At 32.1% G+C, this 57,671-nt stretch carries 56 protein-coding genes (2 of these 56 only partly in view); 38 read left to right on the top strand and 18 right to left on the bottom strand.

The window, feature by feature from the left end; genetic code table 11:
• From ACP15M_RS04165 to ACP15M_RS04180, 4 genes are all read left to right on the top strand, one after another.
• Positions 1-39, top strand: partial view of an RrF2 family transcriptional regulator gene (locus tag ACP15M_RS04165; RefSeq protein ID WP_425075913.1) — the final stretch only. 396 nt of this gene lie to the left of the window's left edge; the window shows 39 of its 435 coding nt (coding positions 397-435); the start codon falls outside the window, past its left edge; its stop codon occupies positions 37-39.
• 48 nt (positions 40-87) lie between these two features.
• Positions 88-819 carry an iron-sulfur cluster repair di-iron protein gene (ric, locus tag ACP15M_RS04170; protein WP_425075914.1) on the top strand — a complete coding sequence of 244 codons (732 nt, stop codon included), beginning with the start codon at positions 88-90 and terminating at the stop codon, positions 817-819.
• A gap of 154 nt (positions 820-973) precedes the next feature.
• A complete protein-coding gene (locus tag ACP15M_RS04175) occupies positions 974-2,167 on the top strand; it encodes a hypothetical protein (RefSeq protein WP_425075915.1) in 1,194 nt (397 codons plus the stop codon).
• Positions 2,157-2,618: a hemerythrin domain-containing protein gene (locus ACP15M_RS04180; RefSeq protein WP_425075916.1), complete on the top strand. Its 462-nt coding sequence runs from the start codon at positions 2,157-2,159 to the stop codon at positions 2,616-2,618. The genes ACP15M_RS04175 and ACP15M_RS04180 overlap by 11 nt, the downstream gene beginning before the upstream one ends.
• 3 nt (positions 2,619-2,621) lie before the next feature.
• Here ACP15M_RS04180 and ACP15M_RS04185 read toward each other — a convergent pair whose 3' ends face one another.
• From ACP15M_RS04185 to ACP15M_RS04240, 12 genes are all read right to left on the bottom strand, one after another.
• Entirely contained in the window at positions 2,622-4,622 is a 2,001-nt protein-coding gene (locus ACP15M_RS04185; RefSeq protein WP_425075917.1) for a TonB-dependent receptor plug domain-containing protein, read from the bottom strand.
• Between the two features lie 172 nt (positions 4,623-4,794).
• Positions 4,795-5,661 carry a hypothetical protein gene (locus ACP15M_RS04190; protein WP_425075918.1) on the bottom strand — a complete coding sequence of 289 codons (867 nt, stop codon included), beginning with the start codon at positions 5,659-5,661 and terminating at the stop codon, positions 4,795-4,797.
• A 103-nt stretch (positions 5,662-5,764) separates the two neighbouring features.
• Positions 5,765-6,160: a hypothetical protein gene (locus tag ACP15M_RS04195; RefSeq protein WP_425075919.1), complete on the bottom strand. Its 396-nt coding sequence runs from the start codon at positions 6,158-6,160 to the stop codon at positions 5,765-5,767.
• Positions 6,161-6,204: 44 nt separating this feature from the next.
• Positions 6,205-6,657, bottom strand: a complete 453-nt coding sequence (locus ACP15M_RS04200) for a hypothetical protein (protein ID WP_425075920.1) — start codon at positions 6,655-6,657, stop codon at positions 6,205-6,207.
• An 18-nt stretch (positions 6,658-6,675) separates the two neighbouring features.
• The gene (locus tag ACP15M_RS04205; protein ID WP_425075921.1) at positions 6,676-7,458 is read right to left on the bottom strand and encodes an ABC transporter permease; all 783 of its coding nucleotides are present in this window, start codon (positions 7,456-7,458) and stop codon (positions 6,676-6,678) included.
• Positions 7,451-8,158 (bottom strand): ABC transporter ATP-binding protein, encoded by a 708-nt coding sequence (locus tag ACP15M_RS04210; RefSeq protein WP_425075922.1) that lies wholly within the window; start codon positions 8,156-8,158, stop codon positions 7,451-7,453. Before ACP15M_RS04210 ends, ACP15M_RS04205 begins: the two co-directional genes overlap by 8 nt.
• Positions 8,152-9,387 (bottom strand): nitrous oxide reductase family maturation protein NosD, encoded by a 1,236-nt coding sequence (locus ACP15M_RS04215; protein WP_425075923.1) that lies wholly within the window; start codon positions 9,385-9,387, stop codon positions 8,152-8,154. The genes ACP15M_RS04210 and ACP15M_RS04215 overlap by 7 nt, the downstream gene beginning before the upstream one ends.
• Positions 9,388-9,391: 4 nt before the next feature.
• Positions 9,392-9,829: a nitrous oxide reductase accessory protein NosL gene (locus ACP15M_RS04220; RefSeq protein ID WP_425075924.1), complete on the bottom strand. Its 438-nt coding sequence runs from the start codon at positions 9,827-9,829 to the stop codon at positions 9,392-9,394.
• Between the two features lie 41 nt (positions 9,830-9,870).
• Positions 9,871-10,461, bottom strand: coding sequence for a hypothetical protein (locus ACP15M_RS04225; RefSeq protein ID WP_425075925.1), 591 nt, complete (start codon positions 10,459-10,461; stop codon positions 9,871-9,873).
• Between the two features lie 115 nt (positions 10,462-10,576).
• Entirely contained in the window at positions 10,577-12,547 is a 1,971-nt protein-coding gene (gene nosZ, locus ACP15M_RS04230) for a Sec-dependent nitrous-oxide reductase (RefSeq protein WP_425075926.1), read from the bottom strand.
• 25 nt (positions 12,548-12,572) lie between these two features.
• On the bottom strand, positions 12,573-13,151 hold the full coding sequence (locus ACP15M_RS04235; RefSeq protein WP_425075927.1) for a fasciclin domain-containing protein: 579 nt from the start codon (positions 13,149-13,151) through the stop codon (positions 12,573-12,575).
• A gap of 9 nt (positions 13,152-13,160) precedes the next feature.
• Positions 13,161-13,658, bottom strand: a complete 498-nt coding sequence (locus ACP15M_RS04240) for a c-type cytochrome (RefSeq protein ID WP_425075928.1) — start codon at positions 13,656-13,658, stop codon at positions 13,161-13,163.
• A 212-nt stretch (positions 13,659-13,870) separates the two neighbouring features.
• Between ACP15M_RS04240 and ACP15M_RS04245 the strand changes: the two genes are divergently transcribed.
• Positions 13,871-17,092 (top strand): WD40/YVTN/BNR-like repeat-containing protein, encoded by a 3,222-nt coding sequence (locus ACP15M_RS04245; RefSeq protein WP_425075929.1) that lies wholly within the window; start codon positions 13,871-13,873, stop codon positions 17,090-17,092.
• Between the two features lie 58 nt (positions 17,093-17,150).
• Here the strand turns inward: ACP15M_RS04245 and ACP15M_RS04250 are convergent, their stop codons facing one another.
• Positions 17,151-17,828 (bottom strand): Crp/Fnr family transcriptional regulator, encoded by a 678-nt coding sequence (locus ACP15M_RS04250; RefSeq protein WP_425075930.1) that lies wholly within the window; start codon positions 17,826-17,828, stop codon positions 17,151-17,153.
• Between the two features lie 108 nt (positions 17,829-17,936).
• Here ACP15M_RS04250 and ACP15M_RS04255 point away from each other — a divergent pair, with 108 nt between their 5' ends.
• From ACP15M_RS04255 to ACP15M_RS04305, 11 genes are all read left to right on the top strand, one after another.
• Positions 17,937-20,315 carry a heavy metal translocating P-type ATPase gene (locus tag ACP15M_RS04255; RefSeq protein ID WP_425075931.1) on the top strand — a complete coding sequence of 793 codons (2,379 nt, stop codon included), beginning with the start codon at positions 17,937-17,939 and terminating at the stop codon, positions 20,313-20,315.
• Positions 20,312-21,676 carry an oxygen-independent coproporphyrinogen III oxidase gene (gene hemN, locus ACP15M_RS04260; RefSeq protein WP_425075932.1) on the top strand — a complete coding sequence of 455 codons (1,365 nt, stop codon included), beginning with the start codon at positions 20,312-20,314 and terminating at the stop codon, positions 21,674-21,676. The genes ACP15M_RS04255 and hemN overlap by 4 nt, the downstream gene beginning before the upstream one ends.
• A 74-nt stretch (positions 21,677-21,750) precedes the next feature.
• Positions 21,751-21,936: a cbb3-type cytochrome oxidase assembly protein CcoS gene (gene ccoS, locus ACP15M_RS04265; RefSeq protein ID WP_425075933.1), complete on the top strand. Its 186-nt coding sequence runs from the start codon at positions 21,751-21,753 to the stop codon at positions 21,934-21,936.
• Between the two features lie 10 nt (positions 21,937-21,946).
• Positions 21,947-24,136, top strand: a complete 2,190-nt coding sequence (gene ccoN / locus ACP15M_RS04270; RefSeq protein ID WP_425075934.1) for a cytochrome-c oxidase, cbb3-type subunit I — start codon at positions 21,947-21,949, stop codon at positions 24,134-24,136.
• Positions 24,137-24,142: 6 nt separating this feature from the next.
• Positions 24,143-24,328 (top strand): CcoQ/FixQ family Cbb3-type cytochrome c oxidase assembly chaperone, encoded by a 186-nt coding sequence (locus ACP15M_RS04275; RefSeq protein WP_425075935.1) that lies wholly within the window; start codon positions 24,143-24,145, stop codon positions 24,326-24,328.
• The gene (locus tag ACP15M_RS04280) at positions 24,325-25,227 is read left to right on the top strand and encodes a cbb3-type cytochrome c oxidase N-terminal domain-containing protein (RefSeq protein WP_425075936.1); all 903 of its coding nucleotides are present in this window, start codon (positions 24,325-24,327) and stop codon (positions 25,225-25,227) included. Before ACP15M_RS04275 ends, ACP15M_RS04280 begins: the two co-directional genes overlap by 4 nt.
• A 64-nt stretch (positions 25,228-25,291) precedes the next feature.
• Entirely contained in the window at positions 25,292-26,716 is a 1,425-nt protein-coding gene (gene ccoG / locus ACP15M_RS04285; RefSeq protein WP_425075937.1) for a cytochrome c oxidase accessory protein CcoG, read from the top strand.
• A 260-nt stretch (positions 26,717-26,976) separates the two neighbouring features.
• Positions 26,977-27,423 (top strand): FixH family protein, encoded by a 447-nt coding sequence (locus ACP15M_RS04290; protein ID WP_425075938.1) that lies wholly within the window; start codon positions 26,977-26,979, stop codon positions 27,421-27,423.
• Complete coding sequence (locus ACP15M_RS04295; protein ID WP_425075939.1) at positions 27,424-28,125, top strand: sulfite exporter TauE/SafE family protein; 702 nt, start codon at positions 27,424-27,426, stop codon at positions 28,123-28,125.
• Positions 28,126-28,210: 85 nt separating this feature from the next.
• On the top strand, positions 28,211-29,035 hold the full coding sequence (locus ACP15M_RS04300; protein ID WP_425075940.1) for a universal stress protein: 825 nt from the start codon (positions 28,211-28,213) through the stop codon (positions 29,033-29,035).
• A 15-nt stretch (positions 29,036-29,050) separates the two neighbouring features.
• Positions 29,051-29,500: a pyridoxamine 5'-phosphate oxidase family protein gene (locus ACP15M_RS04305; RefSeq protein ID WP_425075941.1), complete on the top strand. Its 450-nt coding sequence runs from the start codon at positions 29,051-29,053 to the stop codon at positions 29,498-29,500.
• A gap of 4 nt (positions 29,501-29,504) precedes the next feature.
• Here ACP15M_RS04305 and ACP15M_RS04310 read toward each other — a convergent pair whose 3' ends face one another.
• Positions 29,505-30,671 carry an aspartoacylase gene (locus tag ACP15M_RS04310; RefSeq protein ID WP_425075942.1) on the bottom strand — a complete coding sequence of 389 codons (1,167 nt, stop codon included), beginning with the start codon at positions 30,669-30,671 and terminating at the stop codon, positions 29,505-29,507.
• Positions 30,672-30,816: 145 nt separating this feature from the next.
• Here ACP15M_RS04310 and ACP15M_RS04315 point away from each other — a divergent pair, with 145 nt between their 5' ends.
• Complete coding sequence (locus ACP15M_RS04315) at positions 30,817-31,236, top strand: CBS domain-containing protein (protein WP_425075943.1); 420 nt, start codon at positions 30,817-30,819, stop codon at positions 31,234-31,236.
• Between the two features lie 65 nt (positions 31,237-31,301).
• On the opposite strand, the gene ACP15M_RS04320 is transcribed toward ACP15M_RS04315, so the two are convergent.
• On the bottom strand, positions 31,302-32,135 hold the full coding sequence (locus ACP15M_RS04320; protein ID WP_425075944.1) for a universal stress protein: 834 nt from the start codon (positions 32,133-32,135) through the stop codon (positions 31,302-31,304).
• Between the two features lie 199 nt (positions 32,136-32,334).
• Here ACP15M_RS04320 and ACP15M_RS04325 point away from each other — a divergent pair, with 199 nt between their 5' ends.
• The 3 genes from ACP15M_RS04325 to ACP15M_RS04335 all read left to right on the top strand — a co-directional run bounded on the left by ACP15M_RS04325 (position 32,335) and on the right by ACP15M_RS04335 (position 34,221).
• Positions 32,335-32,889: a superoxide dismutase family protein gene (locus tag ACP15M_RS04325; RefSeq protein ID WP_425075945.1), complete on the top strand. Its 555-nt coding sequence runs from the start codon at positions 32,335-32,337 to the stop codon at positions 32,887-32,889.
• Between the two features lie 25 nt (positions 32,890-32,914).
• Positions 32,915-33,541, top strand: coding sequence for a YceI family protein (locus tag ACP15M_RS04330; protein WP_425075946.1), 627 nt, complete (start codon positions 32,915-32,917; stop codon positions 33,539-33,541).
• Positions 33,542-33,963: 422 nt separating this feature from the next.
• Complete coding sequence (locus tag ACP15M_RS04335) at positions 33,964-34,221, top strand: helix-turn-helix domain-containing protein (protein ID WP_425075947.1); 258 nt, start codon at positions 33,964-33,966, stop codon at positions 34,219-34,221.
• Between the two features lie 142 nt (positions 34,222-34,363).
• Here ACP15M_RS04335 and ACP15M_RS04340 read toward each other — a convergent pair whose 3' ends face one another.
• Positions 34,364-35,005 (bottom strand): DUF6266 family protein, encoded by a 642-nt coding sequence (locus tag ACP15M_RS04340; protein ID WP_425075948.1) that lies wholly within the window; start codon positions 35,003-35,005, stop codon positions 34,364-34,366.
• A gap of 628 nt (positions 35,006-35,633) precedes the next feature.
• Here ACP15M_RS04340 and ACP15M_RS04345 point away from each other — a divergent pair.
• The 8 genes from ACP15M_RS04345 (at position 35,634) to ACP15M_RS04380 (ending at position 42,597) form a co-directional block, all read left to right on the top strand.
• A complete protein-coding gene (locus ACP15M_RS04345) occupies positions 35,634-36,506 on the top strand; it encodes a hypothetical protein (RefSeq protein WP_425075949.1) in 873 nt (290 codons plus the stop codon).
• Between the two features lie 659 nt (positions 36,507-37,165).
• A complete protein-coding gene (locus tag ACP15M_RS04350) occupies positions 37,166-37,483 on the top strand; it encodes a hypothetical protein (protein ID WP_425075950.1) in 318 nt (105 codons plus the stop codon).
• A gap of 402 nt (positions 37,484-37,885) precedes the next feature.
• Entirely contained in the window at positions 37,886-38,434 is a 549-nt protein-coding gene (locus ACP15M_RS04355; RefSeq protein ID WP_425075951.1) for a hypothetical protein, read from the top strand.
• Positions 38,435-38,576: 142 nt separating this feature from the next.
• Positions 38,577-39,260 (top strand): hypothetical protein, encoded by a 684-nt coding sequence (locus tag ACP15M_RS04360; protein ID WP_425075952.1) that lies wholly within the window; start codon positions 38,577-38,579, stop codon positions 39,258-39,260.
• A gap of 238 nt (positions 39,261-39,498) precedes the next feature.
• A complete protein-coding gene (locus tag ACP15M_RS04365) occupies positions 39,499-40,110 on the top strand; it encodes a hypothetical protein (protein ID WP_425075953.1) in 612 nt (203 codons plus the stop codon).
• Positions 40,111-40,261: 151 nt separating this feature from the next.
• Positions 40,262-40,633: a hypothetical protein gene (locus ACP15M_RS04370; protein WP_425075954.1), complete on the top strand. Its 372-nt coding sequence runs from the start codon at positions 40,262-40,264 to the stop codon at positions 40,631-40,633.
• A 157-nt stretch (positions 40,634-40,790) separates the two neighbouring features.
• A complete protein-coding gene (locus ACP15M_RS04375) occupies positions 40,791-41,294 on the top strand; it encodes a phosphoethanolamine transferase domain-containing protein (protein ID WP_425076061.1) in 504 nt (167 codons plus the stop codon).
• Positions 41,295-41,868: 574 nt separating this feature from the next.
• On the top strand, positions 41,869-42,597 hold the full coding sequence (locus ACP15M_RS04380) for a hypothetical protein (RefSeq protein WP_425075955.1): 729 nt from the start codon (positions 41,869-41,871) through the stop codon (positions 42,595-42,597).
• 425 nt (positions 42,598-43,022) lie between these two features.
• Here ACP15M_RS04380 and ACP15M_RS04385 read toward each other — a convergent pair whose 3' ends face one another.
• Positions 43,023-46,220, bottom strand: a complete 3,198-nt coding sequence (locus tag ACP15M_RS04385; RefSeq protein WP_425075956.1) for an Ig-like domain-containing protein — start codon at positions 46,218-46,220, stop codon at positions 43,023-43,025.
• Positions 46,221-47,113: 893 nt separating this feature from the next.
• On the opposite strand from ACP15M_RS04385, the gene ACP15M_RS04390 reads away from it, so the two are divergent.
• The 7 genes from ACP15M_RS04390 (at position 47,114) to ACP15M_RS04420 (ending at position 52,300) form a co-directional block, all read left to right on the top strand.
• Positions 47,114-47,620 (top strand): hypothetical protein, encoded by a 507-nt coding sequence (locus ACP15M_RS04390; RefSeq protein ID WP_425075957.1) that lies wholly within the window; start codon positions 47,114-47,116, stop codon positions 47,618-47,620.
• A gap of 173 nt (positions 47,621-47,793) precedes the next feature.
• Positions 47,794-48,045, top strand: coding sequence for a hypothetical protein (locus tag ACP15M_RS04395; protein ID WP_425075958.1), 252 nt, complete (start codon positions 47,794-47,796; stop codon positions 48,043-48,045).
• 83 nt (positions 48,046-48,128) lie between these two features.
• Entirely contained in the window at positions 48,129-48,335 is a 207-nt protein-coding gene (locus ACP15M_RS04400; RefSeq protein ID WP_425075959.1) for a hypothetical protein, read from the top strand.
• Between the two features lie 173 nt (positions 48,336-48,508).
• Positions 48,509-49,321 carry a hypothetical protein gene (locus ACP15M_RS04405; RefSeq protein WP_425075960.1) on the top strand — a complete coding sequence of 271 codons (813 nt, stop codon included), beginning with the start codon at positions 48,509-48,511 and terminating at the stop codon, positions 49,319-49,321.
• Between the two features lie 163 nt (positions 49,322-49,484).
• Positions 49,485-50,627, top strand: coding sequence for an alpha/beta hydrolase-fold protein (locus ACP15M_RS04410; protein WP_425075961.1), 1,143 nt, complete (start codon positions 49,485-49,487; stop codon positions 50,625-50,627).
• A gap of 101 nt (positions 50,628-50,728) precedes the next feature.
• On the top strand, positions 50,729-51,331 hold the full coding sequence (locus ACP15M_RS04415) for a hypothetical protein (RefSeq protein ID WP_425075962.1): 603 nt from the start codon (positions 50,729-50,731) through the stop codon (positions 51,329-51,331).
• 156 nt (positions 51,332-51,487) lie between these two features.
• Positions 51,488-52,300 (top strand): alpha/beta hydrolase, encoded by an 813-nt coding sequence (locus ACP15M_RS04420; RefSeq protein ID WP_425075963.1) that lies wholly within the window; start codon positions 51,488-51,490, stop codon positions 52,298-52,300.
• A gap of 234 nt (positions 52,301-52,534) precedes the next feature.
• Here the strand turns inward: ACP15M_RS04420 and ACP15M_RS04425 are convergent, their stop codons facing one another.
• The gene (locus tag ACP15M_RS04425) at positions 52,535-54,013 is read right to left on the bottom strand and encodes a T9SS type A sorting domain-containing protein (protein ID WP_425075964.1); all 1,479 of its coding nucleotides are present in this window, start codon (positions 54,011-54,013) and stop codon (positions 52,535-52,537) included.
• A gap of 177 nt (positions 54,014-54,190) precedes the next feature.
• On the opposite strand from ACP15M_RS04425, the gene ACP15M_RS04430 reads away from it, so the two are divergent.
• The 3 genes from ACP15M_RS04430 to ACP15M_RS04440 form a co-directional block, all read left to right on the top strand.
• Entirely contained in the window at positions 54,191-56,323 is a 2,133-nt protein-coding gene (locus ACP15M_RS04430) for a response regulator (RefSeq protein ID WP_425075965.1), read from the top strand.
• 490 nt (positions 56,324-56,813) lie between these two features.
• Positions 56,814-57,374, top strand: a complete 561-nt coding sequence (locus ACP15M_RS04435) for a Crp/Fnr family transcriptional regulator (RefSeq protein WP_425075966.1) — start codon at positions 56,814-56,816, stop codon at positions 57,372-57,374.
• 70 nt (positions 57,375-57,444) lie between these two features.
• A protein-coding gene (locus ACP15M_RS04440; protein ID WP_425075967.1) for a nuclear transport factor 2 family protein crosses the window boundary here: on the top strand, positions 57,445-57,671 show its 5' portion. The gene runs 223 nt beyond the window's last position; only the first 227 of its 450 coding nucleotides appear in the window; the start codon lies at positions 57,445-57,447; the stop codon falls past the right edge of the window.

Below are 57,671 nucleotides of genomic sequence, written 5' to 3' on the forward strand. Positions count from 1 at the left end.
ACTGGTTTAAAAAATGGAGTAGCCTTTTTAAAGATTTAAAAAAATTTACACTTAAATAAGATAAAAATATCCGAAATAAAATAATTTATGGAAACATTAGAAAAAAATACTCAAAAAGAAATAGGGCAATTTGTTGCTGAAGATTATAGAACTGCAGCCGTTTTTTCAAAATATAAAATTGATTTTTGCTGTAATGGCAATAGAACCATTGAAGAAGCCTGTAACAAAAAAGGAATAGACAGCAATATTTTAATGAATGAAATTGATGCCATTTTAAACTCAAATAGAGGAGAAACCATTGATTATAAATCGTGGCCTTTAGATTTATTAATCGACTATATTGAAAAGAAGCATCATAGATATGTTGAAGAAAAAATTCCTGTGCTGCGTCAGTTTTTAGACAAACTGTGTCGTGTTCATGGTGAGCGTCATCCAGAATTGCTAAAAATTAATGAGCTATTTACAGCTTCGGCAGGAGAATTGGCTTCTCATATGAAAAAAGAGGAACTCATACTATTTCCATTTGTAAAACAGTTGGTAAAAGCCAAATTAAATAGCGAAGCTGTAAGAGCACCTCAATTTAGTACAGTTGAAAACCCAATAGCCATGATGAAACACGAACATGATAATGAAGGAGAACGTTTTAGACAAATTGCTGAACTCACAGATAATTACAATCCACCAGCTGATGCTTGTAATACATACAGAGTAACCTTTGCTATGCTAGATGAATTTGAAAAAGACTTGCATTTACACATTCATTTAGAAAACAATATTCTTTTTCCTGAAGCCATAAAACTGGAAAAATTATTCACTTAATGTTGGTTTTAAGTTGAAGACACACTTTCTTTGAGTGACTTAACCTACTGTAATAACTGTTACTAACGAGGGAAACACAGATATTACAAATGTACGCTTAAAGGAAGTGTTCTTTTTTTTATACCTTTAATGTAAAGTCTATTTAAATCTTAGCATGCTAAAAAAACAAATCATTGTTTGTCTATTAAACTTTTTAATAGCAGCATTAATGGGTTTGGCTTTGCGCTATGCAGCAATTAATTATATTGGCATCAATTATCGGTTTTTAACTCATGCGCATTCTCATATTGCCATGTTAGGTTGGGTATATTTAATGTTATATGCCTTTATTGTACATTATTTTGTCCCTGAACAAAAACCCATTTATCAAAAATTATTTTGGCTTACACAAGTTGCAGTCGTTGGTATGATGTTTAGCTTTCCGTTTCAAGGTTATGCTGCTATTTCTATCTCCTTTTCTACATTACATATTTTATGTAGTTATTATTTTGTGCATATAATATGGAAACATCATAAAACAAATTCTAAAGTAACTAGACTACTTTTAAAAACCTCACTCCTATTTATGTTGCTATCAACAATAGGCGTTTGGTGTTTGGGACCAGCAGTTGGATTAATGGGAAAAGCTTCAGCATTTTATCAAATTGCGATTCAGTTTTTCTTACACTTTCAGTTTAATGGTTGGTTTTTATTTGCAGTAATTGCATTATTTTTTCATCAATTAAAGATTGAAGATTCTAAAACATTCAGAATATTTTTTAAACTATTACTAGCTTCTACCATACTAACTTTAGCAATGCCAATTCAATGGTTTGCTCCAAATTTTATGCTAATCGTTTTAAACGCTCTTGGAGTTGTTTTACAACTAGTAGCTATTTATTTCTTTTTTAAACTTATAAAGATTGAAATTAAAAAGTTTAATACATCTGTTTCAAAACTTACAATTTACAGTTATCAGTTTGCTTTGTTGTGCTTAGCTCTAAAAACAATTGTGCAATTGGCTTCGTTAGTGCCTCAATTAACTGAAGAACTTTATTTACATCGCAATTTTGTAATTGGTTTTATTCACTTACTCATGCTTGGTGTTATTTCTGGATTTTTGTTTTCTTTTTTACTGAAACAACTAAACACAAAACCTTCAAAGTTATTATCATTTGGTCTGTATAGCTTTTTAATAGGTTTTGTTTGTACTGAATTCCTCTTACTTATTCAAGGCATTAAATTTTACTTCGGAAACGGAATACTTCCAAAATATTACGAACTCCTTTTTACTTTCAGCATCCTGTTACCACTAGGAATCAGTTTTCTTTTATTTAATTTTATAAAACTTAAAAACAATGCAACATAAGCCTCAAAAGCGACACAAAGCCTTACAACCATTAAGTCGAGAACACCATCATGGTTTATTACTCTCTTGGAAAATTAGAACTGGATTTAGCAAAGCTGTTAATCCTGAACGTATACGAGTGTATGCAAATTGGTTTTTTGAAAACCATTTAATTCCTCATTTTGAAATGGAAGAAGCTCATATCTTTCCTATTTTAAATCCAGATCATGAGTTTATAAAACGTGCTTTAGCAGATCACAAGCGACTAAAACGCTTGTTTGCTAAAACTGAAGATGCAGCAAAAATATTAAGCATTATTGAAGAAGAATTGGAGCAGCATATTAGATTTGAAGAGCGTGTTTTATTTCCTGAAATACAAAAAGTAGCTACTGATGTGCAAATGCTTCAGATTGAAAAAATTCATCAACCAGAAGTTTTTAAAGACAAACTGGATGATGAATTTTGGAGGTAATGTTTACTTTAAAACAACAGACATGTTCACATAAAAATTTCGTCCTTGTCTAGGAATATTATTCCAATCGGCAAACGTAGAATATTCGGCATCTAGTATATTTTCAATACCATATTTTAAAACAAACTTAGTGCCTTTGGTATAAAATACATTTCCGAAATTCAAATTTAAAATACCATAAGCTGGTGTTTCATCTTCGCCATAAAAACTACTGTAATTGCTTTGGTTTCCGTTTCCTTCTAATTGAATTGCTGCATTAAAGCGCTTTGCCTTGTAATTCACTTCTGCTAAGTATGAAAACGGACTTATTAATGGTAAATTTTCATCATTACTACCTCGACCATAGTTATAACCAATGGTTCCGTTAACTGAAAATGATTTTGATAATTGATAAGACGAATTTAAAAACACATCAAAAATTGAAGCATTAGATAAAGCTTCATAAATTCTTACTCCATTAGCTCCAATGGTCATGGCATTTAAAGTCTCGTCAATATCACCAATAATATAATCTGAAATATAGAAATAGGATGCTTCTACTCCAATATGAAATTGATTGTTATGATAATTAGCTTTGGTATTAATTTCAATTGCTTTTTCGTTATCTAGTGTTGGATTTCCTATATAATCATAATTGTCAAAACTATTAAACAAGAAAAACCCATAACCTTCACTAACAGAAGGTGCTCTTTCTCCATAACCTAATCCAAAAGTAAGATCATAATTGGTAGTTTTGTAAGTATAATCTGTAGCAATACTAGTTAGAAATCGATTTTTAGAGTCTTCAATTTCTGGATAAAAAATTCGAAGACTTTCTAAACCAACCTCTTCTGCTATTCGGTTATTTTGATAACCAAAACGTACAGATGCCGATAACTGTTCCTTTTCATTTAACACATAACTATCTTTTATAAAAATTCCTGAATATAATGTCCTAATATCTGGCCAAGTATACATAAACATAGCTGGTTGATTAGGATCGTTTGGGTACATCGTCATTTCGGCTAACGAACGGTTATAATAACCATTAACATTAAATAGTAAACGATGTTTTTTAATCGTTGTAGTCGCTTTAGAATAAAATCCGTAAGTATCACTCCAACCAGGCATATCCATACGAATTGGCACATCTGGACGTTTAGAATCATCCATAATATGTGTGATTGTATTAAAATACAACTTGGTTTCTAAGGTTTTTATAAACGTCGAATCATTTGAATAATTATGACTTACTGAAGTGATTAACGCTTCAGCCAAAGACACATCCATTGGTAGAGCTGGATAACCAACATCTGTAGCTTTATCATAAATGATATTAGCATCTATCGAATGGTTTTCAGAAAGCTTAAAACCAGTTTGCACAGAGACGTTATACTTTTGAAACTGAGAATACATCACTTCATTATTGCCTCCAGCATCATAGTTGTCTGAGGTTCTAAAAATTCCATCAGCATTCATATAAAAAGTATTCCCTGAATATTCTAGGTCTAATCCAGCAACTCTATAATTTCCGTTGGTTTCATAACCTAAATCTAGGCTAGTTTTAAGTCCAGATTGGTAATACTTACTTGACGCTAGTTGTAAGTCGATACCTCCTCCAACACAGTGACCATTTTCGGTACCATTTTGCCCAGAACCAATGCTAACTTGTTCAAGATTAGACACGTCAACATACGATGTAATAGGATCCATTTTATCTGTACATGCGCCAAAAATTTGCATGCCATCAATAGTTACATTTAGTCGGTCACTATTCATATTATTTAAGCTTGGTTCCCAAGCATAGTTTCCACGTTTAATCATGGCAACTTTGTTCGATTTTTCTAAATAATCATCAATACTAGACAATGTTTTTTCTTGTCGATGATTATTCAGTTTTCGTCTACTTAAAATTATAACTTCGGCTAACTTAGTAGTATCCTTTTTTACAACAAGTGAATCTTCTTGAGCAAAAATAATTCCGCTAAAAAGCAAACAAAGGCTATAAATAATGTGCTTTTTCATTAGTGTTTGTTTTTAATAAAAACCATCTGAAAAGTGATTATTGATGTTGCTTAGAGTAAAGAACTAACTATTAACCATTTAAACTCGTTTCGCAATGCAACTGCAATCAAAATCCATTTTGATTTGAGTTATATATAACACATCACTTTTCAGACAGTCAATTATTATTGAATTAGAATTCTAATTCTAAATACAGAGAGCTTTGAGTGTTCTCTTCGGTAACATCTTCGCCTTTGAGCAGATCATCATTAGCATTCATTAATTTTAAATTAAGAACCCAATAACCAGTCATTGTTAAAGATAAATTAGCATGATACATAGTGTCTGAAACATTATAAGACAAATCTGTGTTGTTAGGCGAACTATGATTTCCCATTCCTGGCATTCTAGGATCTAGAGTTATGGTATAATCTTCAACAACAGGAAAAGACATCATAGTTTCCATTTTATGAACACTTACCATTAAATCATTAATGCCTATTATTGGGTCGTTAGGCTGAATAAGTGAAATGATATAACGATTATCATCACTTCCCATAAAACTAGTCACATTTTGATTATCATTTTGTATAACTGTAATTGTATCATTTGCTGTATACTCGACACCATCAATGGTATAATTAATAGTTATAGACCAACCTGAACCATCTGTATTTGTCATTTGATAAATGATATAACCTTCAAAAACTGTATTTTTTCCTAAAGCTTTTGAAATGGCAGATTTTGGACAAGAATGTTGCATTGTTGGCATTTGCATCTTTGGCATCCATGAAAACGATGCATCTTCAATATATGAATTGGTAGCATTATCTTTTAATCTCATGCTAATCTTGTTATAACCTGTGTAAAAGTTACCTTCTATATTGAATAACTCTATGGTGTGTGTCGCATTTGTAATGTCTTGAATTTTTGTAAGTCCGTCAACTTCACTTGTAATTATTGGATCGTAATCATCGTCGTCGTCATTAGAACACGATGTGGTAAGTAATGATAAAAATAATATAGGTAATAATATATATATGAATTTAATTGATTTCATAACGTTAGTTTTAATGTTTAAATAAGAATTAGAAACCCCTTGCTTACTTGTATATAGAAGTAAGAATTAGAGTAAAATCGGATTGATTTTAAGACATAAAAAACTAACAGAAATTTGGTGGAGGTGTATCTATATCGAGATACATTTTAATGGTCTTAGGAATGTATTTAAATAATGTATGCTGTCTAGACTGAAACTCTAAATTAGAGATATCAACTTCATTAATGTCTGAAACAAAAAAAGCATCCAAAACGAGTGGTTTGTACTCTTGAAATGGTGTTTCAGGATTTGAATTAGTATTGCTTTCAGATAATTCCTTTCGTAATTGACATTTACCATTACATCCTTTTTGTTCTTCTTTTTGAATACATAAGGTTTTTGCAATAAACTCTTGATTAATTACAAAATCTCCAATAACAGCTAATGTATTTATATTATGTGCAAATAATATAAAGACTAAAACATATGACGTTATTTTCCTGGTTATTAGCGGTATCACTCCGTGAAATTAAAAATAATTCTTATAAAAAAAGGTGATTAATATCATACTTTAAAAAACTTAAAATATGTGCTTACCAAAAGCTCTAGGTTATGAAGAGCTAACTTCTTTTTTTCATGATTGGTGTCCTCTCTTAATATTGAAATTTCATCTAGCATTGGTAATAAGACCACATGCAATTGGTCGTGAGATTCACCTTTCATACTGCAATGTTTAATAATAAAACTGGTTTGTTTTGAAAGATCCTCACCTAAGATTTTATAATCAGTTTTGCTATTGGTTTTAAATGCTGAAATAATAGCATCCATTTTTGAAACACCTTGATGTGTTTCAAGATTAGCAATCCATTTTTCATTTACATTTAGTTTAAGCGATAAGGTATCAATAATAGAAATGGTTTTGACCTCTGCATCTAGGTTTGAATTTGTTTTTTTTGTTTCAGAATTACAACTAAAAAACAGAATCAAAAAATATATTATGATATAATATTTGTTCATGATGATGATTAATTAATCTTAAAAATCTTTTCTTTTTGATTTGAATATTATTCGTAATACAGGCAAAACCACCCAAACTATTAGTGTTACAAATGAGATTATGAGTCCAAAACTGGTTCCGAAAAATTGTTTAAATACAGCTCCTGTGTAACCTAATAAAGCCGAAATATCCAGTTTTAATAAAATAAGAGTTCGTGACAAATCTATAGGATTAAGCATGGTACCAACCAATGATAATTTATCTAAAGGATAATCTTCAAACATAATTAAAGTCATCAAAAACAAACCGTCATAAATGATTGCTAAAAACAACCATAACAAAATAGCATAGCCAAAGCCTTTGATCTTGTTTTCGTTTGACAACGCTATATTAAAAGCCAAAGCAGTAAAAATCAAGGTGAGGAATGTTCCTGTAACAAGTAATAATGAAAAATCCCAAATGGCACTGCTTTCAAATAAGCCATAGAACACAAACGGAATGCCAAGTCCGAGAATTAAACTTATGGATAGCGACAGAGCAACACCTAAATATTGTCCGAGAAAAATAGATGACCGTTTAAGTGGCTGTGCCAAAAGCAGCTCTGTAAACTCTTTAGAATTATAGTAGTACATGACACCAAAAATGGTTCCTATTAATGGTACTAAAACAATGATGACATTCATTAAGGTAATGACTGCTTTTGATAAATCGTTATTTAAAAATAAGAGTACAATACCTAGTAATAAATAGAATGCAAAATAGACGTAACTCCAACGACTACGCATTAAATCGAAAAAACTATATTTTAATATTTTAAGCATGATTGTTGGTTAATATAGACGCAATGGCATGTTCAAAATCATGCTGATTGGTCTTTGTTTTTAATTTTTGGATTGAACCTTTAAAGTAAATTTTACCTTCTAGTAAAAAGACGATTTCGTCTGATACCTCTTCTACAAAACTCATAATATGTGACGTAATGAGAATTGTTTTCCCTTTGGCTTTTTCGGCTTGAATTAAATCTTTTAAACGTATCAATGAAATAGGATCTAGTCCAGTAGTTGGCTCATCTAAAATTATTAGTGGACTATCGAACATAAAGGTTAGTACAATATTCACTTTTTGCTTGGTGCCACCAGAAAGGTTGCCCAGTTTTTTGTCTAAAAATGGTTCTAGTTTAAACAATTCGATTAAACGATGCTCATCGTTAGTATGCTGACGCAAATCTTTAATCATCTTGATGAGTTCCTTCACTTTTAGGTTACTCGGAAAATTTGCAATTTGAGGTAAATAGTCAATTTGATGACGATACTCAGCGTTTTTTTTAATGGATTTTCCAAGAACAGAAATCTCTCCTTGATCTGGAATGACCATGCCCAAAACTGACTTTATCAAGGTTGTTTTTCCAGAGCCATTTGGTCCAAGAACTGCAAAAATTCCGCCTTCATCTATGGTGAGATCTAATCCGCTTAGAACGACATTCTTTCCAAATTTTTTATGTAAATTTTGAATACTTACCATGTGATTTTTTTAGTTAAAGGGTTATGATCTAAAAGATTATCTGGTGTAAATACTGGAGATACTTTTTCAGAAAAATCGATAATGTCTATAAACATACTTCGCAACAAAATGATAGTTTCAGGAGTTCTATTTACGATATAAGAAAATAATTTCACAGGTCTGTAAGGCACATCGCCTACACCATCTTTATCTAAATCGTAACCTGTGTAATTGCTCCAATAATTTCTATCGAATACATTGTCATTCACTTTACTATTATATGCAATATCAAAAGAATTATATAGAAAATTGTTTTCGGTAAACTTATTGGTATAACAAGCGCCTCGCACTTTAATTGCCCAACCATTTTTCTTAAAATTGTTGTGTTTATAAACGATTCGGTTGGAGCCTTCGATATTGATTCCAATCGTATTTTCTTCAAAGGTATTGCCTATAATTTCGGCATCATTGATCTCTTTTAACAACATACCATAAGAGGCTGTTCCCCAATTTTCCTTAAAGGTATTATTAAACATTTTAATTTTTTTGGAAAACATCACAGCAACTCCTGCACCATTATTTTCAAAGGTATTGTCTTGATAGACATCATCATTTGAAAACATAAAATGCAAACCATATCTCAAGTTTAAAGCACTGACGTTATTTTTAATGATACAGTCATCTGAAAATTCTAAATAAATGCCATCACGAACATGCTCTACATAGTTATGTTCTATCTCAATATGATTACTATACCACAACTGAATGCCATTTCCTGAGTTATATTCTTCTACAGCGTCACCAATGACCTTGTTATGAAAGACTTTTCCGTAATTAGATTTTTCGATATAGATTCCAAAAAACAACTTTTCTAACACCAAATTTTGAATGACAAAATGCTTACTTCTTCTAACGCGAATCGCAGCATAATCTTCGGTATAACTCGTGCCAACATTGATTATAAACAACCCATCAACTGTAACATTGTCTGCTATTATGGTAATTACTTCACCTTTTAATTCACCATCAATAACAGGATATTTTTCACCAATAATGGTTAAAGGTTTATTTACCAAAACATTATGTTCTTTGTATGTTCCCTTTTTAACCACAATGGTATCAAAATCTTTAGCTTGATCGATAGCGCTCTGTAGGTTTGAAATCGGACAGCTTGTGCATACTTCAATCTGGAATGCATGAACTGAGCCAACCAAGGTAATGGCAAATAAAAAAACAAATATACGCTTCATGATACTAGTCTTTAAAATGAGCTAGTAACTCGCTCCAATTGTATACGTCGCCACCTTTTTCGGCTTGGAATTTTTCAGCTTCAGATTTATTTTCAAAAGCAGATAGGTAAGCTCCCATCGGACTCGGGATATTTTTACTTATTAAAAAAGTAGCTTTAGTCGCATCGATTAATGCTTCAGGTTCGGTGTAGTTGTTTGATAAATACAATGCGATTTCTGAAGTATCAAATTCATCTAAAAAGTTAATCATACATTCTGTAGCATCGAACTTATAAATCTTTCCCTTTTTGGTTACAATTTCGGCAGCATGTACTTTATCAACGATAGTCATTTTACAAAAATAACAACCATCATTACCATAATCTATGGGTTTTGGTGATACATTACAACTGAATAGCATCAGCAATAATGTAGTAATTACGAAGTGTTTTAGTGTTTGCATGATTTAGTGTTTTTAGTGTTTTTAAAATGCGTACTACATAACTAATGTGTTTTATGATTTTTCTTACCTATTATATAAGCTACAAAGGAGATTGCAATTCCTAAAGTTAGAAATAAGGTACCTAGTTGTGGATATGAATGTGCTCTAAAATTTAAAATATCCTTACTTCCAAAAAGTGGTGGTTGAAATCCCATTTGCGTACCATCTGGATTGGTGAATTTCATAATTGCCTTAGGGTCAAGATTATGACCATAATCATGCTCCCAAAGATAGAAATCGTACATACCAGCAGCACTCAAAACAATCATTAAAACAAACCATCCGAGAAACCATTTGTAATTTCCTTTAAATGCAATAAGCAATCCTATAATACTGGTAATAATAATTCCTGCTGGAAATATTTTAAACTCAGGAATCGCTTCTGGTATATATTTCATACCAACATAATGATTCATTAAGTTGATATTTTTTATGTCATGCGGATTGGCATCAGAAAAGTCATTAATATGAATATACATTCCTAAAGGTGTAGGATATTGCGGAGCTTCTAAGGTAATTTTCCAAAGTGGAAACAAAAATAAACCTAATGGTAAAATTGCCGCTAACAGCATGATGATATTTGACTTTTTCATCGTAATATGTTTAGTAGATTTAATAGTGTTTTAAAAGAAAGGCGAGAGCGAAAAGTAAGCTCTCGCCTTTGTTATAGGAAAATAAACACTAAAACAAAATTTTCCTAATTTTAGATTATTCAATATCCTCTCCTAGCGACCATTTTAAAGGTGTGTCACTATTTGCTGAAGAGACTCTAATATAGCCTTGCATTTCTTGGTGTAATGCTGAACAGAAATCTGTACAGTAGAATGGCCATACACCAACTTGTTTTGGTTCCCAAACAGAGGTTTTAGTTTGTCCAGGCATGATTAAGAGCTCTGACGTGTTTTGACCTATTACAGCAAAACCATGAGGTACATCGAAATCTTGTTCTAAGTTTGTAACATGGAAATATACTTTATCTCCAACTTTAATACCTTCAATATTATCTGGAGAAAAGTGACTTCTAATCGTTGTCATATAAATATGAACTTCATTACCATCACGAACTACTTTAGCATCTGCATCTGTAAATGCAGCATATGGATGCTTGTTATCTTCTAAGTTATAAATCTTTTGAGAACGCTCCTTAATGAGATCAGCTCGCATTGCTGCTGCATAATGTGGTTCACCATGTGTTGGAAAATCTAAAAGTAATTCCATCTTATCTCCCGAAATATCATAAAGTTGAGCACTATGCTCTAATTCTGGACCAGTTGGTAAATAGCGATCTTTTGTGATTTTGTTCATTGCGAACATGTACTTCCCTTGTGGTTTTCTAGAGTTTCCTCCAGGAATTGTTAAGTGACCTACAGAATAGTATGTAGGTTGTCTATCTAAAACCTCCCAAGTACCAAGTTTCCATTTTACAACTTCTGAAGAAATAAAGAATGTAGTATATGCATTTCCTTTATCATCAAACTCGGTATGTAAAGGTCCTAAACCTGGTTGCTCTACAGAACCTGCTAAAACATCTTCAAACTTAAGAATAGGAATACCATAAGCATCACCATCAAACTTTTCGTTTTTAATAGCATCTAACATTTTAGTAAATGAATGCACAGTTAAATTAGCTGATAGTTTTCCGTTACCAATAATGTATTCTCCTGAAGGATCTACATCACAACCGTGAGGTGACTTAGGTGTTGGTAATAAAAATACAGCTCCTGGCACTTCTGATGGATTTACAACTCGTACTTCTTTTTTCATAGTAGACGTTGCTGTATGTGTTGCTTCATCATAAACGTTATGCGCATAATTTGCTGGCATCATTTTTCCGCCTCCATTATTAACATACTCTTCAATTTTCTTCCAGTTAATGGCAGCGATAAAATCTTTATCGTTTTGTGATGCATTTACTTCTAACAATGTGCTTGCCTCTTCCGAATTGTAGGTTGAGAAAAAGAACCAACCATGAGAAGCTCCTCGTCCAGGATGCGCTAAATCATAGTTAAATCCTGGCATTAGCACTTGAAATTTGATATCCATATGACCATGCTCAGGTTCTACAGAAATAAAAGATAAAGCACCTTGAAAATTTCCTTTGTATTCACTAATAGGGATATCTCTTTGAGGTACTGGAACAGAAAAACGTGTACCTGCAACAACATATTCTGTGTTTTCAGTTACAAAAGACGAACTGTGGTTACCTGCACTATTTGGCACTTCAATAATTTCGGTTGTTTCAAAGGTTTTTAAATCAATTTTTGCAATCCTTGGTGTATTGTTTTCGTTTATAAAAATGAAACGTCCATCAATCTCGCCATTGGTTTGTGAAATGTCTGGATGATGAGAATCTCCCCAAGGCACAAAACCATGAGATGTATTTAGCATTGGTTTGGTTTCTTCTGAGTAACCATATCCTGAAGTTGGAAATTGTGAGAATACAGGAATCTCTTTAAACATTCTTCCAGATGGCAAACCATAAACGGTTAAATTACCACTGTAACCTCCAGAGATAAAGGCATAAAACTCATCATGTTCTCCAGGAGCAACATAAACTTTCTCAGCGATATTACTAGCTAAGGCACCAGATTTGCTATCTGATGATTTTGTATTGTTACAACTTGTATAAGTTCCAAATACGAATACAAGTGCAATCGTTAATTTTAATAAATTCTTCATATGTACTTAAATTTGATTAGTGTTTTTATTCTTCAGTTGATGGTAATAATACTTTATCGATAACATGAACAATTCCATTACCAGCTTTTACGCTTCCAAGTATTTTTGCTCCTCCAATCATAGGTTCTCCATCAACAACTTCAACCTTTACGTATTGGTTATTTGCTTGTCCTAGCTTTTTAAACTTCTTCAAAAAGTCTTTTGTGTAGTTACCTGGTGTTACATGATATTTTAAGATATTCGCCAAAGCATCTTTGTTTTCAGGCTTCAACAAATTATCTACAGTTCCTTCTGGCAAAGCCGCAAAAGCCTCATTAGTTGGTGCAAACACCATTAAAGGTCCAGCGTTAACTAATGCATTTTCAAGCTCTGCTGCTTGAACAGCTGCAACTAAAGTTGAATGATCTTTTGAGCCAATTGCTATACTTAAAACGGTAGTACTTCCATCGTCTTCAATAAACGCTTGACCAGTTTTTTTACTAGGTGTTGTTGTTTCAGTTTTAGTAACTGTTGTGTTCGTTGAGGCTGCTTTGTTTTCATTTTTACAAGCAAACATAAAAGTTGCAAGTGTAAAAACTAAAACGAGTGTTTTGGCTGTTTTCATAATGTCGAATTATAGTGTTCTAAAATATTCTAATACCGATCTTGCCTCCTTCTCTGTTAAGTTTTGATTTGCCATTGGAGATCCGTTAAACTCCATTAGTAATTCTTTTGCTAATGGGTCCTTTTGAACCATTTCTTCCGGATTTAAAATCATGTTCATAACCCATTCAGGAGCTCTTCTATCTAAGATTCCTTTTGGAGCAGGTCCAATAAATTTCTTATCTGCTCTATGGCAAGCTGTACACATTTTTTTAAAAACTTCAGCGCCTTCGGTAGCCATCTTTTGGTCGATCTCTGCATCTAAAGCCACAGAAGTAATTGGACCAACACCTTTGTTACTTAAATCAATTCGTTTTGATGCTGGTGTTTTTGAAGCTTTAGGTGCTTCCTTTACAGGAGCTTCTTTTTTTCCATAAGAAATTGTTTCTTTTTTCTTTTCTTCTTTGCCTCCACAACTTACAAGTAGTGTTACAAATAAAATGGTCATTAGTTTTAGTGCTGTCTTCATAATTTATATTAATTTATATTGCAAATTTACCGACTAAACAACCCAAAAATTATGACATTTATCATGTTTAGGATAAATTTATCCTATTTAAAATAGACCACTTGTTTTATTAGTCATTTGTTAAATCTTTTTCAAAGTTTCTATCTCAAATCTGCTTGCTACTATCTTTTGTTTATCTTTATCCATCTTAAAAAAAAGAAAACTATTTACACATGAAAAAAACACTTCACTTATTGATGCTTTTAGCATCATTTTCTCTTTGTGCACAAAAATTATCAATGGATTTAGTCAAAAACATGACACCGAGAAATATTGGTCCTGGTGGAATGTCTGGTCGTGTCACAAGCATTGATGTAGTTCATAACAATACAGATATCATGTATGTTGGAACTGCTTCTGGTGGTCTTTGGAAATCTACTTCTGGTGGCATTAAATGGACTCCAATTTTTGAGAAAGAAGCTACAGGTTCAATTGGTGCAGTTGCCATTCAACAATCTAATCCTAGTGTAATTTGGGTTGGTACTGGTGAAGGAAATCCTAGAAATAGTTTAAATGGTGGCTATGGTATATACAAATCTCTTGATGCTGGAAAAACTTGGCAATTAATGGGTTTAGAAAACACACGTCATATTCATCGTGTCATTATTGATCCTACAAATCCAGATGTTGTTTATGCTGCTGCAATTGGTTCACCTTGGGGAGAACATCCTGAACGTGGTATATACAAAACAACTAATGGAGGAATTTCATGGACTAAAATTTTATTCGCAAATAATAAAACTGGTGCTGCCGATTTGGTTATGGATCCTACCAATCCCAATAAGCTAATTGCTGCACTTTGGGAACATAAACGTGATCCTTGGTTTTTTAATTCTGGAGGAGAGGGTTCTGGTTTACATATTACTCATGATGGTGGAAATACCTGGAAAAAAGTAACAGATAAAGAAGGATTCCCTAAAGGAAACTTAGGTCGTATTGGTGTTGCAATTGCTGCTAATAAACCTAATATAGTTTATGCGCTAGTTGAAGCAAAAAAGAATGCCTTATATAAAAGTGAAGATGGTGGTTTTAATTGGAAAAAAGTTAATGACAAAAATGACATCGGAAATCGTCCATTCTACTATTCTGAAATTTATGTCGACCCTCAAAATGAAAATCGCGTATATTCCATATATACGTATGTGAATGTTTCTGAAGATGGTGGAAAAAACTTTACTCAATTAATGCCTGCTTATGGTGTAAGTAACGGAATTCATCCTGATCATCACGCTTGGTGGATTCATCCTACGAATGGCAATTTTATGATTGATGGAAATGATGGTGGTTTAAACATTACCAAAGATGGTGGAAAATCTTGGCGATTTATTGGCAATTTACCTGTTGCGCAATTCTATCATATCAACGTTGACAACGACATTCCGTATAATGTTTATGGAGGCATGCAAGACAATGGATCTTGGAAAGGTCCTGCTTATGTTTGGCGTGTTCAAGGGATTAGAAATAGTTATTGGCAAGAAATTAGTTTTGGTGACGGATTTGATGTTGTTCCTGATAAAGATGATTCTCGTTTTGGATGGACCATGAGTCAACAAGGTTACGTTAGTCGCTATGATGCCGAAACTGGAAATAATTTTACGGTTAGACCAACACATCCTAATCCTGAAGTTGAATTGCGTTTCAATTGGAACTCAGCTATTAATATTGATCCGTTTGATAAAAACACCTTGTACTTCGGAAGTCAGTTTGTACACAAATCAACTGATAAAGGTCAAACATGGACAGTTATTTCTGAAGATTTAACCACCAACGATCCTGAAAAACTGAAACAAAATGAAAGTGGTGGATTGACAATGGATGCTACTGGAGCTGAAAACCATTGCTCTATTCTTGTTATTGAACCTTCTCCTTTAGAACGCAATATGTTCTGGGTTGGTACAGATGATGGTAAAGTACATTACACCCAAAATGGCGGACAAACCTATACTGATGTGACTAAAAACATTAAAGGTTTACCTGCTGGAAGTTGGATTCCACAAATAAAAGCATCTAACAAAAATAAAGGTGAAGCACTTTTAATTGCCAACGATTATAGACGTTTTAATTATACACCATATGCTTACAGAACTAAAGATTATGGTAAAACATGGCAACGTATTGTAGATGGCAATGATGTAGAAAGTTATACTTTATCTATTGTTGAAGATCCAATAGAAAAAAACTTATTGTTTTTAGGAACCGATGATGGGTTATATGTTTCGATCGATGCTGGAACAAATTGGAAAAAATGGACACAAGGATTTCCTACAGTTTCTGTTAAAGATTTAGTGATTCATCCAAGAGAACACGATTTAATCATTGGTACTTTTGGACGTGCAGCTTGGGTTTTAGATGACATTCGTCCGTTACGAACATTAGCTAAAAACAAATCTGTATTAAATCAGAAACTAGAATTATTCACACCTCCAACAGCTTATCAGGCAGCTTATCAGCAACCTACTGGTAGTCGTTTTGGAGCAGATGCAATGTATCATGGTGAGAACAGAGCTTATGGTGCACAATTTTCTTATTATGTCAAAATTGACGAAACAAAAAAGGAAGATGATTCTGAAAAAAATAAAAAAGAAGACAAGAACACTTCTAAAAATTCAGATGACATAAAAGAAGAAGCAAAAATAAAATGGGATTCGTTAACCCTAAAAATTTATGATGACGAACGCTTAATTAGAACTTTAAAACAAAAAGCTCCAGATTCTACAGGAATTTACAAATGGTCATGGTATATGGATGAAGCAGGGGTCTCTAGACCTTCAAGAACGATAAGAAAACAAACTAGAGAACCTGGAGGTGTTTCGGTTAAACCTGGAACTTATAAAGCGGTTTTACATTTTGGAGATATCTCTTCAGAAGAAATGATTACAGTAAAATCTGATCCTAGATTAAATGTCTCTTTAGCGAGTATCAATGAGGTTTATGATGCTTCAAAAAGCATTGAAAACATGCAATCTACCATCGCTAATGCTGTAAAGCAACTCGTTGAAAGCAAACAAATTGCTAATAAGTTCAAATCAGATTTATCAAAATTAGATAAAGAAAAATATAAAGATGATATTACGGCATCTAAAGATATTGTAAAAGAGATTAATGAGCTTATTGATTTGTATCTAGGTAAAGAAGATAAACGTCAAGGCATTACAAATTCTTCAGTCGTTACTGTAAACGATAGAATTGGAACTGCAAGTTGGTATGTAAGTTCTAGACAAAACGGACTTACAGAAACTGAAACAACCTTAATGAAACATGCTGAAGATGCCATTAAAAATGCTTTAAGCAAAACCAATACATTCTTTAATGAATCTTGGTCGTCTTATCAAACTAAAATGGAAGCATTACAAACCAATCCGTTTAAAGAGATTAATACGTTTAAACTTGATTAGTTAATTATTAGAATTGAGATTACTCATAAAAAAAGCTCTAGAAATCTAGAGCTTTTTTTTATTCTACACGTTTTAAACCTGCAATATTTTCTAGCTTAATCATTTTGCCTTTAGTAGAAATCAAGCCTTCTTTTTTAAATTGGGATAAAATACGTATTGCAGATTCGGTAGCTGTTCCTACAATATTAGCATAATCTTCTCGTGATAATGTAATAGATAAATAACCATCTGCATCAACACCAAAATTTTCATTCATATAAACCAAAACATCTGCAAATCGATTTTTAACAGATTTTTGAGCCATGTCTACAATAATATTATCTGAATCTTTTAAATCGTGAGCCATCTGCTGTAACATATCTAAAGTAAATTTAGGATTGTTTTGAAGGTCATTCATAATCTCACTTTTCGGAATAAAACAAACTTCCATATCATTAAGCGCTACTGCACTCAAATTTGCAGACTCCTCACCTACTAACGAACGTTGTCCTAATAAATCACCTTTTACAACCAACTTTACAATTTGATCTTTTCCATTAGCGCTTAATTTAGACAATTTACAAACACCATCTTTTACACAATACACACCATTAACAGCGTCTCCTTCTTCAAAAATAACTTCTCCTTTTTTAACTGTTTGTGATGTTTTACAACCAGAAATACGAATTAACTCATCTTTAGTTAACGCTTTTAGAGCATTAAACTGTCTAATAATACACTGATCGCACTTACTCATACCTAGATTTTTGATAGATACACAAAATTAATCAAAACATGACAAAAATCATAGTTTAAAGTCGTTTCAATAGCAATCTTTGCACTAGGTATAAATGAGCAAATAATTATGGAGCAAACTACTTGTTTCCACTGTGGTGACGATTGTAACACGACAACAATTGTATTCGATGAAAAAAATTTCTGTTGTAACGGTTGTAAAACTGTGTACGAAATTTTTTCTACGAACGATTTAACCTGCTATTACGATTTGCAATCTTCTCCTGGAGCTGTGCCTCAAGAAATTGAAGGCAAATACGATTTTCTATCTCAGGAAAACATCATAGAAAAACTCACAGAATTTGATGATGGAAATACACAAATCGCAACCTTATACATTCCACATATTCATTGTAGTTCTTGTATTTGGATTTTAGAAAACCTCAACAAACTAAATCCTAATATTACATCATCACAAGTCAATTTCGGAAAGAAAACCGTTAGAGTCACTTATAAAACTGAAAACTATGCGCTAAAAGATATGGTTTTGCTTTTAAGCGCTATTGGCTATGAACCTTATATTTCTTTAGATGACTTTAAAACAGGACAACAAAACGTTAACCGAAGCCTAATTTACAAACTAGGCATTGCTGGCTTTGCGTTTGGGAATGTGATGTTTCTCTCGTTTCCTGAATATTTTGAAGTTGGTGAGTTTTGGTTAGAACAATATAAACACTTGTTTAGATGGCTCATGTTTGCCTTTTCGCTTCCTGTAGTCTTTTATGCAGGACGTGATTATTTTATATCTGCATACAAAGGCTTAAGTTCAAAACTTTTAAACATTGACGTACCAATAGCTTTAGGTATTGCTGTATTATTTATTAGAAGTACTATTGAAATTGCATTCGATTTGGGTTCTGGGTTTTTTGATAGCCTTACAGGATTGGTTTTCTTTTTATTACTCGGAAAGTTCTTCCAACAAAAAACATATACCTTTCTATCATTTGAGCGTGACTACAAATCGTATTTCCCAATAGCTGTTACCAAAATAGATTCTGAAGGCAACGAAACTCCAATTCAAGTGTACGATATTGAACAAGGAAATCGCTTATTAATTAGAAATGAAGAACTCATTCCTGTTGATGGCATTTTAATTAACGGAAAAGCTAGAATTGACTACAGTTTTGTGACAGGTGAATCTGAAACGGTTAGCAAACACTCTGGAGATAAATTGTTTGCTGGAGGAAAACAAACCTCTGGTGTTATTGAAATGGAAGCTTTAAAATCGGTAGAACAAAGTTACCTCACTCAACTTTGGAGCAACGATGTATTTAGCAAAAATAAAGAAGATGGTTTTACAACCTTAACCAACACCATTAGCAAACGCTTTACCATTATTGTACTGAGCATCGCTTTTATTGCAACTGGTTTTTGGCTAGTTTACGATCCTTCAATAGCTATGAATGTGTTTACTGCTGTACTCATTATTGCTTGTCCGTGTGCCATTGCTTTATCTGCTCCTTTTACGTTTGGAAATTTGCTTCGCATCTTCGGAAAACTAAAATTTTATGTAAAAAACGCTTCAGTTATTGAACAATTAGCAAGTATAAACACCATCATTTTCGATAAAACAGGAACCATCACTTCTAACAAACATAGTGCTGTAGATTATGAAGGAATTGCCTTAACGCCTTCCGAAGAACTATTACTCAAAAACACGCTTCGAGGATCAAATCATCCGTTGAGTAGAACTTTATACGACATTTTAGATGAGCACAACATTATTCCTCTTAATCACTTTGAAGAGCATTTAGGTAAAGGGATTGAAGCTTCTCATAAAGACACTCAAATCAAAATAGGTTCGGCAAGCTTTGTTGGCACAGAAGCTTCTTCGGTGTTAAACACTTCGGTTCATATTAGTACGAACAACCAATATAAAGGAAAGTACACTTTTTATAATAGTTATAGAAAAGGCTTATCTAAACTATTTAACAAACTAAAAAAGCAGTATGATTTGGTGATTCTTTCTGGTGATAATGAAGGAGAATTTGAAAATCTGAAAAAATTATTGCCTTCTAAAACCAAGCTCATTTTTAATCAAAAACCAGACGACAAGTTAGAGTATATCAAATACCATCAATCTGAAGGTGCAAAAGTACTCATGATTGGTGACGGACTTAATGATGCTGGTGCTTTGGCACAAAGTAATGTAGGTATTGCCATTTCAGAAAACGTAAACGTTTTTTCACCTGCTTGTGATGCTATTTTAGATGCCACAAAATTTAATCAGCTATATAATTTTATAAAGGCTTCTAAAAGCGCCATTACCATTATAAAATGGAGTTTTGTGCTGTCATTTATATACAATATTATCGGACTCTACTTTGCGGTTACTGGTCAGTTAGCTCCTGTAGTTGCTGCAATTTTAATGCCTTTAAGCTCCATAAGCATTGTCGTTTTTACAACCATTGCCACCAATATTGTTGGTAGAAAATTATCAAAATCATGAACACCTCATTAATTCAAAAATATAATGTTCCAGGACCAAGATACACAAGTTATCCAACGGTTCCGTTTTGGGATGAAGCACAATTTACAAAGGAAAAATGGTTAGAGACTTTTAAAGCTTCTTTTCAAGAAAGCAATAGCGAGCAAGGCATTAGTTTATACATTCATCTTCCGTTTTGTGAAAGTCTGTGCACCTTTTGTGCTTGCCATAAACACATCACAAAGCGACATTCAATGGAAGATAGCTATATTGATACTGTTTTAAAAGAATGGCATTTATACGTTAATTTAATGTCTTCTAAACCTATCATTAAAGAAATCCATTTAGGAGGTGGTACACCAACATTTTTTTCAAGCGACAATTTAAGCAAACTAATTAAAGGTTTATTAGAGCCTTCAGAATTACACAGCGATTACGAATTTAGCTTTGAAGGGCATCCAAACAATACTACAAAAGAGCAATTACAAACGTTATACAACTTAGGCTTTACTCGTGTGAGTTTTGGTATTCAAGATTATGATGAAACGGTTCAAAAAGCCATTCATCGTCTGCAAACATTTGAACAAGTCGAAAAAGTAACCCAATGGTCTAGAGCTATTGGATACACGTCTATTAGTCATGATTTAATTTTCGGATTGCCTTTTCAGAATGTAAAAACAATGACAGATAGCATCAATAAAACAAAGCTATTACGTCCAGATCGTATTTCGTTTTACAGTTATGCCCATGTACCTTGGATTAAAGGTGTTGGACAACGAGGTTTTGATGAAAATGACTTACCAAAAGGTGATGAAAAAAGAAACTTATATGAAATAGGTAAGCAACTCTTAACAAATTTAGGCTACGAAGAAATTGGCATGGATCATTTTGCGCTTAAAACAGACAGCTTATATAAAGCTACTTTAGATAAAACCTTACATCGAAACTTTATGGGTTATACGACCAACTCAACACAACTTATGATTGGCTTAGGCATGTCTGCCATAAGCGACAGTTGGTATGGTTTTGCGCAAAACGTAAAAACAGTAAAAAATTATGAAGCTATTGTGGCTTCAGGTGAAATCCCAATATTTCGTGGTCATCTATTAAGCAATGAAGACTTAGTAATTAGACAACATATTTTGAACATTATGTGTCATTTAGAAACCTCATGGACAGATAAAAAATTACAATTTTCAAAAATAAATGATGTATTAGAAGCTTTAAAAGAAGCTCAAAAAGACGGACTAATTTTAGTTCATAATGAAACGCTTACAGTTCCTGAAAAAGCAAAACCATTTATTAGAAATATTTGTATGGCTTTTGATTTAAGACTTCATGAAAGTCAACCAGAAACCAGAGTATTTTCTATGACAATATAATTTTTTAAACATGACAAATATCATATTCTAAGAATGCAAACTAACTTAATTTTGAACCATAACTTCTAATAGGTATGAGTGTTATATATATTTTATTGAGTATCAGCATTATTGTTGCTATAGTATTTTTTATTGCATTTATAACTGCCGTAAAAAGTGGACAGTATGACGATAGTTATACTCCATCTGTTAGAATGCTTTTTGAAGACGAACTCGTTAAAGAGCAAGTAAAACCATCTATTAAACCAAAAAAAGACTAATTAAATTATTATGGAAGTCCAACAGTTTCATTACGATAACAAAATCGTTAAAAATTTCCTCTATGCAACAATGCTTTGGGGAGTCGTAGGAATGTTAGTAGGTTTACTACTAGCTTTTATGTTTTTATTTCCAAATCTAACCGATGGCATTTCTTGGTTAAGTTTTGGTCGTTTAAGACCTCTACATACCAATGCGGTTATTTTTGCTTTTGTAGGAAACGCCATTTTCGCAGGTGTTTACTATTCTTCACAGCGCTTACTAAAAGCAAGAATGTTTAGTGACTTGTTGAGTAAAGTAAACTTTTGGGGCTGGCAACTCATTATTGTTGGAGCAGCCATCACACTTCCACTTGGTTATACAACGTCTAAAGAATATGCCGAATTAGAATGGCCTTTTGATATTGCTATTGCACTAATTTGGGTGGTATTTGGTTGGAACTTAATTGGTACAATTCTTAAACGTAGACAACGTCACTTGTATGTGGCGATTTGGTTCTACTTAGCCACTTTTGTAACGGTTGCTGTACTTCATATTTTTAATAGTCTAGAAGTTCCTGTTAACGGACTTAAAAGTTATTCGGTATATGCAGGAGTTCAAGATGCTTTAGTACAATGGTGGTATGGTCATAATGCTGTAGCATTCTTTTTAACAACGCCTTTCTTAGGGTTAATGTACTACTTTGTGCCTAAAGCAGCCAACAGACCTGTATATTCTTATCGATTATCTATTGTGCATTTCTGGTCATTAATATTCATATACATTTGGGCTGGACCTCACCATTTATTATATACTGCTTTACCAGAATGGGCTCAAAACTTAGGTGTTGCGTTTTCTGTAATGCTTTTGATGCCATCTTGGGGAGGAATGATTAACGGACTACTAACACTTCGTGGTGCTTGGGATAAAGTTCGTACTGATCCTGTTCTTAAATTTATGGTAGTTGCCATTACTGGTTATGGTATGGCAACCTTTGAAGGTCCAATGCTATCGCTTAAAAATGTAAATGCTATTGCGCATTTTACAGACTGGATTATCGCTCACGTTCACGTAGGCGCTTTAGCTTGGAATGGTTTCTTAACCTTTGGAATGATTTATTACTTAATTCCTCGCTTAGTTAAAACAAAATTACATTCTACAGCCTTGGCTAATCTGCATTTTTGGATAGGAACTTTAGGCATCATTATGTACGCTTTACCTATGTATGTTGCTGGGTTCACACAAGCTAGTATGTGGAAACAATTTAATCCTGATGGTACGTTAGTGTATGGAAACTTTTTAGAAACCGTTTCTGAAATCATCCCAATGTATTGGATGCGTGCTATTGGAGGAACTCTATTTATTATTGGTATGCTTATTATGATATACAATGTAATCATCACAATAAAGAAAGGAAGTTCTGTAACCGATGAACTAGCTGAAGCTGCTGCACTCCAAAAAGTATCTAAAAAACGTGCTTTAGGTGAAGGTTGGCATGAAGTCTTAGAGCGCAAACCAATAAAGCTAACTATTTGGGCTACGATAGCCATTTTAATTGGTGGTATTGTTCAAATTGTACCTACTATCATGGTAAAATCTAATATTCCAACTATAAGTAGCGTAACACCATACACGCCTTTAGAATTAGAAGGTAGAGACCTCTACATTAGAGAAGGTTGTGTAAGCTGTCACTCCCAAATGATTAGACCATTTAGAAGTGAAGTAGAACGCTATGGCGAATATTCAAAAGCTGGAGAGTTTGTGTACGACCATCCATTCCTTTGGGGAAGTAAACGTACTGGACCAGATCTACATCGTGTTGGTGGAAAGTATTCAGACAACTGGCACCTCAACCACATGTACGATCCGCAAAGTACTTCATCTGGTTCTATAATGCCTGCTTATCAATGGTTAATTAGAAATGAACTCGACAAATCTCAAACAGAGGCTAAAATGAGAGCTATGGTAACTCTTGGTGTTCCTTATTCTGAAGACGATATCGCCAATGCGCAACAGTCTATGTTAGAGCAAGGCACTAAAATTGAAGAAAGCCTACATTCAGATCCAGATTTCGCTCAAACTTATCAGGCCGACAAACAAGCTGGCGGACAAGATTTCGTAGAAATGAGAAATCGTGAAATTGTTGCAATTATTGCATACTTACAACGATTAGGAACCGATATTAAAGTAAAAGATGCAGACGTCACATCAACTCAAAACTAATTTATCATGCTAAAATTTGTAAAAAACCATATGGAGAGTATCACAGGAATTGAAATTTTTCCTATGATTTCCCTACTTATATTTTTCAGTTTTTTCGTCATCCTTTTTTGGTGGGTAATTACTGCAAAAAAAGATTATATCAATAAGGTGAGTAGCCTTCCGTTAGACAACCAAAACACTACAAAACTATGAGAAATTTAATTCCATCTTGGATAAGAGTACCTCTTGTATTTTTTATCATCGCAGGTATCGCAGAATACACTATCGATTCTGGTGAAAAACCAGCATTTATTGAACAACCAATGGTATTACTATTTTTACTGTTAGTGTTATTAATCATTATTGCTATTGAAGCTATTGTAGCTTCAATCAAAAATGTCTTATACCAAAGCTTAGATGCCGAAGCTAAGGCTAGGTTTGATGCGCAAAATGCAGCTCAACCTAAGCTTGTACGCTGGATTAATAAAACATATATAAAGCTATTAGATTCTAAAGCTGTAGAAGAAGAACATGAAATTATTTTAGACCACAACTACGATGGTATTAAAGAATTAGATAATAACCTTCCACCTTGGTGGCTCTATGGCTTTTATGCAAGTATTGTTTTTGCAGCCATTTATTTAGTTCGTTTTCATGTCTTTAATGGCGAAAATCAATATGATGAGCTTGAGTCTGACTTAGCACAAGCTAAAATTGATATTGAAGAATATAAGAAAACTGCAAAAGACTTGGTCGATTTTAATACTGTTGAAGTATTAACTGATGCAGGTGATTTAAAAGCTGGACAAAACCTTTACGAGACCAATTGCATTGCTTGTCATAAAGTTGATGGTGGAGGCGGAATTGGTCCTAACCTAACCGATAAGCATTGGATTTTAGGTGGTGGCATCAAGAATGTCTTTAAAACCATTTCTGAAGGTGGTCGTGATGGTAAAGGTATGATTGCTTGGAAACAAAGTTTAAAACCGTCTGAAATAGCTCAAGTAGCAAGCTACGTTTTACAGTTTGAAGGCACCACACCTGCTGAACCAAAAGCAGCCGAAGGTGATGTTTGGGTAGACGAAAATGCTTCTGCTGAAGCTGAAAATTAAAAAAGAGGGAATCCTTTTAATGATTTAACAAACCAATCTCTATTAATGTTAAAATAAAATTATCGTGAACACGCCAGAAAACGAAACATTTAGAGACTCCATCGGAACGATTAATGAAGAAGGTAAACGCGCTTGGGTTTATCCTAAAAAACCTAGTGGAAGATATTACGAAAAACGAAAAATAGTTAGCTACATCTTATTAGCATTTCTATTTGCTGCGCCTTTTATTAAAATAAATGGTAATCAGTTTTTGATGTTCAATGTATTAGAACGTCGCTTTAATATTTTCGGATTTCCTTTTTGGCCTCAAGATTTTCACTTGTTTGTCATTTCGATGTTAATTGGTGTGATTTTCATCACCTTATTTACGGTTGGTTTTGGTCGTATTTTCTGTGGGTGGATTTGTCCGCAAACCATTTTTATGGAAATGGTGTTTAGACGTATTGAATATTGGATTGAAGGCGACAGAAACAAACAGCGTAAGCTAGACCGACAAAAATGGGATGCCGAAAAAATAAAAAAACGTCTTTTAAAATGGAGTATATTTTTAGTGATTTCTTTTTTAATTGCTAACGTTTTTCTAGCCTATTTAATTGGTAGTGACAAACTCATAAAATACATTACTGATGGTCCAACCGAACATCTAGGAACGTTATTTCCGTTAATTATTTTTACAGCTGTTTTCTATTTTGTATTTGCTTGGTTTAGAGAACAAGTCTGTATTATTGCTTGTCCTTACGGAAGGTTACAAGGTGTGCTTTTAGATAACAAATCTATAGTTGTAGCTTACGACCATAAACGTGGTGAGGCCGAAAATGGCAGAAAGAAGTTTAGAAAAAATGAAGACAGAGCTGCGCTTGGTCATGGTGATTGCATTGATTGTTTTCAATGTGTCAATGTATGTCCTACAGGTATAGACATTAGAAATGGCACACAGCTAGAATGTGTAAACTGTACGGCTTGTATTGATGAATGCGATCATATTATGGAAAGCATCAATCTACCAAAAGGTTTGATTCGTTATGCAAGTGAAGAAAATATTGAACAAAAGAAAAAGTTTGAGTTTACACCAAGACTAAAAGGGTACACAGCTGTATTAGTAATTTTAATTGGTGTGCTTATAGGCATGTTGTTATTAAGAAATGATGTAGAAGCTAGAGTATTGCGATTACCAGGTCAGCTCTATGAACACAAAGGAGAAACCATTATTAGCAACGTATTTACCTATAAACTCATTAATAAAACCACAAAAAAAATTGAAGATGTGAGCTTTAAATTACGAACCTATAAAGGTGAGATTAAGCTGGTATCTAATACTGGAATAGTTGAAGTTCCTGAGCAAGGCTTAGCCGAAGGAACGCTATTTATTGAAATTGATAAAAAAGAACTAAAAGGCGATAAAAATAAATTAATGATTGAAGTATATAGTGGTGAAGACCTGATAGAAACAACAACCGTTAATTTTTTAGGACCTAGGAGTTATAATTAGAGTTGGAAGTTGGAAGTTGGAAGTTGGAAGTTGAAAGTTGGAAGTAAGTTATCTAAACTAAATGCTTACTTTTTACTTATCACTTTTTACTTATCACTTATTTTCCGCATTAAGGATTGAAACGGCATCCTTTTTTAACGTCAGTTCGAGTGCCTTACTTTAGTAAGGTGTATCGAGAATTGCGATAAAAAAGATATAGTGTAAAGCCTGACGCTTTTAAATGAAATGAAAAAAGGGTAATGCCCAAAAAAAATAAGATTATGAAACTAAATTGGGGAACTGCAATTGTATTGGCATTTATAGGCTTTATAAGCTTTATCATGTTTTTCGTCATACGAATGAATACCAACAACAAATACGACCATGACTTGGTTACTGAAGATTATTACAAAGCTGAACTAGAATATCAAAACGATATTGATAAAGAAAACAATGCCAAAACATTAATCTCAGATATTACATGGAAACGCACGCAAGAAGGTTTGGTGGTTTCGTTTCCTAAAGAATTAAAAGCAGAAGCAATTGAAGGTAAAGTGTTCCTATATAGACCATCTAACAAACAAGTAGACTTTGAAAGCTCAATTTCATTGTCTGACCACAATTTGCTCATACCTGACAAACGTTTGTTGGATGGTCGTTGGAACATTAAAGTCGATTGGAAATATAATGGAAAATCGTATCTCTACAAAAAAGAAATTGTGTATTAAATGTTATGGTCTGCTCTCATATTTGGGTTATTAGGTAGCTTTCACTGCGTTGGCATGTGTGGTCCTATAGCTTTTATGTTGCCTGTAGACCGAAGTAATTCGTTTAAAAAAGTAACTCAAATTTCTGTATATCATATAGGTCGCTTATTGGCTTATGCCATCATTGGCCTATGTTTCGGACTTATTGGAAAGAGCTTATACCTTTTTGGTATACAACAACAATTATCGATTGTTATTGGTGTGTTAATGATTGTGGTGGTACTCATTCCTGTTCAAACCTTTAACAAATACAACCTTTCTAAACCACTATATCGCGTTATTTCTAAAGTAAAATCTTCATTAGGAAAAGCGCTTAAAAAGAAAACGGCAGATACCTTTTTAACCATTGGCTTTTTAAACGGTTTTTTGCCTTGTGGCTTAGTATATATGGCCGTTTTTGCTTCGTTAACCATGTCTAGCGCTGTTGAAAGCAGCTTGTATATGATGTTATTTGGTTTGGGTACAATACCGTTAATGACCACAGCTATTTATTTAGGTAAATTCTTAAACTCAACGGTTAAGCAACGCATTCAAAAAGCCATTCCTGTATTTGTTGTAATTATTGGATTGCTTTTTATTATTCGAGGTATGGGTTTAGGTATTCCTTACCTCTCTCCTGCTCCAATTGTTGATGTAACCTCGAGTACCATTGATTGCCATTAGTATTGAAACCCATCTGTTAAACTGATGTTCGTCATAGTTTTTATAACTATGTTTTAGTACCTTATAGCTAACAAAATAGAGCCTTATGAAAACCATTTTATTACTTACCGATTTTTCTAAAAGTGCAACCAATGCCATTCATTATGCAATGCGTTTTTTTGAATCTGAAAGCTGTACGTTCCATATTATGAACGTTCATAAAGTTGGTACATTTATTTCAGATGATTTAATGTCATCTTCAACTGAAAGTATTTACGAATCTTTTACCAAAATCCCGAAGCAAAAAATTGATGAACTCATAAATGAGTTGAAACAGACCTATCACAATGCTAAACACGAATTTAAAACCATTGTTGATTTTGACATCTTTACCGATGCTGTTAATCAAGCCATAACAAAGCATGAGGTTGACTTTGTAGTTATGGGATCTAATGGAGCTACAGGTGCTAAAGAAATTATTTTTGGAAGCAATACGGTTAATGTCATTAGAAATGTAATGTGTAAAACACTCGTCATTCCAAATGATTATAAGTTTAAACCCATTTCAAATGTTTTATTGCCTTTGCAGGTTGACGACAATTTAAAACCTCATCAACTAGAGGTCATTAAAAACTACTCTAAGCACTTCAATTATAAATTGCATGTATTAAGAACCCTTAAAAGTGAGTCCGTTTCTAATCATTTACCAGATGATAAAGCGCAGTTAAAAGCATTAGATTGTGAGTACACCACTCAAAACGAGGTTTCATTTTATCAAGCAGTAATCAATTATCTTAACACATATCAAATTGACATGGTTGGTTTGATTGTGCATGACAAATCTTTTATAAAACGTTTTTTTACTGAAACACCAACCATAGAATTGAGCAAAGTAATACAACTGCCTTTATTGCTGTTTCATGTTAATTAAAATTACCATACAATTATGATCAAAAATTTAGACAAAGCAGATTGCCAACTCCTTTTAAAACAAAACTATATTGGTCATTTGGGTTACATTTATAAAAACAAGCCTTATGTGATTCCTATCACCTATTTTTATAAGGATAATAGAATTATTTGCTATTCTGGCGAAGGACATAAAATTGATGCCATGCGAAAGCATGCGCCAATTACCTTAGAAGTTTCTAATATCAATTCTGTAAGTCATTGGCAATCTATTGCTGTACATGGCACTTATGAAGAGTTTGAAGGCAGTGCAGCAAAGGTCTTACTTCACGATTTCTCTTTAGGTATCAAAGACATCATTTTAAATAAAGAGCAAAGAGATTTAAACTTTATAAGTGAGTTCTCAGCTAAAATTGCCAAAAATGATATTCCTATTGTTTTTGTAATAAACATTGAAAACATTACTGGTAAAATGAGACGACAGTAAAACCTTAAATAAAAGCTGTAATCTTTCGGTCGCGCTTAATAAAATGAATTTGATCGTCTATAATGAGCTTTTTTCTGTAACCAAACAAATGAAATATTTTGGTGGTTAAAAACAAGGCTATTTTTCGGTTTGCAATTAGACAGTATTCATTTTCTGGATGTTTAGAAATACCTGGTAATAATCTTAAAACCCGATGACACTTAAAGCGTCTAAGCATGGCAGACAGTACCAACCAAAACTTAGAAAGCTTTTTAATCACAAAAAAACCATCTTCACCTTGGGCTTGATATAAGGGCATAAATATCAATCCGTTAAACGGACTCTTAATTTCGCTTACACCATCATAAGCCAATGATTGGTGTTTCATAACGGGTTTAAAGTTCTTAAATCCAGGTTTCATTTTAAAGTGGTGAGATTCAGATAGACAATGTCTGTAAACAATTTCATAAAATCCGTTTTCAATTGTTAGCATTCTACTATAAGCTTTATAATTGAACTCGTGTTTAGATACGATGCCTATTTTTTCCATAACCATCCATATAAAAGCTTCACAATACAATACAGCGTTTTCATCTTCATGCTGTCCTGCTTCAAAACCTAAAGACACATGACCAAACTCGTTAATATACGACAGTAGAGGTCCATCTAAATACTCTTCAATTCCTAAAACAATAGGAATATTGAATTTATTAGCCAAAGCTCTGTTATTAAGCGAATCGCTAATGGTTATAAAAGGCACTGTTGGCGATGATGTGGTATGCAAATCTATAAACACAAAATTGCCTTGATGACTCTTACAAATGGCTTTTATAGTGTTATATAGTTCGCATTGTTCTCGTTGCTCTTCAAACTCAAAATAACCATCGTCTTCATCACATATAGACATGATTTCGTCTTTAGTCCATAGTCTATTTAAATCAAAATCCTGATATCGAACACCTTCTTTTAAAGCTTCCATATTGCCTAATAAAGCATAAAAGTTACCTTTAAACTTTATGTTGTTAACCACGATATCACTAATTACTTTTTGAAGTCCATAAACACCAGCTGGTTCATTGCCATGAACACCACCAATACAAACTAAAGTAGTGCCATTAATGTTATTATTTTGGCTGTAATAAATTCTATCTTTAGTGGTGTATGATATCGGTTTAGTCACTTCTTTTATCATTTGTTATGAATTAATGTTTTCTAAATCTGTTTTGGTTAACACATTCAAAGTTAAAGCATTAGTCGTCTTGCTTTTATGACTTTTGTCATAGTTTTAAATGCAGTATATCGATACCTTTAATAGAGAAATTAAAACCTAAACCATTATGAAAAAACGTGTACCAGTGTCAACTATAATGACCAAAAACATCATTGCAGTTAATAGAACCGATGATTTAGAAACTGCCGAACAATTATTTAAACAACACCATATAAGACATATCCCTGTAGTTTCGGGAGAAGTAATTATTGGCATGTTGAGTTATACCGATTTGCTTCGCATTAGTTTTGCCGATGCTATAAACGAACACGAAACCGAAGTCGATACAATCGTCTATAACATGTTTACAATAGATCAAGTGATGACTAAAAATGTGGTGACTGTCACCTCAGAAACTACCATTAAAGATGTGGCAGAAATTTTAACTAAAAACGAGTTTCATGCCTTACCTGTAGTTGATAACGGACAACTCGTTGGTATTGTTACCACAACCGATTTAATACAGTATTTGCTAGAACAATTTTAATTTAAAACACACAAACAAAAAAAGAGTTAGATCATCTAACTCTTTTTTGTTTAAAGACCTTGCTATTATATTCTAAATGTCATGACTGGTAGTATAGAATGGTTTGCAATGTCTTCGCCTATGCTACCACTAAAAAAGTGAGCAATACCTTTACGACCATGTGTTGGCATCGCTATTAAATCTGCTCCTATAATATTTGCAAAAGCTAATACACCTTCTTCAACAGTGTAATCAGACACATAGTGTATGTCATTAATTTTATTAAGATTACCATCTGCCCTTTCTAGAAAGTTAGCTACAGTGGTTTCCATTTCAGTAGAGCTTTTAAATCGTGCTCCAGGCAAATTAACATATAACAGTTTTAAACTTGAAGGTGTCTCATTAAAAAACTGACACGCTTTTAAGTAAGGCTGTATCATTTCTTCAGAAAAATCACAAGCAAAAACTACGGTTTCAAATTTTAAATTTACTGGTTTCTGCTTTACAATAAGTACAGGAATTTCTGAGTGACGCACTACTTTTTCGGTATTTGAACCTACAAATATTTCGCTTAAACCACTTGAGCCATGAGAACCCATAACAATTAAATCGGCTTGATGCTCTTTTGCGACATCGTTAACTTCGCTAAACACTTTAAAGTGCTTTACAATTGGCGTTACATTTAAATCTTTTAAATACGCCTTATCTAAAAACTCATGAAATCTTTTTTCGGCTAGTTTTAAATAAAATATGGTTTGCATTTGTTGATCATCCTCAGAGTCAATAAGCATATTATTAGCCATTTCTAACATGTGTAATGCTAAAATTTCGGCATTGTTCTTTTTAGCTAAAATTGAAGCAGCTTCTAAGGCATATTCAGAATGCTTAGAAAAATCTATTGGTACAATTATTTTATTCATAATAAAAAGGTTTAGTGTTTTTGTTTGTGAGCGCTTTATTAATGTATTGGCAACTCTTAATTATGCAGTAAAGGTAATGCCTTAGCTTTAGAATAAAACTGATATTTATCATGCAGATATGTAAACTTTAATTAATTTTATATCGAATTAAATAATCCTTATCTTTAAATTTCAAATAACCACTAAAACCAAATAACCTATGAAACATCATATTTTAAGCCTATTGATTGTATTTTGCTTGATTGCCTCGTGTAAAAGTGATAAAAAAGACACCGAAACTGTTGTAGAAGACACAACTGAAATTTCTACCGAAACGACTAATCCTTCTGAAACCAAAAAAGTAACCGAAATAAAAGAAAAACCTGCTCATTATAATGACATCAAAAAAGTAGCAATGTCTTTAAGCTCTAAAAGCGGAAGCAATGTTACAGGAAACATTGTTTTTAAACAAGAGTTAGGTGCCATAACCATGATTGCAGTCGTTGATGGCTTAAGCCCTGGCGAACATGCCTTACATATAAACGAAAAAGCCGATTGCTCAGCTAACGATGGCAGTTCTTCTGGAAACATCTGGAAAGGTTTAAACGAAGGCGTTGTTACCTTTACGGCTAATGAAGATGGTCATGGTACTATGACTAAAATTACCGAAGACTGGTGTATTGGTTGCGACGACCAATCTAAAAACATTTTAGGCAAAGCTATAGTAATCTACAAAGGAGATACCATACTTGCCTGCGGAGAAATAAAACAATAAAACCATTTTAATATAAAACCTAAACATGAAACATCTAAAATTTACCGTTTTAGCCTTTTTAATACTATTTACAACAGCTTGTAAAAACGATAAGAATAATGAAAACACAACTGCCGACACCACAGAAGCTACCGAAAACTATGTTATAAAACCTGAAGCGACCTCTGTGAAATGGACTGCCTATAAAACTACCGATAAAGTTGCGGTTGGAGGTGAATTTACCACAGTAAACTTCGATAATAAAGAAGGAGCTTCGCCAGAAGAAGCCCTTAATGGTTTAGAATTTTCTATTCCAATACAAAGCCTTTTTACTAAAGATGAAGGACGAGATGCAAAAATTAAAGCCTCTTTTTTTGGTGCCATGCTAAACACCGAACTCATTAGCGGAAAAATCACTTATACCAATGGCAACTATGCTGCAACACTTACCATGAATGGCGAAACCAACAACCTGCCTTTAGACGTCACTATTACCGATGAGCGACGTGTAAAAATGACTGGTGTGATGCAACTTAAAGATTGGAATGCTTTAGAAGCCCTAGCCTCTCTTAATAAGATTTGTTTTGACCTGCATAAAGGTCCTGATGGTGTAAGTAAAACTTGGGAAGATGTTGCTATTGAAGTAAACACCTACCTAAGAAAAAACAACTAATAGCCATGATATGCAATTACATGGTAATGCATGAATCGCTATAAGCTCAAATTTAAAAAGTCACAACAGTAAATTGTGGCTTTTTTTTATACTTAAGTTAAGCCACTAAACACTTATACGTAGCAACACAACGCAAATCATACCGTTATCATTTCGACAGAGTGAAGAATGAACGACGAGAAATCTTATCACTATAAGATCCTTCGCGGTGCTCTGAATGACAATTTGGTTGTAATCATCGAATGAGATTCCTCCTCATACTTCGTTCGGAATGACAGCATAACGCTAACACAAGCCAAGCCACTAAATACCCAATAACCAGCAACTTATAAACAAGTACCTGTTAATAATTTACAAAATTATTTAGAAAATAATCTATGTATTGTAATTACTTTAGTAGCACCAACAAAAACAGGTTTGATATGAAGAGACAGCCAAACAAGCTTACAAGTGCGCTACCTTTAGACAAAGCTTTAAGTAAAGACGAAGAGTGGTTAAGCCTTAAAGACGTGACACGACATTTAAAAATAAGCCGAAGCACCGTAAATCGTTTGGTACAAGCCAATAAAATACCTAGCCTAAAATTGGGAGGCACCTTAGTGTTTCCGAAGCATTTAATAAATAACATCTTGCAAAACCAAGCCTTACAAGGTTTTAATATAAACGACCAAAACCAATAATGTTATATTATTTTTAGCTTAGCATATTCATAATCCCTGTATCATCTCACGATGCCAGTAAGCTAAACAAGAAGAGACTGTTAAAAGCGTTATTACAACAACGCTTTATACAGTCTCTTTCTATACCAATAAAGGATAGTCATTACAGCACTGTAACTGTACCTAAGTAGCTACTAACAGCAGCATCTTTACCTGTTTGGTTAACAAAGCTAGCCCAAACCTCAACCTCAAAACCAGCCATAAAAGCAGGTAAGCTAAGTTGAACAGCAGCTTGATCGCGAGTTGACGCAGGATTAAACACCTGAAACAATTGCTCGTTAGCGGCATACACCACCACTATAAGCACATCGTCTGCCGCAGCATTACCTTGTCCGCTATTATCCTCCCAAGTCAAGTCTAAAGCCTGATTGGCAGCAGCAGCCAGATTAGGTTGTTGCAAGCCTCTTAAATCGCCTTTACTAATCAATACCTTTTGGTAGTTAATAGCAAAGCCATCGGGAATAGGAGTTAGTGCTTCGGTTAAATGGTAAGACGTTGCCAAGTTATACCTAGACTTATCCCCTTGCGGTTTACCAAAATATTTACTTAATAAGCCTTTAATAGGCGTTATAAAAGTAATGACAGTTTTAAAACGTTTACGTTGTTCTAACTGTAGTTCTGTTGGTGTGTAGCTACCACGCTGTGGTAAACTACGCATCACGTTTTTGCCTCTCCAGCGCGAACCGACAACATTGCCGACTTTTCCAGAGAAACCACCTAGTATGCCTTTTTCAAATGTGGCCATAATACATAGATTTAGGGTTAATAATGTTGCCAATGTAGGTGCTATACACTTTAAAACCAAGACCTTGACACAAATTGACACAAATTGACACATATTGATACAAATTGATACAAATTGACACAAATTGACACAAATTGATACAAATTGACACAGATTGACACAGATTGACACAAATTGACACAATTTTTCGCCCAAAAAGCGTTTTTTGGTAGGTTTTCTTCGAGTGTTGTTCGAGACTTGTTCGAGAAACGCTTGTATGTATATTTTAAAAATGCGAAGTTTTGGGAGCATTCTCGAAGCCATCTTTAAGCATCGCCAATAAAAAGCCATTTAAAGCCCTAAAACAGCTGTAAATAGGTAGGTGTTTTTGGTTAATGATTAAAGCGAAAAACTATAATTGGTTACTTATTTGAGATATGAGTATATTTATAACTTATATAACGAGTTTGGCTGCAATTGATTAAGAAAGAATTTATTTTAAACTCTTAGATTAAATTGTTAGATTTGAAAACTCCCTATTACATAATATTTATATTTTATGATAAATCGCTTAAGTGAAGTAAAATTTCAATTTTTTACATTGAGATTTACTCCCTACAAGAACCAACCAATATCAAGTAATGATATCATGCGTCAGATTGTAAATTACGTTGGCAATATGAAATCAGAAGGTAAGGGGTTACTAATTGATAGGTTCGAGAACAGATCTAAAGGAGTAAGCAGACAAATGTTTATGAATAGAGTTGTTCATATTCCGAAAGACAAAAGAATAAGATGTTCGATTGCTCTACTGAGAGATGGTATTAAACCAAAATTCAAGCCAGAAGGCCAATTTACTTTAGAACCTTTATCTTCTATAAAGAAAGGTACAATTGCGGAAGAAACTCATTTTTTTATTGATTACAGTTTAAATGCTCCTCTAATGTGTGTTCAATTTCATTATCAAGGAGCGAGGTTTAGTGATATAGAGTATTATTTACGACAAATTGCAAAAGAACTTAAGATTGCTACAGCCACAAGATTACAAATGATAATGGATGTTCCATTGGATGATACGATAGAGAATTTGAAGAATGTATTGAAATTTGACATAAAAGTTCAGCCTAAGAATTTTTCAAAGATGGATACAGTTCTTATTGGTCAATACTACTCCCAAATGAACCAATTAGGCAATGAATTAAAACCAGAGACCTTAAAATTAGAAGCTTCATTTTATACTCCAGGCAAAACTGTAAGATCAAATGAACTAAATAAACATGCTAATAATTGGATATTAGATATGTTAAAAACATTTAGAGGTCGTGCATTTCATATTGATTTATTTGACAACTTCGTAGTGGAATATGAGGACAAACAAGGTTTAGACCAAATATTTAATCTCTTAAAAGGAAAAAAAGAAATTATAAAGGAAATAGAAATCGATACGATTAAAAGATCAATGGATTGGTATGAGTTAATAAAAGATGATTTTGACGAATTTGTGAGAGAATATGAAAAGTAGAATTTTTGATTTTTATTTTAGGAGACCCATTTTTTGGGATTATTTTTTGGGTTTAGTTCTTTCATTGTTTCCTTTTTTCTATTTCAAATTAAAACTATTGGAACTTATTCCGTTAGAAGATACAAAAGGTGTTCTGAGTGACATTTCTAACTTAGGATTTACAAGTGCTGGATTTATTCTTACCTTTTTAACATTGATAATTACGTTTAAAAGTAGTAGCACAAAAAAAATCGAAGAATTTGATAGAAAAGATTCTAGATTTGAAATTTTTTTCGCCTCAAACCTATATTATCAAACGGCAAATTATTTAAAAGATTGTGTCAAATCACTAATATTCATTTCAATAATTGGATTCCTTTTTAAATTATTTTCTTTAGATAAAATAATTCTACTTTGTTTTGTAATATTAGCTATTACGATTTTAGTTCTTACACTTTTAAGGTGCCTCCTCATTCTTTCAAAAATTCTTCAATTTCAGAAAAATTTTGAATCAAAGAGTATTCAATAATATGAATTAACAGCAGCCAACAACGTGTATAATTCATTGCTAGTACTCATGGCATCAAAAAACGGCTGTATATAACTAGGTGTTTTTGGTGAACTAGTTGAGATTTGAGTATATTTATACGTTATATAACGAGTTGTATGCAATTTGAGATATGATTAAACCTGACCTTTTAGGGACTGTTACTTACATTAAAAGTGGAGGAAGAACTTTTCCTGTACAAAGTGGATATAGAGCTAATTGTAATTTAGAAGGTGAAACTGCTAATCACTCTTATGCAATTTGGTTCATAAATAAAGATGTTCTTAAACTTGGTAAAAGTTGCGAATGTAAGTTTAAGTTTTCTTTTAGTGACAATGAAGGTTTTAATATCGTAGTAAGTGAAGGGCAAAAAATTGAGCTGAATGAAGGTCTTTTGAAAGTAGGAGAACTAATCATTAAGAAAATATTAAATGAAAAGTTAATAGTATGATTTTAATAAATAAATGGTGGAAAAGGTTTTTGCTTAGTGCTATTATAGGTGGAATGATATCGGAAATTATTAGTCTTCAAACTGATAGGGAAATTGAATTAAATGCTTTCATAATTGCAATTGTAATATATCTCATTTTGAGTGTGGTTTACGGAATAATCCAAAAGAAATAAACTGCATACAACAACGTGTATAATTCATTGTTCGGTTTGTGTGTACTCGGAAAATCCTACAGATTTTCCTCTGGTTTGGTTTCTTTTTGCTAACTTAGTCCTTGCCAACACAACGTAATCATACACAAACACGTTAGGTACATTTGACAAATAATTAATGAACAAACGGAATTTCAAAATTTTAAGACTTTATACAATTAGTCTACTATGTATTGTCTTATTTTACTTTTTGGAGAATTCTAATATTATACCTGAGCTCGTTAAAAAATCGGAAAGAGGACGTTATGGTGACTTCCCTGTATTATTTCTAACAGGATTATTCAAATATGGGTTATTTTTTGTTGGAATAGGAATTTTTATAATTGTGAGTTTTTTATTAATCAAAGAAAAGTTAATCCAAAATACGAAACCAAATAAAAAGAATCTTAAAAATGTAAAAAATTATATAGAAAAGCGGAATTTAAGATTGATAGTTTTTCACAATTTTGGACAAGATGTAAAAATAATTTCGGAAAATGTAACAAGTGGAATTATAAGAAATATAATGAATTCTATAAATTGGAATGAATTTCATATTGTTCAACTGGAAGACGAAAATAATAATGCTTTGCATGTAAGTGGAAGTTTAAACGAAGATGGTTTGGCTTCTACTTTTACAAAAGACGATGACCACATATTGATGGTTAAACCAATCGAAACAGTGGAACAAATGATTGAAATACTTCTTGACTTTTTGAAAGGAGAAGATATTTGGCGGAATAAATATGAATATAAGTAATGTGCTACAACAACGTTTATAATTCATTGCTAGTACTCATGGCATCAAAAAACGGCTGTATATAACTAGGTGTTTTTGGTGAACTAGTTGATATATGAGTATATTTATACGTTATAATGAGAGTTGGCAGTAATATAGAACAATGAGCGAAAAAGAAACATTTGAACTTATAACAAACAGAATTTTATCCATTCAAAAAGACAAAAAAAAACCAGTCCGAATTGCAATAAACGGAATTGAAGGAACTGGGAAAACTGTAATGGCTGAAAAACTAACTGAATATCTAAATTCAAAAAATATAAGAGCAATCCAAGTTTCTATAGATGGATTTCATTTTAACAAAGAAGTAAGATATAAGCAAGGTCGTGATTCTGCGAAAGGATATTATGAAGATTCCTATGACGAAATAGCATTTGTGGAAAAAGTACTAAAATCTTCTCAATCAGAATTTCCAAATTACACAAGTGCCACGCATGATTTAGAAACGGACGAATATTTAAATTTAGAACCAATAGAACTAGAGAATAATACGATTTTAATAACAGATGGTGCATATCTGTTTAAACCAAATTATAGAACTCATTGGGATTTGAAAATTTATCTAAAAACAAGTTTTGAAATTGCAATGAAAAGAGGTATTGAAAGAGATAAAAACTCTCTCGGAGGAATTGACTTAACGAAAGAAAAGTACGAAAAACGTTATCATAAATCTTCGAGAATGTATTTAAACGAAAACGAGCCTGAAAAAATTGCTGATATTATAATTGACAACTCTGATTTTAACAATCTGAAAATAATAAAAAATACTACTGCCAACAACGTATAAATTAATTGCTGGTTTTAGCCTATTTACGAAAGTCCTCACGGACTTTCTATTCGGTTTTTATTTGCTATAATACGCCACTAATCATACACAAACACGTTGTGAGTAATTAAAACAATGAATGCAAGAATTTTCCTGAAAAAATAATATTTAACACTCATTAACAAACGATAACACTGTTTAAGCCAAAAGTGATTTATTTTTGGATTTCACTATTGTTTAACACAAATATTATTGTTTTATGAAACTAACTATTTATTTATTCATTTTTTTGTTTTTCGGATTGACTCAGGCTACAATTGCTCAAACAATACAACCACAAATGATTCTTGAGCAGGAAGTTGAAATCAAAACTACGGCAGGTCAAGAGTTATATAAAAATAATCTTTCCTTCTATATAAAGGATGGAAAGGTAAAGTCTACTAGTAATCAACAAGGAATGGTTATGAACACTTACTATTTCAGTTCTACTGACATTATGTATATTACTATTGATATGGGAGGACAAATTCAAAAGCAACAAAATAACAATGCACTTAAAAACACTAATAGTGAGTACAGCAAAATTGAAGTAAAATATCTAGATGACACTAAGTTAATTGCTGGAACAAACTGTAAAAAAGCTATAATAAAACTAAAAAGTAAAGGGAGTACTGAAAAAAGAGTGGTTTGGTATGACCCAAATACAAAACTTAGTTTTAAGTATAATTTTGGAGTAGCTGGACTTGAACTAATTGAAGGATTACCCATAGAATACGAAAACACTCAAATGGGAATGCAAATGATTCATACTGTAAAAAAAATTGACTTCTCAACAAATATTTCGAAAGAAACTTTTGAATTACCTAAATAAAAACAACTACTCACAACAACGTGTATAATTCATTGTTCGGTTTGTGTGTACTCGTAAAATTCCTGCGGAATTTTTCTCTGGTTTGGTTTCTTTTTACTAACTTAGTCCTTGCCAATACAACGAAATCATACACAAACACGTTGTGTACAACATGAGATATTCTTCATTTTTAATTACATTTTTCCTAATTCTGAATTCATGTGGATTTGGTAAAAAAGGAATTGATGTTTCGATAAAAAATGATACTAATCTAACAATTTATAACGTATCGATTTCTGCAGGAATCAATTCTGAAGTAAGTTTTGATAGTATTAGTCCAAATGAAACTTTAATAAAATTTTTAGATATGGATAACATAGATCGTGTTGATGGATCATATCTTCTCAATTATACCTTTCCAGATGGTGAAAATTTTGAAAATTCTTTCGGATATTACACAAATGGATGGCCAAATAATTATCTGATATGTTGTTCTATTAATGATTCAGTAATTTCAACTATGTTCGACGAACTTTGCGATTAATCCATACAGTACACAACAAAGAACTGAGTTAAAAAACAAGTAACTATTCGTTACCATTCTATAGCATCAAAAAACGGCTGTATATAACTAAGTGTTTTTGGTTAACTAGTTGAGATATGAGTATATTTATAAGTTATAATGAGTTAGCAACAAGCAAATCCGAACGCAGATGAAAACTGAATTCAAAGAAGAACAAAAATTTACCCAATGGTGGCTTTGGTTAATTTTAATTCCAATTGGAATTTTACCAATATTCGGAATTTATAAACAACTGATTTTAGGAGAAAAATTTGGGGATAAGCCAATGTCTGACCTTGGATTAATAATATTTTCGGTATTCGTTTTGTCGTTAATCGGACTTTTCCTTATTATGAAATTGAAAACCTCAATTGACAAAAATGGAATTCAAATGAATTTCTTCCCTTTTACTAAAAAGAGAGTTGAATGGAATGAAATAAAAAACACGAAAGTTGTGAATTATGGATTTGTTGGAGGTTGGGGAATACGACTTTGGACTAAATACGGAACAGTATACAATATGAAAGGAAATAAAGGACTTGCGATAGAATTGAAAAACGGAAAAAAATTTCTAATCGGAACTCAAAGAGAAACTGAATTGAATAATATCGTGGAAAAAATGCCAGTTGCTAACAATGTATAACCGCAATTACGGCGGATTCGACTACGTCCGAATCCACTCGGAATTGCTAACATCAGTTCTTAACCGAAAATCATTAACTTTAATCCCGTAACTGACGGTTATACGAGACCATTACCTACAAGCTAGAAACTAAATAATTGTTGAGAATAATATTACATACTGTTTTAACTCTTTTAATTTTCTCTCTTTGGGCTGTATTTGCCTTACTAATTATCAATCCCTATTTTAGAAATGATTTACCAAATTATGTTATTGGAAGAATTTGTATTTGGGAATATGTAGCTTTAATAATCTCCACAGTGATTTCATATTTAATGATTCGGAATTGGGGAAATATTGAAATAGAGAAAAAAGAAAATAAATCACAGTTAGTATTAAACAAAAATTACGGAATTTTCTTCTTAATATATCTAATCTTGATGGTTGGAATCGCTATATGGCAATTTTGGATTTTTAGTTTGAGGTTCTGAATTTTGCCAGTACATAACAATGTGTATAACTAGGTGTTTAGGTGAACTAGTTGAGATATGAGTATATTTATACGTTATTATAACGAGTTGTAAAACATTAAAAAATGACGCATAAGATACTGATAACAATAATATTTGGACTTCTTTTTTCTTCTTGTCAGGAGAAAGAAAAACTCGATTCACTTGACAAGAATACTGAAGTAAACAAATGGGATATTGAAAAATTAAGTATTAGAGCCAATGAACATCTTGATAGCACCAAATGGGATTTGGAGTTATTTAATCAAGACATTGAAACATATAATAAGTATTCTGAAATTTTTCAGAGTTACCCTCTAAACAAATCACCTTTTCCCGTAGCTGACTATGACTATGCTGTTTCCAGTATACCATTTGTAATTGAATTGGACTCCGTGATTTTCAAAGGCATTAGAATTGGAGAATATGAAAATCCAGAAAGTGAAAGGATAATCGATAAACTGACTTTGCTTATTTTGACAAATGACAAGGATGCAGAAGAAACAACATTAGTAGATTCTCGAAATTATCCGTATTTAACAGCACAAGGAATATTTAAAGTAAAAAATAATGAATTTGACTGGGTGTTTTCAGCAAGTCCAGATGGGTTTTCTACTTTACTTCTTAATATGAAACTTTTTGATTTAAGATTTGGCGAAACGGTCATTATTTTTCCTCAAATAGACAAATCGTTCATTTACGAACAAATTAAAGATTCACCGAATAATTATGGGAATTTTGAAGAATTCAAAAGAATTATATTGAAAAACCAAAAAGTGAAAAACCAACTGAATTCTGAAAAGAATATTAAATAAAAACGTTGTACAACAATGGCTATAAGTAATTGCTTGTTCTCGCCTACTTCTGAAAACTTGATTAAGCACAGTTCGCACTAGGTGCTCTTGTCTCACGGATTTTCTATTCGGTTTTTATTTACTAATTAGGTGCTTTAAGATGATAAATTGTGCCAATCTATCTGAAAAAGAAAACAACAATGAGCCCCAATGAATATAGACAAAGTCTAAACTAAATGCTTTACATAACAATAGTTATAAGAAATAATGGCTTGGGCTAGTTTTTTATTTGTTTTAAAGCCTATTGAAACTCAAAAAACATTATGTGTAAAATCTTCTGCTGCTCACCTACTCGTTTTAATGTAAAAACAAATTATAACTTAAAAAAAAAAGACTGTCTTTGTTAGACAGTCTCTTTAAAAATTAATTATACAGTTAAAAAACTTTTATTTCTTTATAAAGCGTTTAATTACAGTCTTATTCTCTTTTGAAGTTAAAACCATAAAATATGAAGCAGACTCTAAATCTTGTAAATTAATACCATTTTCTAATTTAGCAAAAGTCACAAATTTTACAAGTCTTCCTTGCAAATCATAAATTTTAACCGTGTCTATAGCAACATTACTGGTGTTATTTACAAATAGTACATTCTCTGCTGGATTTGGATAAATTGACAAATTTTCTGCAAATGTTTTATTGTCATTAAGAGATAACGTACTTTCTATAACAACTACTACATCAAATGAATTAGAGCATACTCCAGATGTAGTGTAAGTTATAGTATAAGTTCCTGGTGTAGATAAACTAACATCAATTAATCCAGAAGAAGGATCAATACTTAAACCTGCTGGTGAAGCGATAAAACTACCTCCCGTTAAGCCTGTTATTACAGGCATTGGATCAACTCCTGTCTGTACATAAGTGCTACTATTATAACCAAAGCTTGCATCGTCTAAAGCATTTATTGTAACTACCACATCTGAACTGTTTGAACATGTCCCTACAGTGGTGTAACTTACAGTATAAGTACCTGGTGTAGATGCGCTCACATCAATTGCTCCCGAAGCTGGATTTAAGCTTAATCCTGATGTTGTTGAAAAAGTTCCGCCTGTTAATCCTGTAACTGTTGGTGTAGGATCTGCTTCATTAACACAATATGTGGATGCACTGTATGAAAAACTTGCATCGTCTAAAGCATTTATTGTAACTACCACATCTGAACTGTTTGAGCAAGTCCCTACAGTGGTGTAACTTACAGTATAAGTACCTGGTATAGATGTGCTCACATCAATTGCTCCTGAAGCTGGATTTAAGCTTAATCCTGATGTTGTTGAAAAAGTTCCGCCTGTTAATCCTGTAACTGTTGGTGTAGGATCTGCTTCATTAACACAGTAGGTGGATGCACTGTATGAAAAACTTGCATCGTCTAAAGCATTTATTGTAACTACCACATCTGAACTGTTTGAGCAAGTCCCTACAGTGGTGTAACTTACAGTATAAGTACCTGGTGTAGATGCGCTCACATCAATTGTTCCCGAAGCTGGATTTAAGCTTAATCCTGATGTTGTTGAAAAAGTTCCGCCTGTTAATCCTGTAACTGTTGGTGTAGGATCTGCTTCATTAACACAGTAGGTGGATGCACTGTATGAAAAACTTGCATCGTCTAAAGCATTTATTGTAACTACCACATCTGAACTGTTTGAGCAAGTCCCTACAGTAGTGTAACTTACAGTATAAGTACCTGGTGTAGATGTGCTCACATCAATTGCTCCTGAAGCTGGATTTAAGCTTAATCCTGATGTTGTTGAAAAAGTTCCGCCTGTTAATCCTGTAACTGTTGGTGTAGGATCTGCTTCATTAACACAATATGTGGATGCACTGTATGAAAAACTAGCATCGTCTAATTCTGTAATTGTTATAGAGAGAGGACTAGACTCTGTACTAGTATTTCCTGCGCTATCTGTTGCTGTTGCCGTAATAATATGTAAACCTAAACTTAAGTCTGATGCAACAATAGACCAATTTCCACTACCGTCAGCAACCGTTGTTCCTATATTACCTTCTATATTAGAAATTAAATTTATAGTAGCATTTACCTCAGACGAACCATTGAACGTAGGAGTTGTTACAGTTGTAATGTCATCTGTATCAGAATCACAAGTGTCTGAACTAGTATCTAAATCTGGAGTCGATGGTGCCGTTGGTGCAATAGTATCTTTGGTTTCCGAATCAATTGCTGCTGCTCCTTCATTACCTGCAGTATCTGTTAATGTAAAATTTAATGTAATTATCCCGTCAGGTAACGAACTAATGTCTATTAAAGACACTTCACCTGTCGCTGTTAAAATGGTACCAGAGCCTGTGACAGTCCCTGCTCCGCCATCACTGGTAAATATATAATTATAGGTTGTACCAACCTCAGCGCCTGAGAAGGTAAAACCAACAGCATCGTCATTTTCTATATTAATAGGTGATTGCACGATATCAACATCATATCCTAATGGAGCTGTGCCATCGTAAACCCAAGTTAGGGTATTTGATGCTGTGTTTGCATTTCCTGAGCTATCTGTTACTGTACTTGAAGGTAATTGTAAACTAACAATACCATCACTAATTGGAGAAGTTATTAAAGTATAAGTAGAATCGTTAACAGTAGTTAATGCGCTCAATGTTGAATTTGTAGCTGAAAAATCAGTTAAATCAAATCCCATAACGTTTTCTGAGAAATCTACAGATATTGTAACAGAATTTACATTGTTAGGATCATCTAAGGTGTCAGAAGTAAGAATAGCCGCTGGGCTTGTTATATCTAGTGTCGTAAAGTTAACTAATGTAGGGGAAGCTTGTAAATTTGGTACAGTTTGATTGTCTTGCGCTACAACATAAATATCGTAAGCAGTAGCTTCATCTAAACCAGAGATATTAAAATCATAACTAAACGGATCTGAAGAAACCGTTACACTATTGTTTAAAATAGCCATAGCGCCACCAGACCCTGTTCCGTTTTTAACTTCTGTAGATGAAGGCAAAGTAGATTCGTCTGGTAAAACCACATAATAGATTGTACCTTCTTCATCTATATCAGTTGTCAAAGTTAATTCAGATGCAGTAATACCTGTTACTAAAGGTGTTGCGTTTTCAAATACTGGTGCTGTACTATCGGTAGGTACAATCGCTCCTGTATTAACACCTATAATAGATGTTACATCTCCAAAACATTGGTTTGTTACACCACACCATGTGGTTAAATACACATCATATGTAGTATTATCTGAAAGCCCGCTTATGTATGCCGTGTAAGAACCTGCCGATAAGCCATCTATATATTCGCTACTAACAACACCTACAGGGAAACCAGGTGATGCTATAAGCACTTCAAAAAATAGCGGTGTAGGCGATCCTGCTGTTAATACTGCAACTGCTACTGTATTTCCTTTATCTATTTCAAAATCTATACTCAAGGTATTATTTTCATAGTTTGTAACCGTGGGCGACCCGTTTAAAAACACTGGTGGAGTTTGTGAATACGATTCAGTTACAAATAAACATAAAGTTAAAACAATAAAAGTCTTTAGACCTTTAGCAAATAATTCACCAAAGAAATTTGCTCTAATAAAGGGCAAATGAAATGTAGTTTTTTTCATAAGTAAATTGAGGTTAAATTTGGTTTATAAAAGATTAGTAATCGTTAAAATTTTGTAAGCCTAAAAGCATTAAACTTTAATTAATCTATAAATAAGCATAAAACATATTCTAAATAGAGCTCAGTGCTTTTCATCGGTAATATTAATACATTTATCCGATAAATAAGAAAAAAGCTACAAAAAAATAACATTACCTTAATATTAGATTTATTTTGTAAATGAGTTTCTTCAATACATATGCTCAACGTTTTATCTATTCGTTTTTTTTTAAACCATGCTTATATAGTAACTTAACTTATATGGCTTTATAAAACACAAAACTGTAGATTTCCTAATTGCGAAGAAAATTTATTTTTATATAAAGCTCTATACAAGAAGTCGAAAAGCAGATCGAAAAAAGGCTGAAATTCAACAACTGGAAGTTCCCATTTACAAATTATTTCCAACTGAAAACACTTGGGCTTTGATAAAATTGAACACTCGAAATGGAAATTATGGCAAGTGCATTATACTATAACTAATAGCTTCGAAGGCAAATTACCCATAAATCAATATTCGCTTGTATATACAGATGAAGACATAAACGGGAGGTTTACTCTTTACCCTACTCCAAACTCCTACAACTTTATATTACTTGATCAAATTGATGGTTCGACATGGAAGGTGCAATGGAATAATGAACATGATAAGAGATTTATAAGACGAATTAATTAAATTTAACTTAATAGAATATTGAAAACGGCGAACGTACAAGAAAGAACTGAGTAAAAAAACAAGTAACTTATTCGCTACTATTCTACAGCATCAAAAAACGGCTGTATATAACTAGGGTTTTTGGTTAACTAGTTGAGATATGAGTATATTTATAAGTTATATAACAAGTTGTACAACATATGAAACAATACACTTTACTGCTTTTGATAGTTATTATCAATTTAAGTTGCTCCAAAAATCAAAATTTGGGACAAGCAGCAATAACTGAGATTAATTCATATAACCAAAAAGATTCGTATTTCCCTCACGACTGTAAAACAGAATCTGAGTTAGTAGATAAAATGTTTGAATTGAAAAAGGGTGAAGACATTATTACAATTAATAATTACACCGACAATGGACTTAATGGACATTACATAACTTTGAAACTGAATTCAAAATTAGAAATATTTGAAGCCTATTATAGCGAATTTACTGATGTTGATGATGGAAGTAAAACTTTTTTTGAAATTGACAGCGTTGATTTGAAATTAAATTCAAATCCCTTCAATTCTGAAAAAGTGATTGGTTACTATTCTATCTATCTAACTCAATACTATTTGGCTGGAAAATTAAAAAAAGAAGGAATGAAAGATGATATCACTAAACTTGAATTTAGAGGAAAATTCAAACCTTGTAAAAATTAGTATACGTTGCCAACAACGTATATAATTCATTGTTCGGTTCGTGTGTACTTATAAAATTCCTGCGGAATTATCCTGTGTTTCGTTTTCTTTTTGTTAACTTAGTTCTAGCCAACGCAACTAGCCATACTCAACACGTTGGCATTTATTGAAGAAAACCTTTAAAAATGAGACTTATGAGTAATTTAAAAGACATTAAATCGGAAATTGAAAAGTATGCAAATGACTCAAATTTGACCGAATTACAAATCATTGAAAAACTGAAAAAACATTACTTTGACAAACAAGTAAACGAAAATTTAAAGTTGTATAAAGAACGAAAGAAAAAAGTGAGCGAAATAACAAAAGACTTGAAAATCTCACCAAGAAAATTTTATGCGATTTTGGAAAAAAATAATATCGGACATCAGAAATATAAAAAAAAGTAATTTAAAATAACGTTTAACTTAAAACTCGTTTGCAGAATTGCTTACTCTATCGGAATTGAAAAATTTGCAGAATAACAATAAAAATGAATTCACAATTAAAATCAATTGTAACAGGAGGCTTTGTAGGAGGAATTGTTTACGCTGGAATTATGGCAGGATTTGATTATTACGATGGAGAAAACTTTAGAATGTGGAAATTTGTGTTTAACGTTTTGTTTTTTGGAACATTTACAGGAATTTCAACTCGATATAACGTAAAAAAACAATCGGAAAAGGAGAAGAAAAACTAAAGCAACGAAATGTCAACAAAGAACTGAGTTAAAAAACAAGTAACTTATTCGCTACTGCTCTAGAGCATCAAAAAACGGCTGTATACAACTAGGTGTTTAGGCTAACTAGTTGATATACAATTGCATTTATACGTTATAATGGGAGTTGGCAGCAATATTAAAAACCTATTAGAATGAAAAAAATTTTAGAATTTATTTTTATTGGTTTGCTTTTTTGCAGTTGTACAACTAAAAGAACTGAATTGATACTTCTCGGAACTGTTCATCAGCCTGTCCAAAATTTTACACCTGATAGCCTTTACAACATATTGGTTAAAATTAAGCCAGACTTAATACTTTTCGAAGTAGACTCTTCATTCTTTACTAAAGATTTTAACTTTAAGAAAACTTGGAATAGTAATGAAAATATTGCCACTGTAAAGTATATGAACAACTTTGATGTGGATGTTAGACCATACGAATTTACAGGAAGAAACGAATACAGGATAAAAATTGGGTCTCGACCAACAGATAGTAAAGCGTTAAAATTATTAGACAGCCTTTATAAAAATAATCAGCTGAACTCGTTGAACAATAGAGTCTATCAAAACTTTCTTGAAGTAAATGATAATCTAAATTCATTTGCCTATTTAGGTGCTCGAGCCTTTAATAATCCTGAAACAGATAAAATTGCTCAAATTAGGCAAAAATATCATTACATAGAACTTTTGGGCATCATGTCTGAATATCAAATTTTTTCTGACACGTATTACGTTAAAAGTGATGGTGATAGTATTAGTTATTTTGAAGGTTTCAAAAAGGCTTCAGAATTTTGGGACTTAAGAAATCATACAATGTCTAAAAATATTTTGCACTTTGTTAGAGAATATCATGATAAGAAAATAATCGTATTAAATGGTTATTTTCACAGATATTATTTAAACTCTTTAATTAAGCCTAAAGAAGACGAATTGAATTTCACTATAAAAGAATTTTACGAATACTAAATACAACTACCAACAACATATAAGCGCAATGACGGCTGAATTTCCGATTAGAAAATTCAACTCGTTTTGCTATCTTTAGTGTGTCAGCGGAAAATACTCACGTATTTTACCCATTACTAACACTTATATAAAACCATTACCAGCCATTAGGAGAAAATCTAAAATGAAAAACATAACTTACGTATTACTATTTATTATTTCTTCAATATTATATGGACAGGAAATAGACACATTATCTTTCTATTCAAAAGCATTCGAAGAAAAAAGAATAATTTATGTTCATAAACCAGAATTCTATAAATACAAATCGGACGCTGTAAAACTTCCTGTAATCTATTTACTTGATGGGCAACACAAATGGTTTGCTAAACCTGTTATTTCTGATATTAAGTATTTACGATTTACTAAAGAAATTCCAAGTGCTATTATTGTCGTAATTCCATTAAAAGACAGAATAAAAGAATGTGCTATCACAGATTTAAAAACAGAACTTCCGCTAGATAAATTTTTAACTGAGGAGCTTGACGAAGAAATAAAATCATATAATCCTAGTGATTATAAAATAATTATCGGGCACTCTTTTTCTGCGTCATTTTCACTTTTTTCATTTTACAATCACCCAGACTATTACTCTTCAGTAATTGCAAATTCGCCATATGACCAGATGGAAATGCTTGTTGCAGGATTTGAACAATCGAAAGAAATTGATAAGTCAAAAATTTCAATTTCTATAGGAAGTATTAATAAAGATGTTGAACATAGAAAGAAATATGATAAACTAAAAATGCAATTTCCTTCTTTTTTTAATTCGATTAATGTTTTTGAAGCTAATTATTCAGCTCATAATTCTGTTCCAATTATAGCAGTCCCTACATTACTAACAAGAGTATTTGAAAATTACAGAAGTCGCTATTTTGAAATTGCTGAAGTAGATTTGAAATATAAACTCATAAAAAAACCAGGTTCAATAACTGATGAGTTAAATAAAATAGAAATGGCTTCTAAAATCCAAAAATATAACTATCCACCTGAAATTTCTGATATAAATGGAATTGCTTCTCGATATTGGAACAATGATCTTGAAGGGTATGCTGCTAAAGTTTATAAACTTGGAGTAAAATACTACCCAAATTACTACGAATTTTATTTATCGCTTTATGAGTTGGCTCTTAATAAGGATGAAAAATTATCGAGAGAATACTTGGACAAAGCAGAAATTCTTTTAAAAACAGTTGAAAATAACTGGGAAGGTAAAAGTGAGATTATAGAAGAAATTAAAGCGGAAAAAATAAAAAACGGTTGGTAACAAGCTATATAAAAAATAGGGTTAGTTATAAACCGAAGAATTAGTGCTTAAAACCACGAAAAAAGCCATACATGAACACATTGTACAACATTTCCTAAGCAATGATAAACCAAATTTTTGTCATAGTCTTTTTCATTCTAATCAGTTGCAACAAAACTGCTGATAAAAAATCCAACACGACTGGTATTAAGGAAGACTCTACTGATTTGAGAACTGAATTTAACGGAAAAGAATTGAATTTCACAAAACCTACATTAGAATTTGAAAAGATATTGGAAACTATAGACTCAACCTTTCAAATTAAAAATGCAGAATTGAATGAAGTATTCAAACCATGGAAAGAAGAGTATTACTCTATTTTAGATTCTACTAAAATAAAAAAGTTTCAAAAATATTCTGAATTTCTAATCATTGAGTTCTATGATAATGATATTTCGTTAAGTGAGTTTGATAAATTAAGTGCAATAGCAAAAAAATCAGAACAAGATAAAAAGGAATTATTCCCATTCTATCAAGTATTTCGAAAAGGAGGAATAACTTTTAATAATATTGACAAATGGATTATAATACATTTTCTCAGATGTAATATGAGTAAGGAAGAATATGAAATGGATTCGTTATTTACAAACATATTAAAAGATCTAAATTCTGAATCAAGTTCAATGAGAATGAGGTGTGGATGGCCCAAAACTGAGTTTAATTAAAAATACTTGCCAACAATGGTATGATGCATTGCTACTACTCTATAGCATCAAAAAACGACTGTATACAACTAAGTGTTTAGGTTAACCAGTTGATATACAAGTATATTTACACGTTATTAATGGGAGTTGAAAAACATTTAAAAAAACGAACTAAATATGAAAAAAACAATCTTCCTTCTATTAACCACAATTTTGACAATTAGTTGTAAAAACAAAGAAATGGTTTATAATGACCCAATTCCTCAGCACGATAGTTTGACAATTTCATCAAAATTTGTGAATGAAGAACGAGTAATTAACATATGGACACCACCAAATTATAAAAATTCGGTTGAGAGTTTTCCAGTACTCTATATGCCAGACGGTGGAATAAAAGAAGATTTCCCACATATTGCAAATACGCTGAATAAGTTACTGTCTGAAAATAAGATTCCACCACTTATATTAGTTGGAATTGAGAATACTGAAAGAGGACGAGATTTAACAGGGTTTTCGGAAGCTGAATATGATAAGCAATTTTGCCCCGTAACAGATGGAGCAAAAAACTTTAGAGCATTTATCGCAGAAGAACTAATGCCGAAAATCAATAAAGAATACCGAACAACAAACAGAAAAGGAATTATTGGAGAGTCACTCGCAGGACTTTTTGTAATGGAAACATTTTTTACAAAACCTAATACTTTTGATTTTTATATCGCAATGGATCCTTCTCTTTGGTGGAATAATCACTTTTTAGCAAAAAATGCAGATTCATTATTATCAGAATTTCCCGACCAAAATTTAAAACTTTGGTTTGCGGGTTCTAGCGCAGAAGACATTTCGCAATTCACCAAGAGTGTTGATAAAACTTTAAAAACAAATGCTCCAGCAGAATTGACTTGGGAATATTTGGACGCACCAAACGAAAAACACAATACCATTTTCAGAGCAACAAAAGAAAAGGCTTTAATTTGGTCTTTAAATGAATAAATAAAAGATCAACCTATTTAAGTATATATAATACAAAATCATTATGAACTAAAGTGTCATAAGTTTTTAATTCTAACTAAAGTCAGCATTACATAAGCAGCCCTTTTAAAGTTCTATCACACCTATTAGAAGTTTACTTTTTGTAACAGATTGTTTACTTATAATACAAGCGTTGTAAACAAAAAGTTGAGCTACCTTAAGCAACTCAACTTCTGTTTGAGTTAAATAACAAATTTAGTTTTTGATAAACTGTTTTGTAAATACTTGTCCTTTATTAGTCTTGATTTTAATCAAGTATACACCCAATGATAAGTTAGAAATATCTATTGTATTTTTAACTGTTTCTAGTACTTTTTGCCCTTGTAAATTATATAGCCCTATGTTTTCTAGATCATTACCAAGTTCTACATTTAAAAGTTGTGTTGTTGGATTTGGATAAATTTTAACTTCATTCGCCTTTAAAGTAAAATCGTTTGAAGTTAATGTAGTTGTTTCATTTTCAAAAACCGAAACACCTCCTTGACCAGCAGCTCCTCCATTATTAAACGATACAACAACATCTAAATCACCATCGTTGTCAATATCTATAGATTCTACCCAATTTGGGTCTATAATAGTAGATGATAATGTAGTTGGTGTATTAAATGCTATTGCCGAAGATGCCACACCATCTACAGCAGTGTTTTTAAACAACAAGACTTCGTCTAATGCATTATCTATTACAACAAGGTCTTGCACACCATCATTATCATAATCGCCACTGGTTAAAGAAATCATGTTGTTAGAACCATCTGTTGTAGATAAAATTGTTCCTTGCCCTCCTCCTACTGCATAATATTTTAGGCTAGTTGTATTGCCGGCAGCATTTACAGCAATAAAATCTGTATCGCCATCTTCGTCAAAATCTCCTGCCACGGTTTTTCTTGTTCCTGCCGACGTTGTTGGTGAATTACTTATTAAAACAATTCCGAAATTGTATGAAGGTCCATTAAGTGTATGTACTCCATTAGAAGAAACAGTACTACCATCTGCTTCATTACCAGTGCCAAATTTTGAGTATATTAAGCTTAAATTTCCAACATTATCAATATCGATAAAAAAGCCATGCAATGGTCTTCTATTAGCAGTTCTTTGTAACAATGTGCTTACTGTACCACCTGCAACATTAAGAACTCTTACATTATTGGTATTATTAGAATCTCCTAGAGCTAATAATTCGTATTCTGGGTCTGCATCAAAATTAACTTTACCAATATACCTGCATCTATCCAGATTATAAAGATGTTGTAGGCTGCCAAAGGAACGATTTCCTGTACTCTCTATCCAATATATACCATCTGCAGCAGTTGAGTTTGCATAATTAGAAAACACAATATCTAAGTCACTATCACCATCAACATCTAAGCTAAGTGCAGCCCATGGTTTTATAGTTGATCCACCAACTAATAAAGAACCATATGTTACTTTTGTGTAATTGGAAAGGTTTCCGGTGCCATATAAAACAGATATGCTATTCCCTGAGTATTCTGGAACGATAATATCTGTATACCCATCACCATCAATATCGTCAAAATCTATTTGTTGTGGTTGTGACAATACTCCTGACACATTGTACTGTGTAAACTGTTGCGCATTGCTACAAACTGTAAAAAAAGTAAATATTAACAGTTTTAAATTAATTAGGTTAAGTTTTCTAGTAATTTTTTTAAACATAATTATTTGGTTTTAAATTTACAGCAAATTTAAATTGGTGCCTCTTACCCTATACTTCAATAGACCAACCATTTAGAGCATTCGTTAACCATTTGATTCAAAAAAAACCATTTGCATCATATTTAATGAAATATGCTTATTTATTCTATATTCAACTTTTAAATAAAAACATAGCTCTTGAAACTAAAAAAATTATATCGTATTTGGACGTCATACGGTCTTTCAAAAACATATGACAATGAAAAAAACAAACGAATTAAAATTTTAAATGGTTATGCTGTTATTTGGCTTCATCTAATTTTAATTTTCTTCCTAATAAACCTCGTTTCTCAAGGTCTTTCTTTTTTTAGCAACAACCCCAAACTTGTAATTAATTTAATTGATGCGATTGCACAAGGTGTAACTGCATTTTTATTATTGCCTATCTTATTGTTAAATAAAAAACATCAATTTGAAATCGCACGCGCTTTATTTTTAAGTATTGCATTTATTAATGTGTTTATTTACGCCATTTATATTTTTCCTGGTAGTTATACCGAATATTACTTTTTAATTAATGGCGGATTAAGTTTAAGTCTGTTTAAAAGAAATGTGTATCCGTTTATTTTAATGTTGATTTCATTCTTGCTTTTTTTGGCGCCTTATTATCTATTTGATATTTATCCTGAAGATTATATTGAACGCTTATTACTATCTCCAACATTACGATTATTTATCACCTTATACTTGTTGTTTAACTATTTTAAACGATTGAATAGAAAAAATGAAAAATTACTGTTATTAGAAAAAGACAATGTATTGTCTGACAAAATCATTCTTCAAAAGCAAGAAGCTGAATTACGAAAGCTGAACGAATTTAAATCTCATTTTTTTGTGAATTTCTCACACGAAATAAGAACTCCAATTACTTTAATAAAAGGTTACACAAGTCGTATTGATTCTAAAGACGAAGACAATCAACAAAAATTGAATATTGTAAACGAGCAAATTTCTAATATTGAAACCATTTTAAATAATATTCTAGATTTAAGTAAAATAGATGCTAATAAATTATACTTAGAGAAAAGTCAGGTAAAATTACTCCCTTTTATCAACAAACATTATGTTGATTTTATCGAACTATTTACGAAAAAAGATATTAACTTCTCTCTAAAAGCAGACATACCCAAACTCTACATTTTTTGCGATAAAGAATTCTTCTCTAAATCATTATACAACTTATTAAGTAATGCCTTAAAATTTACGCCTCAAAAAGGAAACGTAAGCATTAATATAAGTTACAATACAAGTTTAAAAATTTCAATTATTGATGATGGTATTGGAATTCCTGAAGAAGATTTAGTTAAAATATTCGATAGATTTTATCAGTCTAAAAATGATATCAACCAATCTCAAGGTACTGGTATTGGTTTAGCATTTACTAAAAACATTATTGAAGCTCATGGATTCTCTATTAATGTAGAAAGCATCCATAATGCCTTCACAAAATTCACAATTACAATTCCTAATAAGTATATAAATGAGGCTGTTGAATTTTCAAATATCAGTAAAGGCATTCATACTACCAATACTATCAACAAACCAATTGTTTTAATTGTAGATGACCACTATCAACTTAGAAACTATTTAAAAGAAGTATTAAATACGTACCATATTTTAGAAGCTGAAAATGGTATTGAAGCTCTTAAAATAATTAAAACTAAAAAAATTGATTTACTAATTACAGATTACATGATGCCTAAAATGGATGGCAAAACACTGATTAAACAAGTAAAAAAAACAAACCTACAAATACCAATTATCATGTTAACCGCACGTATTGATGAATCTGTAAAACTACATATACTACGTATTGGTGTTGATGGTTATTTAATTAAACCTTTTTTAGAAGAAGAGCTAATACTAATGGTTAAACAATCTTTAACTGCTTATGAAACGATTCTAAAAGAAAAACAGAATTTATTGAGTCTAAAAACGGTTGATTTCGATCGTTACAGTTCAGATTTTAGTATAAAAATAACTCAAAAAATACAAGCTAATATTTCAAATTCAGACTTTGGCGTTCAGGATATTGCCGATTATTTTGAAATTTCAAAAAGTACACTAAACAGGAAAGCTAAGGCCGTTTTAGGACAAACTACACAGCAGCTCATCTTGCAAGCTAGACTTGAAAAAGCCAAAGAAATTTATTTACAAAATCCAAAAATGACACAAAAAGATATTGCTAAACAAGTAGGCATGAGCAATACTTCATATTTATTTAGAAAACTAAAAGAAACTTATGGCAGACACTATGATATTGATGACTAGTTAATATATAAAATGCTATTATGGGTTCAATAACTTTTATATGAAAAAGAATGAAATTAACAGAAATGAAATCATTCTATAATTATTTAATTATCAAACAAGTAAATTAATTCACGAATTAAAAGAAACAATTCATAGATATTATTTATTCCTTATATTTAAAAGTATATATAGAGATAGTGGCTTTTTATTTATTACATTAAGAGCCTTAATGGACATTGGATTTATTTACAACGCTTCATACTTAAAAGTACTGTTTATAAAACTCAATCAAAATCAAGGCGGTTTTAACTACTTGGAGGAGTTAATCAAATTTTCAAAACCACAATAAAAAAAGGAAGCACAACAGTGACTATAACTAATTGCTTGTAGATAGTCTACTCGTAAAATCCTACGAGTTTTCCTCTGGTTTACTTTCTTTTTGCTAATTTAGTTCTAGCCAACGTAACGAAATCATACACAAACTCGTTGATAATAATTAAATACACACTTGAAAAAATACTTATCATCATTTTATAATATCAGTGAAGAAATTCTAGTAGAATACATTTCACATTGGTCGGAATACTCAGCTCGAAGAAAATCAATAATTACTGAATGTGATAGAACCGAACAATATCTCTATTTTGTGAAAGATGGAATTCAAAAGTCATATTACTTAAATGAAGGAAAACAGCACGTTATGTTTTTTGCATATGCACCATCATTTAGCGGTATAGTAGAATCTTTTCTTACACAAACACCTTCCAAATACTATCTTGAAACAATCACAGACAGCACCTTTTTACGAATACCTTATACTAAACATTCTCAATTAATAGAAAGGCATAGAGAACTTGAAACCTTATTTAGAATAATCACAGAACAGTTTTTAATAGGTATTATAGAAAGACATCATCAACTAATGGCTTTCAATACAGAAACTCGTTTTAAAAAATTTGCAAAAAGAAGCCCACATTTAATAAATATGGTTTCACAGAAAGATATTGCTTCTTATTTACGAATTGATTCTACAAATTTTAGTAAACTATTCAATTCTGTTAAAATTTAAATCTTGGTTTTTACCAAGATTTAGCCTCTAAATAATCATGAAATTTGTCTCAAAATAAATTCAAAAAATTATGAGATTAATTAAACATGCATTGGTAACTGGAATAATTTTTTTTTCAATTAGTACCTATACACAACAAAAACAAACTACAATGACAAAAGAGGTTATCGTTATGACATTTTTAAGAGGCTTTGATCAACCATCAAAAATCATGGAATCATTTGACTTATTAGCAGACAGTTATCACTTTACCAGTCCAACAGATGAGAACAATTCTAAAGTTGAATTTCAAGCAAC

The sequence above is a fragment of the Psychroserpens sp. S379A genome, assembly GCF_049800755.1.
Classification (GTDB): Bacteria; Bacteroidota; Bacteroidia; order Flavobacteriales; family Flavobacteriaceae; genus Psychroserpens.

Bases quoted from the DNA above. Each gene is read 5' to 3' on its own strand.
- ACP15M_RS04340 (WP_425075948.1), bottom strand. From the start codon at position 35,005: ATGGCCACATTTGAAAAAGGCATACTAGGTGGTTTCTCTGGAAAAGTC.
- ACP15M_RS04350 (WP_425075950.1), top strand. From the start codon at position 37,166: ATGATTAAACCTGACCTTTTAGGGACTGTTACTTACATTAAAAGTGGA.
- ACP15M_RS04390 (WP_425075957.1), top strand. From the start codon at position 47,114: ATGAAACAATACACTTTACTGCTTTTGATAGTTATTATCAATTTAAGT.
- ACP15M_RS04200 (WP_425075920.1), bottom strand. From the start codon at position 6,657: ATGAACAAATATTATATCATAATATATTTTTTGATTCTGTTTTTTAGT.
- ACP15M_RS04235 (WP_425075927.1), bottom strand. From the start codon at position 13,151: ATGAAAACAGCCAAAACACTCGTTTTAGTTTTTACACTTGCAACTTTT.
- ACP15M_RS04280 (WP_425075936.1), top strand. From the start codon at position 24,325: ATGAGAAATTTAATTCCATCTTGGATAAGAGTACCTCTTGTATTTTTT.
- ACP15M_RS04330 (WP_425075946.1), top strand. From the start codon at position 32,915: ATGAAACATCTAAAATTTACCGTTTTAGCCTTTTTAATACTATTTACA.
- ACP15M_RS04410 (WP_425075961.1), top strand. From the start codon at position 49,485: ATGAAAAACATAACTTACGTATTACTATTTATTATTTCTTCAATATTA.
- ACP15M_RS04400 (WP_425075959.1), top strand. From the start codon at position 48,129: ATGAATTCACAATTAAAATCAATTGTAACAGGAGGCTTTGTAGGAGGA.
- ACP15M_RS04250 (WP_425075930.1), bottom strand. From the start codon at position 17,828: ATGAGTAAGTGCGATCAGTGTATTATTAGACAGTTTAATGCTCTAAAA.
- nosZ (WP_425075926.1), bottom strand. From the start codon at position 12,547: ATGAAGAATTTATTAAAATTAACGATTGCACTTGTATTCGTATTTGGA.
- ACP15M_RS04175 (WP_425075915.1), top strand. From the start codon at position 974: ATGCTAAAAAAACAAATCATTGTTTGTCTATTAAACTTTTTAATAGCA.
- ccoN (WP_425075934.1), top strand. From the start codon at position 21,947: ATGGAAGTCCAACAGTTTCATTACGATAACAAAATCGTTAAAAATTTC.
- ACP15M_RS04315 (WP_425075943.1), top strand. From the start codon at position 30,817: ATGAAAAAACGTGTACCAGTGTCAACTATAATGACCAAAAACATCATT.
- ACP15M_RS04405 (WP_425075960.1), top strand. From the start codon at position 48,509: ATGAAAAAAATTTTAGAATTTATTTTTATTGGTTTGCTTTTTTGCAGT.
- ACP15M_RS04295 (WP_425075939.1), top strand. From the start codon at position 27,424: ATGTTATGGTCTGCTCTCATATTTGGGTTATTAGGTAGCTTTCACTGC.
- ACP15M_RS04345 (WP_425075949.1), top strand. From the start codon at position 35,634: ATGCGTCAGATTGTAAATTACGTTGGCAATATGAAATCAGAAGGTAAG.
- ACP15M_RS04275 (WP_425075935.1), top strand. From the start codon at position 24,143: ATGCTAAAATTTGTAAAAAACCATATGGAGAGTATCACAGGAATTGAA.
- hemN (WP_425075932.1), top strand. From the start codon at position 20,312: ATGAACACCTCATTAATTCAAAAATATAATGTTCCAGGACCAAGATAC.
- ACP15M_RS04395 (WP_425075958.1), top strand. From the start codon at position 47,794: ATGAGTAATTTAAAAGACATTAAATCGGAAATTGAAAAGTATGCAAAT.
- ACP15M_RS04225 (WP_425075925.1), bottom strand. From the start codon at position 10,461: ATGAAAAAGTCAAATATCATCATGCTGTTAGCGGCAATTTTACCATTA.
- ACP15M_RS04290 (WP_425075938.1), top strand. From the start codon at position 26,977: ATGAAACTAAATTGGGGAACTGCAATTGTATTGGCATTTATAGGCTTT.
- ACP15M_RS04310 (WP_425075942.1), bottom strand. From the start codon at position 30,671: ATGATAAAAGAAGTGACTAAACCGATATCATACACCACTAAAGATAGA.
- ACP15M_RS04385 (WP_425075956.1), bottom strand. From the start codon at position 46,220: ATGAAAAAAACTACATTTCATTTGCCCTTTATTAGAGCAAATTTCTTT.
- ACP15M_RS04425 (WP_425075964.1), bottom strand. From the start codon at position 54,013: ATGTTTAAAAAAATTACTAGAAAACTTAACCTAATTAATTTAAAACTG.
- ACP15M_RS04220 (WP_425075924.1), bottom strand. From the start codon at position 9,829: ATGCAAACACTAAAACACTTCGTAATTACTACATTATTGCTGATGCTA.
- ACP15M_RS04365 (WP_425075953.1), top strand. From the start codon at position 39,499: ATGAAACTAACTATTTATTTATTCATTTTTTTGTTTTTCGGATTGACT.
- ric (WP_425075914.1), top strand. From the start codon at position 88: ATGGAAACATTAGAAAAAAATACTCAAAAAGAAATAGGGCAATTTGTT.
- ACP15M_RS04210 (WP_425075922.1), bottom strand. From the start codon at position 8,158: ATGGTAAGTATTCAAAATTTACATAAAAAATTTGGAAAGAATGTCGTT.
- ACP15M_RS04245 (WP_425075929.1), top strand. From the start codon at position 13,871: ATGAAAAAAACACTTCACTTATTGATGCTTTTAGCATCATTTTCTCTT.
- ccoS (WP_425075933.1), top strand. From the start codon at position 21,751: ATGAGTGTTATATATATTTTATTGAGTATCAGCATTATTGTTGCTATA.
- ACP15M_RS04185 (WP_425075917.1), bottom strand. From the start codon at position 4,622: ATGAAAAAGCACATTATTTATAGCCTTTGTTTGCTTTTTAGCGGAATT.
- ACP15M_RS04320 (WP_425075944.1), bottom strand. From the start codon at position 32,135: ATGAATAAAATAATTGTACCAATAGATTTTTCTAAGCATTCTGAATAT.
- ACP15M_RS04300 (WP_425075940.1), top strand. From the start codon at position 28,211: ATGAAAACCATTTTATTACTTACCGATTTTTCTAAAAGTGCAACCAAT.
- ACP15M_RS04205 (WP_425075921.1), bottom strand. From the start codon at position 7,458: ATGCTTAAAATATTAAAATATAGTTTTTTCGATTTAATGCGTAGTCGT.
- ACP15M_RS04415 (WP_425075962.1), top strand. From the start codon at position 50,729: ATGATAAACCAAATTTTTGTCATAGTCTTTTTCATTCTAATCAGTTGC.
- ACP15M_RS04335 (WP_425075947.1), top strand. From the start codon at position 33,964: ATGAAGAGACAGCCAAACAAGCTTACAAGTGCGCTACCTTTAGACAAA.
- ACP15M_RS04305 (WP_425075941.1), top strand. From the start codon at position 29,051: ATGATCAAAAATTTAGACAAAGCAGATTGCCAACTCCTTTTAAAACAA.
- ACP15M_RS04380 (WP_425075955.1), top strand. From the start codon at position 41,869: ATGACGCATAAGATACTGATAACAATAATATTTGGACTTCTTTTTTCT.
- ACP15M_RS04360 (WP_425075952.1), top strand. From the start codon at position 38,577: ATGAGCGAAAAAGAAACATTTGAACTTATAACAAACAGAATTTTATCC.
- ACP15M_RS04240 (WP_425075928.1), bottom strand. From the start codon at position 13,658: ATGAAGACAGCACTAAAACTAATGACCATTTTATTTGTAACACTACTT.
- ACP15M_RS04215 (WP_425075923.1), bottom strand. From the start codon at position 9,387: ATGAAGCGTATATTTGTTTTTTTATTTGCCATTACCTTGGTTGGCTCA.
- ACP15M_RS04325 (WP_425075945.1), top strand. From the start codon at position 32,335: ATGAAACATCATATTTTAAGCCTATTGATTGTATTTTGCTTGATTGCC.
- ACP15M_RS04255 (WP_425075931.1), top strand. From the start codon at position 17,937: ATGGAGCAAACTACTTGTTTCCACTGTGGTGACGATTGTAACACGACA.
- ACP15M_RS04190 (WP_425075918.1), bottom strand. From the start codon at position 5,661: ATGAAATCAATTAAATTCATATATATATTATTACCTATATTATTTTTA.
- ACP15M_RS04180 (WP_425075916.1), top strand. From the start codon at position 2,157: ATGCAACATAAGCCTCAAAAGCGACACAAAGCCTTACAACCATTAAGT.
- ACP15M_RS04370 (WP_425075954.1), top strand. From the start codon at position 40,262: ATGAGATATTCTTCATTTTTAATTACATTTTTCCTAATTCTGAATTCA.
- ACP15M_RS04420 (WP_425075963.1), top strand. From the start codon at position 51,488: ATGAAAAAAACAATCTTCCTTCTATTAACCACAATTTTGACAATTAGT.